Below are 44,843 nucleotides of genomic sequence, written 5' to 3' on the forward strand. Positions count from 1 at the left end.
TCCAAAGCAGCAAAAAGATAAGCACGTAGCAAATGGCCTCATATAGCTGTGCCGGATGACGGGGAACTTGGTCTACTTGTTCGAAAACAACAGCCCAAGGCAGGTTTGAAGGTAAACCGATAATCTCGGAATTAAAAAAATTGCCAATCCGGACAAAAGCACCGGCCAGGGCAACAACGATGACCAGCCGATCGGTAATCCAGAGAAAGTTGACTTTTGTCTTGCGGCAGAACAGAAAAATGCCTACCAGAATACCAATGGCCCCGCCATGACTTGCCAAGCCCCGGAATCCCGTTAACGTGAACTGTCCGTTGACATAGGTGTATGGCAGGATCATTTCCAGCGGGTGGTCTTTATAATAGTCAAATTCATAGAACAGGCAATGGCCCAGCCGGGCGCCCAGCAGGGTGCCGAGAAAAATATAGATGCTCAGCTGGTCAAGTAGTTCCTGCGACTTGTTTTCCCGCTTGAAAATGTGCAGCATCAACAGGTAACTGCTGATAAAGGCCAGTAAAAAGCACAAGGTGTAATACCGTAATCCGAAAGTTCCGATATTGAATATTTCGGGATCGATATTCCAATGAATTACGTTGAAAATGCTGCTCATGACGATTATTTTGTGTTCAGGCCGGTAAATATAATGTATCTTTTATAATTTTTGTCCTCCCTTGCTTTTCCGTTCCTTCTTTGTCTGCGTAATGGCCGTATACTGTTTTTCGAGGAAACTGATAATTTCCGCTGCAATGTCCTTTTTCGTTGCTTTCTCTATGCCCTCGAGCCCCGGTGAGGAATTAACCTCCAGCACAAGCGGGCCCCTGTCCGAAGGCAGCATGTCCACGCCGCAGACCGTCAGACCAAGCTCTTTTGCTGCCCGTATTGCAGTTTCCCGCTCGGCTTTGTTGAGTTTGATTATCTCCGCGGATCCGCCACGGTGCAGGTTAGAGCGGAATTCACCTTCCTTTGCAGTTCGCTTCATGGCACCCACAACTTTGCCATCTACCACAAACGCACGGATGTCCGTACCCTTGGACTCCTTGATGTATTCCTGGATCAAAATATTATTGCCGAGTCCGTAAAATGCTTCAATTACCGAAGAAGCTGCCTTTTTGGTTTCTGCTAACACCACACCGATACCCTGCGTGCCCTCCAGCAATTTGATAACCAGGGGCGGTCCGCCCACCATTTTTATCAGGTCGTCCACATCGCGTGTACTACGGGCAAAACCGGTAATGGGCATGCCGATTCCGGCCCCCGACAGAATTTGCATGCAGCGCAGCTTGTCACGCGAACGGGTAATGGCCTGGCTGGGGTTTGCAGAAATAACCCCCATTACTTCAAACTGGCGGACAATTGCCGATCCATAGAACGTCACCGAAGCACCGATCCTGGGGATAATCGCGTCGATATCCGAGATGTCCTGGCCGTTATAATGAATACTTGGTAAGCCCTGCTTAATGCCGACATAACATTTGCTATGGTCGATCACCACGCATTCATGCCCCCGGGCATGAGCGGCTTCAACCAGCCGGCGGGTGGAATACAGGTTTTTTAACGTGGATAATACGGCAATTTTCACGGTGTATCTGGAATAATGCGTGTTTTGGATAAGTTAGCCTTGGATACGTCCACTAAAAAACGTTTCCGGATAAAGGTCCGGCCTAACAGGAGGGGGAACTCCATATCCGACCGGTCGCGCAGCGAAAGCTCAATTTCATATAACTGGCCAAATAAGGAGATATCCGTTCGGATAATGTATCGTTCCTCTTCCTGTCCGAATGAATTTCTGAATGTGCGCCGACTGTGAAAAGGCTTTACATAAGTATTCAGGGTTGCTCCGAAACGCCCATCCAATGCCTGGAATTCGACATACGGGGCACCCGCTTCCTTTATTAACCGGATATGGCTGCAATGCAGTACCGATGTGCGCGCGCCCGTATCAATTTTTGCGGGGACACCAAAAATACCCAGGCTGGGTAAATCCACCCGTTCTTTCCAGCCAATTGTTTGCATCATCGCGGCGGTTATCCGTTAAAAGTAACTGAATTCACCAAATTCACTGCGCACCGTCACCTGTTTGGTCTCGGCGGCTTCCACATGACCGATGACCTGTGCAGCAATACCATAGTGCTCCGCGATAGCAATCAGCGGCGTAGCCAGTGCTTCAGGTACATAAAGCTCCATGCGATGGCCCATATTAAACACCTTGTACATTTCTTTCCAATCGGTGCCTGATTCATCGTGGATCAGCCGGAAAAGCGGCGGAACATCAAAAAGATGATCTTTGATAACATGAAGGTGATCAATAAAATGCAGCACTTTCGTCTGCGCGCCGCCGCTGCAATGTATCATGCCATGGATTTCACTCCGGTACGCATCGAGTATGGTTTTAATAACCGGTGCGTAAGTGCGCGTAGGAGAGAGGACTAGTTTTCCAGCATCTATATACTGATTATCACCAATGTGTATTGGGTCAGTTAAACCCTTACTTCCAGAAAAAACCAATTCCTGTGGAATAGCAGCGTCATAGCTTTCCGGATATTTAGCAGCAATTGCTTTGTGAAAAACATCGTGTCTTGCCGACGTGAGCCCATTGGATCCCATACCGCCGTTGTAAGCCTGTTCGTAGGTCGCCTGTCCATAGGAAGCGAAACCGACGATAACATCGCCGGCCCTGATGCGATCATTTGAGATTACCTCTTCGCGTTTCATCCGGCAGGTTACCGTACTGTCTACGATAACCGTCCGCACAAGATCACCCACATCGGCGGTTTCCCCACCGGTTGAGTAAATACCGATGCCCAGTTTACGCAATTCAGCCAGGATTTCCTCCGTTCCATTGATAATTTCGGCAATCACCGCTCCCGGAATCAGGTTTTTGTTACGTCCGATAGTGGAGGAAAGAAGGATATTATCTGTTGCGCCCACGCACAACAAATCGTCCAGGTTCATCACAATTGCATCCTGAGCAATTCCCCGCCATACCGAAAGATCGCCCGTCTCTTTCCAATAGGCATAGGCCAGCGAAGACTTGGTGCCTGCACCATCGGCGTGCATGATGTTACACCAATCATCCTGGCCACCTAATATATCCGGGATAATTTTGCAGAATGCCTTGGGAAACAACCCTTTATCGATGTTTTTAATGGCATTGTGCACGTCCTCCTTACCGGCAGATACGCCCCGTTGGTTATATTTTAAGTCTGACATCTTGCGGCAAAGATAACGAATCGGTATCAGACAAGGGAAACGGATTTAAGACGTTATTGCCCTGATCCGCTTGCCAGTTTAATTTCCACGCGGCGATTCAATGTCCGGCCTGCCTCTGTATCGTTGGAAGCTACGGGCTGAGTTGCCCCAAATCCCTCGGTGATCAGGTTGTTTCCCGAGATGCCTGAGTTTACAAGATAGAGCTTAACTGCGTTCGCACGGTCTACGGATAAAGACATGTTATATTCGGCGGTACCCTCAATGGATGCGTGGCCGTTTACGTAGAATTTGGCGTCCGGATCTTTCTGCATCTCCCTTGAGATCTGATCCAGTACCGCATACGACTCCGTTTTCAGCACATGGGAATCGTATTCAAATTGAATATTCCTGAAATTAAAATTAGGTGCCTCCACGGGAGCGGGTTTAGGGGCCGGTGCCGGTGCGGGCTTCTCTTCAACTACGGGTGCCGGTTCCGGCTTTTCCTGGACAACTTCCGCTGCCGGCTGCAGCGCCACTTTCTTCGGCGCACAAGCCTGTTGTAAAAAAACAAATAAGACGGCCACCGCGGCCAGTTTCCAAATAGTAAAGGTTTTCATGGGTAATGATTTTATTTCAGTAAACATAGAAAATAATCCTGTAAAGTTGGTTAGGTAAACGCAATGATAGTGCCAATTTGCTTTCCGCGAGCGCATTAAAAATAGCGTTCGGAATTTTAGCTATGAGATTACCGCGCCGAGCAGGATATCCCGCCACATGGCAGCCGTTTCAGGATTATATTGTGCTGCGGGAATGCGAAGTTCGATGGTGTGGAGTGCGGTAGGGCCTTCCACGATATAAGCCAGCAAGACAGAAGACCCGCATATGCCGTCCGTTTCGTCGGGCGAGCTGATGCGATAAAGAATTGCCGTGCGGCCCGAGGCGACCTTCCTGTCGATAATTTCCAGTACGGCCTGTGGGCAGGCCGACTTTACATATGCCCATTTTTCTTCCGGAGCGCCCTCGGCCTTCATGGGGTAATACCGCTTGTCGATCGTGGTGATCACGATGGAGTCAATAGGCGCCGTTTCCCCCGCTGCCGTGCGCACGGTATATAATGTACCGCGGATAGCCTTGGTGTCTTTGGGGATTTTCTGGCTTTTCCACCGGTACGCAGCAGGTAATTCAATGCTGATCCGTTCCTTGCCGGGTTTGGGCTGTGCAAACGCGGTGAAACAGGCCAGCACAGCGATCATTAGGACTGATATTATCCGGGCAGGATACTGCATACTGATTAAATAATCGGTTCAAATCGCATCGCAAATTTATCACGATATGCTTTCGGTGTCATGCCGGTGTTTTCTTTGAATAACTGCCGGAAATTTTTCATGTCGTTATAACCCGCGCACAACATGATTTCAAAAAGGCCCTTTTCTGTATTTTCCAATAGCTTCTTAGCCGCTTCTATTTTGGTTTTTTGCAAATACCGGATAGGGGTCAGGCCTGTGGCCTGTTTAAAACGGCGGACAAAATTGCGTCTGCTCGCTGGAATGTCTGCAATGGCCTCTTCAATACTTTTTATTTCGGGGAATTCCTGTTTGATTTTGTGCTGCACCCGCATAACCAGCTCATCGTCATGTGCTTCCGTGGGCTCAAAATGGCTGAAATACGCCTGGTTCTCCCGATCCATATCAATGGAAAACACCTTCGCAATGCGGACGGCAAGAGCTCTGCCGCAGTATTTCTGGAGCAGCGCCAATTTTAAATGGAAGCCGCTGGTGGCCCCGCCGCTGGTATATATATTGGTATCCTGCGTAACGACGGCATCCTGTTGGATATTGACCTCCGGAAAACAGGCAGCCAGTTTGTCGGCTGCATCTACGTGCGTTGTCGCCTTTTTGCCATTCAGCAGTCCGGATGCGGCGAGCAGAAAAGCACCGGTGCAGATACTGGCCAATGTAGCACCGCGTTCATACTGCGCCCGTAGCCAGGGCAGGAAACAGCCGTTTTCAGCCAGCGTATTTCCCAGGTCTACCGGCCCGAATGCGGGAACGAAAATCAGGTCATATTGGCGATCGGCAGTAAATGTGGCATATGGAATATGGTTAATGGCATCAGGAAGTACGTTATCCGGTGCAATGCCCACAAATGTAATCTCAAAAAAATCGGACTTGCCTTCTTCCCGTAAAAACCGGTTGGCGGTTTCAAAAACGTCCACGATGGCAGCCATGCTCAACAGCCGGTATTTCGTGGTCAGAATAATCGATAGCTGCATGGGTAGTTTATAAGGTATTTGTTTTGATCACTACAAACTTAACTAAAATATGCTACATCCCGTTGGTCGAAAATGAAATACTAAAATGGGATTTTATCAGCGAAAACACTATTTTAGCGAAGCGATAACCACTTAATTCCTAATGTTATGAGAACGATTGCATGCCTTATATTATTGTGTTTTACCTGCTTTGGTACCCTGCCGCTACACGCCCAGGAAATGCGATGGAGAAATCCAATGGACGGAAATGCCCGCGCAATCCAGGGACAATTACCCATTGCCTCCCTGGAAAGGAGTTATTACCGGCTTCCGGATGATATGGAACAGCTGGTCAGGCCACCGGTATGGAATTTATCCCGTCAGAATGCGGGCGTGTATATCGAGTTTACAACTGACGCTAGTGCCATTACCGTACGTTACCAGGTTTCGGAAGCGCTGGACATGCCGCATATGCCCGCTACAGGTGTCAGTGGGGTAGACCTGTATGCAAAACATAAAAACGGCGGCTGGGACTGGGCAGCGGGATCGTATCAGTTTGGCGATACGATTACTTACCGTTTTGCTAATCTGGCCATTGGCAACGAGGAGAAAATGCGGCTGTACCTGCCGCTGTACAATAGCGTGACGTGGATGGAAATAGGGGTGAGCGCTGATGCGGCTTTTGAATTTGTACCGGCCACGGTTGACCGTCCGGTTATCGTCTATGGAACATCCATAGCACAAGGTGCATGTGCCAGTCGACCGGGACTGGCCTGGACATCTATTTTGGCAAGGCAACTTGACCTTCCAATGGTAAATCTCGGTTTTTCGGGGAACGGACGATTGGAGAAGCCGTTAATTGATTTGATTGCAACCGTGGATGCCCACCTTTTTGTACTGGATTGCATGCCAAATCTAACCCCGGGGTCGGTTCCCGATCCTGAAATCCTCGACCGGATTGAATATGCGGTAACGCACCTAAAAGAAAAGCATCCGGATACGCCGATTCTGCTCGTCGAGCACAGCGGAGGCGGGTCGTCGCAGGTGATTGATACCGCCAGGAGTGCAAATTACCGGCATACGAGCGAACTGATGCGTTCGGCCTATCAAAAGCTGGTCAGTCAAGGCGTAAACAGACTTTATCTATTAACAACCGAAGCCATCGGCATGGGCACGGAGTCGACGGTCGACGGCGTTCACCCCAACGATATCGGCATGATGCAGCATGCGACCGCCTATCGGGAAATAATTAATACGATACTGAAATAAGCATCGGTTTGCCCGGTAGCAGATGAAACGTGTTTTAACGGGGTAGTTTATTGCTTCGCGGGAATAAAGTGCTCCAATACAGCAATCGTTTTTTCCTGGGCTTTTATCACCTTTCTCAATGACTCGATGGTCTGTTCATAACTCTCGGTATCCTTGAGCATGGTGCCGTTTCCGGTCAGTACCCATTCCGCACTTAAGTCAGGATAGAGCCGCAGAATGCTTTCTAACTTATCAACGCCTATTGTCTTGTTTTTCTTTAATTGCCCGCCGAAGGAACCGTTTGAAATGCCAATGGACTTTTCAAATGTACTTATGCGGATACCCTTGAAATCAATATATTCTTTAATCCGTTTCAGAGTTGTAGACATGCTGAAAAACCCTATATAAAAAATTAAAATACATTAAGCAGTACGCGATGTTTTCGTTCTGTAGCCATACGGAAAATAATCGCAGCGATAACAAAAATATCAAAAATAATTACCACAAATAATGCCAAAACCTTTACTGTTAATAACTTCAGTAAGCTAAGTTTCGTAAATGTTTCCACTTTCCGGCAAAACAACGGCAAATTTGCACGATGCGCTGCAGGTATTGCCACGATAATGATAATCGCCATTCCCCGGAATCGTTAACGTGTGTATTGCCTATAATGTGTTGTATGCCAAATTTTTAAATCAGTTGATGCCAACTGTTCTGTTTTCCGGACGCTATTGCCGGGACGCCGGATTCCATTTGTTTTCTTCGGAGGGTTTCCCGTGATTTATCCGGACAGGCTGTTTCGCAGTGACGGGCTTCGGCCAGCCGGCACGCCCGTTCAGTTAGTTCATTTTTTAGTGTTCATACATCAATATAAATGTTACCTTTATACAGACTAAGCGGGATGAAACATGAGTGGCTTAACCGACATAACAACGCTGGCCGTAGGTATCGCGTTATCCGTGACCGGCTGCAGCAGTCAAAATCTAACCCGGGAGGAAGTGCCTCCCTGCATTAAACAGGTGATCGAGCAGATGCAGGCGGAAAACGTAAGAAACCCGCCCGGTAGTGTCTGGCAGTACCAATACAACGGACAAACGGTGTATTACATTCCCGCGTATTGCTGTGATTTACCCAGTCAGTTACTGGATAGCGCCTGTAATCTCATCTGCAGCCCGGATGGCGGTTATACCGGAGCGGGCGATGGCCGGTGCGTTGATTTTTTCGAGCGCCGGCAAAACGAAAAACTGATCTGGCAGGATAGCCGGAAATGAACTCATTCTGCAACGGCGGAATAGAGGCTACGCCTAATCAAACATATAAACCTTAATCACGATGAAGAAAGCACCATTTATCGTATGCTTACTGTATTTAACGGCCGCAACCCTAGTGGCTGACGCACAGAAGGCGACAGCACCGGCCTGGGCACAGGAAACCCCGGAACACCAAACAGAACGGATGGCTTGGTGGCGGCACGACCGGTTCGGCATGTTTATCCATTGGGGGTTATATGCAGTGCCGGCCCGACATGAATGGGTTCAAAATCACGAACAACTATCCACTGAAGTGTATCGCGACCGCTATTTTGAGCGATTTGATCCGGACTTGTATGACCCGAAGGAATGGGCTGCGCAGGCCAAAGCCGCAGGAATGAAGTATGTCGTGTTGACCACCAGGCACCACGAAGGGTTCAGTCTCTGGGATACAAAATACAGCGATTACAAAGCAACCAATACGCCTGCGGACCGCGACTTGCTTAAGCCCTTTGTTGAGGCCTTTCGTGCGGAGGGACTTAAAGTCGGGTTCTACTTTTCCATGATTGACTGGCACCACCCTGATTTTACAATAGACCGCGTGCATCCGCTGCGTAATAACAAAGAAGCCCGGGCAGCGAATGCCCGGCGGAATATGGATAATTTCCGGCAGTTCCTGAAAAATCAGCTGACCGAACTGCTTACCGAATACGGGAAAATCGATCAGCTTTTTTTCGACTTTTCCTACCCGGGGGAAGATGGCAAGGGTCACGAAGACTGGGATAGCGAAGGGTTGCTGGAACTGGCGAGACGCCTGCAACCCGGTATTATTATCAATGACCGGCTCGACCTGAATGATAAACCCTGGGGTTGGGACTACGTGACACCGGAACAATTTATGCCCAGCGCCTGGCCGGAGCGCGACGGAGTACGGGTGCCCTGGGAAACGTGCCAGACATTCTCCGGTTCGTGGGGTTACCATCGGGATGAACATACCTGGAAAAGTAACAACCAGCTGATCGCCATGCTGATTGAGGTGGTAAGTAAGGGGGGAAACTTATTGCTCAATGTCGGGCCCACAGCCCGGGGTAATTTTGACGAACGGGCTAAAGAACGGCTCGCTGCGATAGGCAAATGGATGAAATACAATAACCGGTCAATATACGGTTGCACAGCAGCCCCGCCTGCATTTGAACAGCCCGATAACTGCCTGCTCACCTATAATCCCGAAACCAAACGGCTCTATGTGCACCTGTTGCAATGGCCATTCAAAACACTGTACCTGCCTAATTATAAGGGAAAGGTGGCTTATGCCCAATTTCTGCATGACGGTTCAGAAGTACAGTACACATCGCGAACAGCGGCTCCGGCAGGTGGACACACAACAGTAACGGCCGGTGAAAACGACCTCATTGTTGAGCTGCCTGTCATCAAGCCGGATGTGGAAATCCCGGTCATCGAACTTATATTGAAATAAAAGCCCAATGAAGGGCGACAAATTAAAACGACTGTTTTTTGACAATTTATACTACTATTTCTATATGCATTACGTATATTTGTCCCATGAAACAATTTATGCATAACCTGATGCCGTGTACTAACGCTGTAAAGTGAGGGGCAAGCGTTATACATAAGTGTGGATAACAAGATGACGCCTCCGCTAAAATTAGGGGAGGTTTTTCATTTACCATGTAATATTTGCCGTTAAATCGGTGATTTATTTGATAAGCTAAACGACAACTATGCAAAGTTTTAGAACGGAACTCGAAAATCCGGTAGTTGAGAAAGAAATTATTGAGCTTGAACGCAAAATCCGGGCTTATCGGGCGGGTACGATCTCCGAAGATAAATTCAAAAGCCTGCGCCTGGCACGCGGAATATATGGGCAACGGCAACCAGGGGTTCAGATGGTACGGATAAAATTGCCCTTCGGAAAGGCTACTTTCAAACAATTACTGCGTATATCGGACATATCCGACGAGTATGCCATCCGCAATCTCCATTTTACAACCAGGCAGGATATTCAGATCCACTTTGTGAGCCTGGACCGCACCCCGGAGCTCTGGGCGAAACTGGCCGAAGATGACGTGACCATACGGGAAGCCTGTGGCAATACGGTCCGTAACGTAACGGCATCACCACAGGCGGGAATAGACCCCGAAGAGCCGTTCGACGTATCGCCTTACGCGCATGCCACGTTTGCTTATTTCCTGCGTAATCCCATTTGCCAGGAGCTCGGACGGAAATTTAAATTCGGATTTTCATCCAGTTCGCGCGATACGGCATTTGCTTTCGGACAGGACCTGGGCTTTATTCCCCGGGTACGGACAGTGGATGGTATTGAAGAACGCGGCTTCCGGGTTGTGCTCGGCGGCGGATTGGGTGCACAGCCCATGGCCGGGCATGTGGTGCATGAATTTTTGCCCGAAGATCAGCTTATCCCGTATTCTGAAAGCGTACTGCGTACGTTCGACCGGTATGGCGAACGGAACAACCGGAATAAGGCCCGGTTTAAATACCTGATCCAAAAACTGGGACTGGACGAAGTGAAGCGCCTGATCGCGGAAGAGTGGACCGCAATTAAAGTGAAAACATTTGCAATCGACCGGGACGCCGTTCCATTGCCGGCTCCACCGGAATCCGTTCCTGGTGAAGTTGAAGAAGTAACCGATCGCCGCGCATATGAGATCTGGGAAAAAACCAATGTGTGGGAACAAAAGCAAACCGGGTTTTATGCCGTCTATATCAAGGTGCCGACCGGAGACATGCCGACCGAAAAAGCACGTGAACTGCTCGCCGGTATCCGTGGTCATGTGGCCGATGAAGTCCGGGTAACACAGAATCAGGGACTGCTGCTGAAATTTGCGAGGAAGGAATCTCTTCCCCGGATATATAACGTACTAAGCCGGATCGGGTTTGCAAAACCCGGTTTTGACAGCGTTGCGGATGTAACGACGTGTCCGGGTACGGATACCTGTAACCTGGGTATCTCCAACAGTACGGAGATGGCCAGGGTGCTGGAATCGCTGATATATGAAGAGTATGAAGACCTTGTTTACGACCGCGACCTTAAGATCAAAATAAGTGGCTGCATGAACTCATGCGGGCAGCATGGCATCGCGCATATCGGTATACACGGCAGCTCACTGAAAGCGGCTGGCCGGGTTGTTCCGGCCGCACAGATTATGCTGGGCGGTGGGGTACTGGGCGATGGCGATGGACGGGTGGCCGAGCGGGTGATTAAAGTGCCATCGAAACGGGTGGTAAATGCCGTACGGCTGCTGCTGGATGACTACCTGGCAAACTCCGCTCCGGAAGAACGCTTCCATGTGTATTTCGACCGGCAGACAAAAGATTATTTTTATCGCATGCTGAAACCACTGGCTGACCTCACCAACCTGACGGAAGAGGAGTTTGTTGACTGGGGACACCAGGAGACCTACCAGCAAGCCATTGGTGTCGGGGAATGTGCCGGTGTCGTGATCGACCTGGTATCGGTACTGCTCTTCGAAGCAGAGGAAAAACTGGACTGGGCAAACGAAAGTTTCCGCACAGGCGCGTATGCGGATGCTATCTACCATGCGTACAGCATGTATGTCAGCGCAGCAAAGGCATTGCTGCTCGATAAGGGAATCCACAGCAGTACCCAAATTGCGATTATCCGCGATTTTGACACCCAGTTCGTGAAATCGGGCGAAATTACATTACCCAATAGCTTTGAGGAGCAACTGCTTGAAATCAATAAAAATGAGCCGACGGAGGCATTTGCACGCCAGTACCTGGCTGATGCCATTGATTTTTATCAGACAATCGCGGCGAAAAAGGCAGTTGCAACAGCTGTAAATGGTTAATATCACCGCAATTTCACGTATTGAATTGCGATAACAGACGAAGCGAATGAACGCACATCCCAAAATAACGTTGGTGGGGGCCGGACCGGGGGATACCGATCTAATCAGCCTTAAGGGGCTGAAAGCACTGGCAAAGGCCAATGTCGTGCTTTACGATGCATTGGTCAACGAAGAACTGCTTGGTTATGCTCCGGAAGATGCCCTCCGCGTATTTGTGGGCAAACGGGCGAATAAACACGCTTACAGCCAACAGGAAATCAATGAATTGATGGTTTCCTATGCGCGCTCCCACGGACACGTGGTGCGGCTTAAGGGCGGTGACCCTTTCGTATTCGGAAGGGGAGGGGAAGAGCTTGAATATGCGGCCAGTCATCACATTGCAACGAGTGTGGTGCCGGGCATTTCCAGTTCGATCGCGCTCGCCGGACTGCAGGGGATTCCGCTGACATACCGTGGCGTAAGCGAAAGCTTCTGGGTAATCACCGGTGCAACTACGGCCGGCGTCATCTCCGATGATATTTATGCGGCAGCCAAAACGTCGGCAACGGTTGTTATCTTGATGGGACTGAATAAATTAGCGGAAATTGTGCGGGTATATGAAGCCGAAGGCCGGCATAAATTGCCGATTGCCGTCATTCAGAACGGTTCCCTGCCCGACGAGAAAATAGCACTTGGAACAATAGATACGATTGTCGAACGGGCGGGAGTACAGGGGATCGGAGCCCCGGCGGTGATCGTTATCGGCGAGGTGGTCGCCAAGCACGAAAGCTTCGGCGCCTGGAAACATAAGAATATCGCAGTATGAACCAACGGAGCACCGGCAATGAATTGTTCCCTGTATTTCTGCAGTTGAATAACCTGCAGGTGCTGCTGGTTGGTGGTGGGTCCGTTGCATTGGAAAAGCTGACGGCATTGCTCGGCAATAGCCCCCATACAAAAATTACCTTGGTTGCGCGTGAAATCAGCGCGGAAGTACGTAGTTTTGCTGCTGCATACCCCGGCATACAGCTGGATGAGCGGGCATTTGAAGATACGGACCTGAACGGGGTGGATGTCGCTGTGGTTGCATCGAACAACGCACCGCTGAATAACCACATCCGCGAGGAGGCGCGCAGGCGCCACATTTTGATTAATGTAGCGGATAAGCCGGAACTGTGTGATTTTTACCTGGGGTCCGTCGTTAAGAAAGGGAATTTAAAAATAGGAATATCCACCAATGGCAAATCACCTACCATTGCCAAAAGGATAAAGGAATTACTTAATGAAGCACTGCCGCATGAAATTGACGAAACGCTCGATTACATGGGCAGGCTGCGCGATCAATTGAAAGGTAATTTTGCCGATAAGGTGAGGCAACTAAACGCGCATACCGCGATGTTGGTCGATTCAAAGGAGAGGAAATGAATACATTGGTAAATGAAGTGACCGGGTTGATCAAAGACCGGCAGCCGGAAGAGGCCCTGGCCCAGCTGGCCGCACGTTTTCCGGGAGAACTTGTTTTTTCGACGAGCTTTGGCCTGGAAGACCAGTTGATTACACACCTGATCTTTGAAAATAACCTGCCTATCCGGGTATTTACATTGGAAACGGGCAGGTTGTTCCAGGAGACGTATTACACCTGGAACCGTACGCTGGAACGGTATCAAAAGGAGATCGAAGCGTATTTTCCGGATACCCATGCCGTGCAGCAGCTGATCACACAAAAGGGACCCTCCAGTTTTTATGATTCGGTGGAAAACCGGAAGGAGTGCTGCCGCATACGTAAAATAGAGCCGCTTCAGCGCGCACTTGCAGGCGCTGCCTGCTGGATAACCGGTATACGGGCCGATCAATCCGATAACCGCCAGGGAATGGCGGATGTGGAGTGGGACGGCACAAACGGGCTGGTTAAATTCCACCCCATATACCATTGGACACTGGACGAGGTGAAACGCTTTGTAAAGGCCAATAACATTCCCTACAACCCGCTGCACGATAAAGGCTTCCCGAGCATCGGGTGTGCCCCCTGTACACGGGCGGTGCAGGAAGGGGAGGACTTCCGTGCCGGCCGGTGGTGGTGGGAAGACCAGAGTAAGAAGGAATGCGGATTGCACGCAACCTAAGCAAGCACCGCATTGTAAAAGAAAGGCAAATAGAAAGAAAAGCTATATATGGATTATTTGGATCAATTAGAGGCGGAGGCGATACATATCCTGCGCGAAGTGGCGGGTCAGTTTGAGAATCCCGCACTGCTGTTCTCGGGGGGGAAAGATTCCATTACATTGGTGCACCTGGCCGAAAAAGCATTCCGGCCCGGCAAATTCCCTTTTCCACTGGTGCACATCGATACCGGGCACAATTTTCCGGAAACCATTGCATTTCGCGATGAATTGATTGGCCGGCTGGGCGAAAAGCTGATTATCGGCTATGTACAGGACAGCATCGATGCCGGAAAAGTGATTGAGCAAAAAGGCAAGAACGCAAGCCGCAATATGCTGCAGACGGTTACGCTGCTGGATACCATCGCCGAACATAAATTCGACGCCTGTATCGGCGGCGCCCGTCGCGACGAAGAAAAGGCGCGGGCCAAAGAACGGATATTCTCGGTACGGGACGAGTTCGGCCAGTGGGATCCGAAGCGCCAGCGGCCCGAACTCTGGAATGTGTACAATGGCCGTATCCATAAAGGGGAGAACGTCCGGGTTTTTCCAATCAGCAACTGGACGGAGCTCGATGTATGGAACTATATCCGCAGGGAGAACATCAAATTGCCATCCATCTATTTCTCACACGAACGCAACGTGATTACGCGCAACGGCCAGCTGATGGCTGCGGCCGAATTTTTGAATATGGATCACGAGGACATTGTGGAATACCGCAAAGTGCGGTTCCGCACGGTAGGCGATATGACCTGTACGGCGGCGGTACTTTCGGAAGCTTTCGAAATCGATGATATTATCGAAGAGATACAACAGTCGAAGATCAGTGAACGCGGCGCGAGAATGGACGATAAGGTTTCCGAAGCCGCCATGGAGGACCGTAAAAAAGGCGGATATTTTTAACAGCAAGAAAACACCCGGCAGGGTTAATACCTATTAATTTCATTACCTGAAAAAATGGATTTACTTAAATTTATAACGGCTGGAAGTGTTGACGACGGTAAGAGCACGTTGATTGGCCGGTTATTATACGATACAGATTCGATTCTGGATGACCAGCTGGAAGCGATCCAGCGGGCTAACCGCAAAAATAACGACGGCACAATTGATCTGGCTATCCTTACAGACGGCCTGAAAGCCGAGCGGGAGCAGGGCATTACCATCGACGTGGCGTATAAATACTTTCAAACAGATAAACGCAAGTTTATCATCGCCGACACGCCGGGTCACATTCAATACACCCGGAACATGGTCACCGGAGCTTCCAATGCCGATCTGGCCATTATTCTCATTGATGCACGCAAAGGCGTGATTGAACAGACACGCCGGCATTCCTTTATTGTTTCCCTGCTGGCGATTCCCAATGTGCTGGTATGTGTCAATAAGATGGACATGGTCGATTACGACGAGGCGGTTTTTGCCAAGATCAAATCCGACTACGAACAGCTGACGGAAAACCTTCGCATCAATCAGGTGGATTTTATACCCGTAAGCGCGTTAAAGGGTGATAACATTGCCGGTCCGTCCGCCAATATGCCCTGGTATGAAGGGACTTACTTGCTGAACTTCCTGGAAACCGTAGATACCCACCAGCCAAACGTTGAGCAACAGGCTCGTTTTCCGGTGCAATGGGTTATCCGCCCGCAAACGGCAGCGCTGCCCGATTACCGGGGGTATGCCGGACGTGTGGTAGGTGGCAGTTTTAACGTGGGTGATCAGGTAGCTGTCCTTCCTTCCGGGTTCAACAGCCGGATTACGCAGATCGAATTGGCCGGTGAGTCGCTGAGCACCGCGGAAGACGGAAGCTCGGTTGTCATCCACCTCGCTGACGACCTTGACATCAGCAGGGGAGACATGCTGGTTAAGCAGGATGAACAGCCGGCTGTTTCACAGGAATTTGAAGCGGATATTTGCTGGATGGATACAAAACCACTGGATATCAGTCAAGTATATCTGATTCAGCATCACGGAAAAACAACCAGGATAAAATTACAGGACATTCTTTATAAAGTGGATGTAAATACACTGGAAAAGACAACTGACGGGCAGTTTGGATTAAATGATATCGGGAAAATCCAATTTAAATCGGCCGATCCGCTGGCCTTTGATGAGTACGCGCGCAACAAGAGTAATGGTGGCGCCATATTGATCGATAGCCGGAATAATTTAACCGTAGCTGCATTAATGATTGCTAAAGCAACTGCTTAATACGCAAAATAAATACACCGGACAGGTAACTTATACGGTTCGGTTTGGACAATGCCGGGAAAATGATTTTCCGGCATTTTTTATTGACAAACCGTAATAAAGAAAATGTTGTAGCGGACTATCGCCGCTATTGAGCCGAGTTGTGTGCTGAATTGGACTTGCGCGCGATAGGGTGATATCTCAAATATCTATTTAACATAACGTAAATTATATGAATAATATATTGATGGTAAAATGTACTGATCTCCCTGGAATCTGCATGGTAAAACGTGCTACGAGTGACATTATTTAGTCGAACGGGCTTCGATGGCTATTCGGGTCGGCTTCGGGACTTCTTCGACACCGCTTCGAGACTTGTTCGAGGCTTCTTCGAGTGTTGTTCGAGTTGGCTTCGACTGGTCTTCGAGTCCGCTTCGGGGCTGCTCGGTATGCAATGCATTGCGTACCGAAAAACACCGAAGGATTTCCGAAGCATTACCGAAGCAATGTCGAAGAAGTCCCGAAGCCACCTGCAAAATGAGCCGATCCGATCCCGGAACCGGAATTTGGGACACATTGGCTGACTGCACCGGCTATTCCCCGGTCATAAACGACCAATATTTTTAATTTTAATAATAAATCTTTGCCGTTGTTATTATTGTTGTTGCAAAAGGTGGATTTCTGTTTAATTTTTTTAAATTTGCCGGCGTAAAAATCTATATTAATCAATTAGCATGTCAAGTTATTTCAAAACGTTTACGGCAGGCGTCGAACAACGTAACCCCCACCAACCAGAATTTATCCAAGCAGTTAAGGAAGTTGTAGAAGACATTATTCCATACATTGAAGAACATGCAAAAGAACTGATAGACCAGAAATTACTGGAACGTATTGCAGAACCCGAACGTGTGGTTTCATTCCGCGTTACCTGGCTTGACGATAAGAACCGGGTACAGGTTAACCGCGGTTACCGTGTGCAGATGAACAGCGCCCTCGGCCCCTATAAAGGCGGTCTGCGTTTTTCACCTACCGTGAACCTGAGCATTTTGAAATTTCTTGCTTTTGAACAAATCTTTAAGAACAGCCTTACCGGACTTCCGCTGGGCGGCGGTAAGGGCGGATCGGACTTTGATCCGAAAGGCAAGTCGGATAACGAAATTATGCGGTTCTGCCAAAGCTTTATGACCGAATTGTTCCGGCATATCGGTTCGGAAACGGATGTGCCGGCTGGGGATATTGGTGTAGGTGAACGGGAAATCGGTTACCTGTTTGGTCAATATAAACGGCTTCAGAATAACTTTACCGGGGTACTTACCGGCAAGGGGCCTGCATGGGGCGGCAGTTATATCCGGCCAGAGGCAACCGGCTACGGATTGCTATATTTTGTGGAGCGCATGTTCTATGAAAACCAGAACTCACTGAAAGGAAAAGTGATCACGATCTCGGGCGCCGGTAACGTCGCTTATTACGCTGCTATTAAGGCGCTTTCCCTGGGAGCAAAAGTAATTACCATTTCCAATAGCAACGGTACCATATACGATGAAAACGGCTTTACCGTGGAGAAATTGGATTACGTTAATAGCTTAAATAGAAACCTTGCTGAATATACCAAGCGTTATCCGGCAGAATACCACGAAGGTAAAAAGCCCTGGGGCTTCAAATGCGATATTGCACTTCCTTGTGCTACGCAGAACGAACTGGATGAACAGGATGCCAAAACGCTGATTGCCAATGGCTGTATGTGTATTGCTGAAGGAGCTAATATGCCTTCAACGGCAGAAGCCATCAAGGTCATATTAAAGGCAAAAATATTATATGCACCTGGCAAGGCAGCTAATGCCGGAGGCGTTGCTGTATCGGGATTGGAAATGTCGCAGAACCGGATTGGCCAGCAATGGTCGACTGACAAAGTGGATGCGCGGCTGAAGAAAATCATGCATGATATCCACGATACCTGTGTGCATTACGGTAAAGATTCCAATGGGGTCATCAATTACCTGAAAGGTGCCAACATCGGCGGCTTTGTTAAGGTGGCCGATGCGATGAGAGCCCAGGGCGTAGTATAAATGATATACATAATATTATGCGGACCGTAGCCGAACTCCCCCACCCCGAATTCAAGATTACGATCTTTTCGATGAACCGAAAATTCATCATTAAATTCGAACAGGGAACATTGGAACAGGTCTATAAGGTCGCAGAAATGGATATAACTGATGGTGTAAACGGCGTATTTCAATTATTGGATGAGTCGTTTACACAATCAGTTGCCTTGCGTTTCAGTGAGATGCGGGCATCTTTTTTAGATACGTATAAACGCAACGAAGGCTAATTGCAAACCAAGTGGTTTGCGTCAATCTGCCAGCAGCTGACCAACCAGCTGCGGAACCCCCACCGTAGCCCTTTCATTCATACACACGATCCTGCCCTTAGCCAATCGTGAGGCCTCCGGGTCAATGAAATACATTCCCGTTTCCATGGGGATTTCATGTAGCAACCCGGCAGCAGGATATACCTGGAGCGATGTGCCGATCACAATGAAAATATCCGCATTCCGGCAGAGCCGTATCGCTCTTTCCATTGCCGGTACCGGCTCACCGAACCAAACAACGTGCGGCCTGAGTTGGCTCCCCCGTTCACAATAGTCGCCCATGCGGATTTCACTTCCTTCGACCGGATAAGTGAGGCGCGGATCGATGCTGGACTGCGAACGCGTAATCAGGCCGTGGAGGTGCACGACCTGGCCCGAGCCCGCGCGTTCGTGCAGGTCATCAATATTCTGGGTGATTACGGTCACCTTATATCGCCGTTCCACTTGTACAAGTGCGGTATGCGCCGCATTTGGCTGAGCTTCCAATACCGCCTTTCTTCGGATATTGTAGAAATGCTGCACGCGTTGCGGGTCGCTGGCCCACGCCTCCGGTGTGGCCACGTCCTCCACGCGGTACCCTTCCCAAAGTCCGTCACTGCCCCGGAACGTTTTTAAACCGCTTTCGGCGGAAATTCCGGCGCCCGTAAATACAACAACGTGTTTCATTTGTCTGTGATGCTGATGATGCCAGCACCAAAATACAACGAATATGCGGAATTCAAACAAGTGCGCCTGAAATTTAGGAGAATGAGTTACCTTTGCTCACCATGATCGAATTGTATACTGACGGCGCGTCCAGCGGAAATCCGGGTCCGGGAGGATATGGGACAATATTACGATCAGGTCCGCATTATAAGGAACTGAGCGAGGGATTCCGGAAAACAACCAATAACCGGATGGAATTACTGGCCGTTATCAAGGGGCTCGAAGCATTAAAGAAAACGGGTCAGGAAGTAGTGGTTTATTCTGACTCCAAGTATATTGTGGATGCCGTTGAGAAACGTTGGGTGTTCGGTTGGGTGCAGAAAGGCTTTGCCGGAAAAAAGAATAAGGACCTTTGGCTTCGGTTTCTAACGGTGTACCGGCAGCATCGGGTGCGGTTTGTCTGGGTCAAGGGACATGCAGGACATCCCGAGAACGAACGCTGCGACCAGCTGGCCGTTCAGGCCGCAAAGGACAGTGCCAACTGGAAAATTGATTCGGTTTTTGAAACGACGGAAAGCCAGTTGCTGTAACGGAAGACAACGGAACGGCAATTAGGCTAACGCATCGCTGTAAACATAGCGTATTTCGTCGCGGAGGTTATAGCGTGAAGCCATCACCTCGCCATATGCGCCCACCGTGCGGATCGCAATGAGGTCGCCCCGTTTTGAAACAGGCAGCAACACTTCCTTGCCAAAGCAGTCCGTACTTTCACAGATCGGTCCAACGACATCGTAATGCAATTCGGATGCATCGGTTCCGGCAAAACCGGCGCCAACCCGTTCGATCTGATGATACGCCTGGTATAATGCCGGGCGCATCAGCTCGGTCATTCCGGCATCAAGGATGAGAAAATTCTTCTTAATCCCGTTTTTCACATACAGCACCCGGCTGATGAGGCTGCTGCATTGCGATACCAGCGCCCTGCCCAGTTCAAAGTGTACCTCCTGCCCTGCCCTGCGTTCCAGAAAATCAGCGAAGATCCCGAAATACGCCTCAAAGTCGGGTATATTATTGGTGTCCGGATGGTGGTAATCGACACCGAGCCCTCCGCCCACATTCAGCACCTGCAAGCGGTAACCCCGTTCGTCGAACCAGCCGTTCAGCTCATTGACTTTTACGCAGAGGCTCTTAAATACATTCAGGTCGGTAATCTGCGAGCCGATATGAAAGTGGATACCGATTAACTCCACATGGCTGCATTGCCGCAGGATTTCAATGGCGTCGCCAAGTTCCCATTGGGGAATGCCAAATTTATTTTCGTCCAGTCCGGTGGTAATGTACTGATGGGTATGTGCATCCACATTCGGATTGATGCGGAGCGCTACCCGCGCCGTTTTACCGGCAGCTGCCGCAAGTCCGTCGATAACGGACAATTCCTGGACAGACTCTACGTTAAACGCAAAGATATCACGGTCCAGCGCATAGCTGATCTCCTTATCTGATTTGCCGACACCGGCAAAAACGACTTTCGCCGGGTCAAAACCGATTTCAATGGCTTTTTTAACTTCATTGCCGCTGACACAGTCGGCGCCAAAGCCCGCGCCGTGGATGGCAGTCAGCACCCGTTGATTAAAATTGGCTTTTAATGCATAATGGATATGAAATCCCCGGTCCGCTGCCGCCGTTTTTGCGGCTGCCAGCGTGCGGTTCAACAGGTCCATATCGTAATAATAGAACGGAGTCTCCTGCCGGGAAAATAGTTCGCTGAGTGTAGGGTTAAACATAATGGCTGATCACTTATTTTGCCTAAAAAAGCCTGTTGTGCAACGATCGTAAGGCTTCTACCTTATGTTCGGTCTGCAGCAGCAGTGAAATGTTATAATTGCTGCCGCCGTAAGAAATCATCCGTACCGGGATGTGTTTCACTGCGTCCAACACCCGGGATGCATATCCATGTGTATTCGGTCCGAAATCACCGACTACGCAGACAATGGTCTGATTCAGGTCGATCGCTACCGTGCCGAAATCCTTGAGTTCTTTTTCGATATCGGCCAGGTACCGGGTATCGTCGATCGTCAGTGATATGGCGACCTCCGACGTCGTAATCATGTCTATCGGTGTTTTGTAACGCTCAAATACTTCAAAAACCCGCCGTAAGAATCCATACGCCAGCAGCATGCGCGATGACTGAATGCGGATGGCCACGATGCCGTCTTTTGCAGCTACGGACCGGACAATTCCCTTGGCAGCTCCTTCCCTGCTGATCAGCGTGCCGGAAGCCTGGGGAGCCATGGTATTCAGAATGCGGACGGGAACGTTGTAGCGCTGGGCCGGAAATACGCTTTGCGGGTGCAGGATTTTAGCACCAAAATAGGCCAATTCCGCCGCCTCGTCGAAACTCAGGCTCGCTATTGGTTTTGTATCTTTGACAATACGCGGGTCATTATTGTGCATGCCGTCGATGTCCGTCCATATCTGGATCTCTTCCGCACCGATAGCTGCGCCGATCAGCGAGGCGGTATAATCGCTCCCACCCCTTCGCAAATTGTCAATCTCACCAAAAGAGTTTCTGCATATATATCCTTGGGTTATAAAGAAGTTATGGTCACTTGACTGAAGTAGTAATTCATTTATATTTTCCCGGATAAAATCAATTTTAGGTTCGTTGTCTTCGTCAATTTTCATAAAATCGAGCGCAGGCAACAACTTGGACCGGACGCCGATTTCCGTCAGGTAAAAATGGAACAGCGAGGTGGAAATCAATTCGCCCTGTGCCAGGATAATCTTTTCTTCAATGGGCGTAAACAGCTGGTTGGAAAACGACGCAATCAGGTCGAAATGATAGTTGATCAGTTCGTTCCCGTTATACCGTCCTTCTTCGGTACTGAAAAGCTCGGCAATCAACGTATTGTAATGCGCCCGGAGTGCTTCAATATCCTGCTCGGCTTTGGCCTTATCGCCATTGGTATAAGCAGCTGCGATTTCAACCAACGCATTCGTTGTACCGGCCACGGCGGAGAGCACGACAATCTTGCGCGCATTTGGATCGATAATGTCTAACAGGCCTTTTATCCGGGCTGCACTTCCTACGGAAGTCCCCCCAAACTTGATAACTTTCATTTCACTATAATTTGCAGCATCCAGCTACAAGCGGACAGTCATCAGGCTGTCCGCTTGCGCTGAAAAAGAAGTATTTATTTCGTTAACTGTGCGATGATCAGGTTGGCCAGCTCTTCGCCGATCCGCTCCTGAGCTTCTCCCGTAGCTGCACCGATATGCGGTGTAAGCGACACTTTAGGATGAGTAAGCAGCTCCTTTCGTGGCGTAGGTTCGTTATCAAATACGTCCAGTCCCGCAAAAGCGACTTTACCGGCATTCAATGCTGCAATCAGTGCTTCTTCGTCAATTACACCGCCGCGGGCAGCATTAACCAATCCGACACCTGGTTTCAGCAATTCGAATTCGGCCGCACCGATCACCGGCTTGTCCGTAAATGGTACGTGCAGCGAGATAAAATCGGCATTCCGCAGCAGTTCTTCCAGCGGCACTTGCTTAATGGGCACATCCACGGTAATGCCACCGGATAAGGTTACCGGCAGACTGGCAGGTGCTTCAGAGAGATCGCTGACGATAACATCCATACCCAATCCCAGGCCTACCTTTGCCGTTTCCCGTCCGATACGGCCGATACCGACGATGCCCAGTGTCTTGCCCCGCAGCTCCACGCCTTTGGCATAGGCTTTTTTCAGGCCGCCGAAATTGGTATCGCCCTCAACCGGCATTTTCCTTTGGGAATCGTATAAAAACCGCACGCCGCTAAGCAAGTGTGCAAATACCAATTCGGCAACGGAAAGTGAGGATGCCGCCGGCGTGTTTACTACGGCGATTCCCTTGGAACGGGCATAATCCACGTCAATGTTATCCATTCCCACACCACCCCGGCCGATCAATTTCAGGTTCGGGCATCCATCAATCAGTTCTTTTCTTACTTTGGTGGCACTACGGACTGTAATGGCATCGTAGGCCGGAAGCTTTTCGGCTAATTGATCCTGTGGAATATGTTCGGTGTCCACCGTGAATCCGGCTTTTTCCAATAATGATTTACCCAATGGATCAATCCCGTCGTTTGCTAATATTTTCATGTTGAATGTACGATTTTACGGGCAATGCCTGCGCGGCATGCCACGGTGAGCTAATGCATTAAATAAGGCAACGGAAACGCTGCTACTTGTGCTGTTCTTCAAATTCCTGCATGGCGTCTACCAGTGCGTTTACCCCGGTAATGCTCAATGCATTATAGATGGATGCACGGAAACCTCCGACACTGCGGTGTCCTTTCAGTCCAATCAGTCCACGAGCATTGGCTAATTCCAGAAAAGCAGCCTCATGTGCTTTATCCTCCGTTACGAACGTCACGTTCATCCGCGACCGGTCTTCGGCAACTGCAGTTCCTTTAAACAGCGGATTGCGTTCGATCTCATCGTACAGTGTCCGTGCTTTGATGATGTTCTCCTGTTCAATGACATCCAGGCCGCCTTTTTTCTTCAGCCAGCGGAGATTAAGCATCGAAACATAGATGGAATATACAGGAGGCGTGTTATACAGGGATTTTGCCGCGATATGGGGCTGGTAGTCAAATATGGTAGGCAGCGTGCGGCCGGTTTTGCCCAATAACTCCTCTTTTACAATCGCCAGTGTTACACCGGCAGGCCCCATATTTTTTTGGGCACCGGCATAGATCAGCCCGAAATCCGCCACATTGATGTTACGGCTCAGGATGTCGGATGACATGTCGGCAACGATGGGAACATTGGTTTTGGGTGTTTCAAAGATCTCCGTCCCATAAATGGTGTTGTTGGAGGTGTAATGGAAATACGCCGCATCTGACGGTACGGAATACGCTTTCGGGATGTAATTGTAATTGGCATCTGAAGATGACGCAACGACGGCTACCTCCCCTATTTTTTTCGCTTCCTTAATGGCCTTGCTTGCCCATGTACCGGTATCCAGGTAAGCTGCTTTGCCCCCTTCCGGTAACAGGTTCATCGGCACCATGGCAAACTGCGTGCTGGCGCCACCCTGCAGGAACAGTATGGCATGTCCCTGGGGCACCGAAAGCAGTTCACGGATAAGCTGCTCCGTTTCCACAATTACCGCATCGAATTCCTTGCTCCGGTGCGAGATTTCTAAAATAGATAATCCGGTACCATTAAAATCCAGTACCGCCTGCGAAGCTTCCTGAAAAACTTCCTGGGGTAAAATACAGGGTCCTGCTCCAAAATTATGTTTCATTGATCGCTATGGTATTTATTGTTTGAAATGTCTTATGTGGGCCGGCCTGGATCATTGTCGGATTAGCATGATCTCCCGCCCTTGCTATTAGGCAGCAAAATTAGCAATTATATTATTAATCATTTAATGATATTAATAATATGTTGTAAAATATTCAACAATAGTAGAATATCGATGAAAACATTACAGGTATCGGTCCGATAATGCCGGAACTTGCTACTCGATACCGTATTTTTCCATCTTATTATACAATGTTTTACGGTCGATATTCAGCATTTGGGCCGCTTTGCTTTTGTTGTATTTGGCTTTTTGCAAGACGTCCATAATCAGCTTGCGCTCGTGTATCTCACTGTGTAGCCGCAGGTCAGGGTTATCGGCTGTCGCAACGGGCTGCGTATCGGCGGGCTGGTTTCGGATGGCAAACACCATTTCTTCGGGCAACGCCGCCAGTTCTGCGGTTGTGGAAGGCGACAGCAGCACCATCCGTTTGATGATGTTCTTGAGCTCCCTGAGGTTACCGGGCCAGTCGTAGGTGTCAAAGATCTCCTGTACCTCCGGTGATAGTTCGGTAACCGATCGGCCAAGCTCCTCGTTGGCTTTATTAACAAAGAAATCCACAAATTGCCGGAAATCCCCACGGCGGTCACGGAGCGCAGGAACGATAATTTCAAATTCATTGATCCGGTGATACAGGTCTTCCCTGAATTTGCCGCTTCCCAATAGATCTTCGTTTGTAGCGGCAATCACCCGCACATCGACGCTGATGGTCTTATTGGCGCCCACCGGCTGAATTACTTTTTCCTGCAATGCCCGTAATAGTTTGACCTGGACTTCATAAGACAGGTTCCCGATTTCATCCAAAAAAAGTGTGCCGCCTGAAGCTTCGACAAACTGGCCTGTTTTATCATTTAAGGCGCCGGTGAAGGACCCTTTAATGTGTCCGAACAGCTCGCTTGAAGCCAATTCCTTGGACAGTGTGCCACAGTCGATCGATACAAAAGGCTGATCTGCGCGTTTACTCATGCGGTGGATTGACCGGGCCACATATTCCTTGCCAGTTCCGCTCTCGCCGCGGATCAGCACGGACATGTCCGTCGGCGCCACCAGGGCGATATATTCATGCAGCTTTTTGGCGGCCGACGTGGTGCCTTCCACAAAGTCTGTCCCTTCCGGAACTTCCGTTTCCTTATTCAACCGTGCGGTTGCACGCTTATTTTCCGTTGTTTTTTCCGCTAACGCTTCATTGACTACCATGAGCAGCTCATCGGGATTAACCGGTTTGGTGATGTAGTCAAAAACCCCCTGCCGGATGGCACGCACGGCCGTACGGACATCGTTGAAGCTGGTCATGATAATGGACGGAATAAACTGGTTGCGGTCCCGCAGGGCGTCCAGCACGTCGAGCCCGACCCCGTCACCCAGGCGGTAATCCAGTAATATCAAATGAAACGTACCGTGTTTAAGTGCTTCGATACCGCCTTTCACACTGTACTTGACCGTCACCCCAAACCCTTTCTTTTTGAGAAAGTTTTCAAGTATCGCAGCAAACGTGGTGTCGTCTTCCACCAGCAGAATTTCGGCCATGGGATTTAATGATTATCGTGTTACGTATCTGTTTTAGTATATCGAACGGCCAAAGCCGGTTTTTATTTTACGGACCGGATCAAATCAATGCATTCATGTGACGAATAATTTCATCTCCGAATGCACTGGTCTTCAATAACTTTCCGCCTTCCATCTGATTGAAAAAATCGACTGTCACGGTTTTTTGGAGAATCGTCTCCTGCAACCCGTTAACAATGAGGGTGGCTGCCTCGGCCCATCCCATATATTCCAGCATCATAACGCCGCTGAGAATGACCGAAGAGGGGTTCATGCTATCCGTGTCTGCAAACCGCGGTGCCGTGCCGTGCGTAGCTTCAAATACGGCATGGCCTGTTTTGTAATTGATATTGGCTCCCGGTGCAATGCCGATGCCGCCAACAATCGCTGCCAGTGCATCAGAGATGTAGTCGCCATTCAGATTCAAGGTGGCAATAACGGAATAATCCCTCGGATTCAGCAATATTTGCTGTAAAAAATTGTCGGCAATGACATCTTTGATAATTACCTTGCCCGATGCAACTGCTTTTTCCTGTTCGGCATTTGCGCTGGCCTCTCCTGATGCGGCTTTCGTCCGTTCCCATTGTGCCCAGGTGTAGGTTTGATCGGCAAACTCCGTTTCGGCTACTTCATAGCCCCAGTTTTTAAATGCGCCTTCGGTAAATTTCATGATGTTTCCCTTATGTACCAACGCAACCGATGGACGGTGCTGCTGGATCGCATGTTCAATAGCCGCGCGCACCAACCGTTTGGATCCTTCTTCTGAAACGGTTTTAATGCCAATTGCCGTGGTAGCCGTAAACGTGTAATCCACCTCCATTTCGTCCTGTAAAAAGCGGCCGACTTTCCTGGCTTCCGCTGAACCAGCGGAAAATTCAATACCGGTATAAATATCTTCCGTATTCTCCCTGAAGATGACCATATCCACATATTCCGGATGCTTTACGGGCGAAGGCACGCCCGGAAACCACCGCGTCGGGCGCTGGCATACATAAAGATCAAGTGCCGCGCGAATGGCCACGTTTAATGACCGGATTCCGCCGCCAATGGGAGTAGTAAGCGGACCTTTGATAGCTACCAGATGCTTTGATATGGTGTCAAGTGTTGCCTGCGGAAGCCACTCTCCTGTTTCCCGGTATGCCTTTTCGCCGGCCAGCACTTCTTTCCAGGTAATCCGGCGTGCCCCGCCATATGCCAACTCCACGGCGGCATCAAATACACGTACCGATGCCCGCCAGATATCCGGGCCGATTCCGTCGCCGATAATAAAGGGAATGATCACATGCGCGGGGACCTGGAGGGCGCCGTGTTCAGTTTTGGTTATGCTTGCTGCTTCCATATGTCGTATGTGTGTCTTATTTTTCTTTCGTGAAGATATTGCCTATACCCCGTCCGATCCGCTGTAAAATAGGTGCGGTGGAAACGTCTTCATATTCGTCCAATGAATATCCGGCCCTCCGGCTCGGGAAAATCAGAATACGGTTGTACGGAGCATATACCTTGCCCAGTTTTTTGGCGATTCCGTCAAAAGAATGCCGATAGGATACTTCACCCTGGCGCGCCGAAACAAATATAATCAGGTCGTTATCTTTGGCAAACTGTCTTAATCCGCTTAAATCGTCCCAGCCGTCGTAATTCTCGTACAGCATGCGCGTACTGGTTTTGTGAACTTCCAGATATTCCGAAACCGCCCTTTGGGTGCGTGCATCGGCAACGCAGAGAACAGGGATCGTTAACTCCTGTGAAAGCCGCAAGATTTTTTCCATGCAAAAGGAAAAGCCAAGCTCTGATTCGAACAACGGCGGGCAGAACAGGGTGATTCGTTTCTGTCCGATCAGCGGCTTATCTACCTGGCACATAAAAAGGTTGGCATCGGTCTGGTTCAGGATACTCTCCGTTTTCTCTCCCACCATTTTTTCAATGATGCCGGGCTTGCTGGGCCAGCCAAGCAGAATTCCATCGGCACTCACTTCCCGTGCGGCCCGACTGATTCCACTGGCTACGTTATGGTCAATGGTAGCCATCATACTTACCTCGGTTTCACTGCCGGAGGCGTATTTCGCCGTGGAGTCCAGGTTTTTCCGTGCCCGTTTCAGGTTCTGTTCGGCCAGCTCATTGTTGGGCACCACGGTTAGCAGGGTTACCGGGTGGGGCGAACGCTTGCTTTTAATCAATATGGAGAAATCAAGGAGCGATTCCATGTTATTCAGGTTGGCTATCGGCAGCATCAGCTGTTCTTCCCGAGCCACATTCCGTTCGCTCGTCACGGTGTCTTGATCGCCCGCCAGCACCACTTTTTTCGACGCTGCTTCCGTAACCAACGAGGCCACAATACAGGTGACCAGGATCAATACGATGGTTCCGTTCAATACGTTTTCGTCAATGACTTCATAACGGTATCCTACCATAATCACTGCCAGGGTTGCTGCCGCATGAGCGCTGCTTAATCCAAAAATTACCTGCCGCTGGGCTCCCGAATAATTAAACACCAGCTGTGTAAACCACGCCGCAATCCACTTGCTGCATATCGCAACCACGGTCAGCGTAGCGGCGATAATCAGTGCAGCAGGACCCTGAAGCAGTACGCTGGTGTCTACAATCATCCCTACACTGATCAGGAAAAAGGGAATGAAAATGGCATTGCCGATAAATTCAATACGGTTCATCAGCGCGGAAGAATGCGGGATCAGTTTGTTCAATGCCAATCCGGCAACGAAGGCACCGATAATATGTTCCAGACCGGCCAACTCTGCCAAGAATGCGGCGAAAAAGACCACGGAAAGCACGAAGATATAATGTGCCGTTTTTTCTCCTTCTACCTTCTGGAAAAACCATTTCGCAATCCGCGGAATGACACCGAACATAATCAGCAGAAAAATCGCGAAGGAAACCCCGATGTTTATCCAGAACTGCTGGCTCAGCACACCTTGGGAAGCACCGACTACAACTGCAAGAATAATCAATACGGCGGTATCCGTAAGGATGGTACCGCCAATGGTAATGGCTACTGCTTCATTTTTTGATATGCCATAGCTGTTCACTACGGGGTAAGCGACAAGGGTGTGCGTGGCAAACATGCTGGATATCATGGTACTTGCCAGCATATCGTATCCAAGTATGTAATAGCATACGGGGTAGCCGATTAAGATGGGTATGGCAAAGGTTAAGAACCCGAATAACACACTCTTATGCCTGGTTTTCCTGAACTCATTCATGTCAAGCTCCAACCCGGCAATAAACATGATGTAAAGCAATCCGATGGTGGAAAAAAGGTCAACCGCTGAATTCCGTTCGAGTACATTGAGTCCGTGCGGTCCAATAACAACACCCGATAGAATAAGCCCGATAATCCCCGGGATTTTAATGCGGCGTAAAAGTATCGGAGACAGTAGAATAATCAGCAGGATCAGGGAAAAAATAAGCACCGGGTTGCTTAGGGGCGTTTCAAACGCATGGCTTAAATGGTCGAAAATGGTATTGGCCATAGATTATTGCATTCTATTCAAAAAACCGCACGCGCGGCCAAGCTTGTTTCAAAGATAGTAAAATAAGCTGTTTTCCGGTGCCTGTTTTGCTAAATTCCCGTTGTATTAGCGGAATTGGATGGCTTTGATCGGACTGATTCTGCTAATGAGATACGAGGGGATTAGGAGCACAAGCAATGCGATGGCCGCGATGCCCAGGTTCAATGCTATAACGTCAAATGCATCAATATCAACAGGTACATAGGATACGTAATACGATGCTTCGTCCAATTTAAAATAATGAGTGTAATCCTGGAAAAAATAGAGGCCGAGCCCTAATATATTGCCCAGCAACAGGCCGATACCTACAAGATAAGCAGCGTTATACAGAAATATCCGTCGGATTCCGCCGTTAGTATAACCCAGCGCCTTAAATATCCCGATCATCGCGGTGCGTTCCAGAATAATGATCAGCAGTGCAGAGATCATGTTGACGACGGCGACGACCATCATTAAGATCAGAATAACAACCGTATTTACATCAAGCAAATCCAGCCATTGGAAAATCTGCGGGAGCTGTTCCCGCACACTGACGGCTTGAACATCAATGGGTAGGCGATCCTGTACTACGGCCGTAAGCTGCTGAATCCTGTCAAAATCGGCGATGGATAGTTCATACCCGCCCACGTCATCCGCATTCCAGTTGTTCAACCGACGAATTAATGGCAGCGAACCGATAATGTATACCTGGTCAAGTTCCTCCACCCCCGTATTGTATATGCCGGCAATCACAAATTTACGCCGCCGGATCGGTTCCTGTACAAAATACATGATGAAGTCGTCATCTACCTGCAGCTGCAGGCGGTCTGCAATGAATTTTGAAATCAGGACCTGGTTGGCGGCGCGAGTGCTGTCCGAAAAATCAATCGGCTTGCCGGATACAAGCATCCGGGCGATATACCGCTGGTCGTATGTGGCGTCAATTCCTTTGAGCAACACACCCTCTACTTCTTCGTTGACGTTGATGATGCCCGCTTTAGTCGCATAGTGGTGAATGGAAGATACGCCTGAAATACCCGTTAATTCCTTCGTCAGGTCTTCGCGCAGGTGGAAGGGGGAAGATTCATAGGATGCATTCAGGTCGTATTTACTGAGCGTAATATCCCCGAAAAAACCGCGCTGCTTGGCCGTGACCTCTCCTTTGAAGCCCTTGAGTACAGCAATTGACAGCAGCATGGCTGCTACACCGAGCGCAATCGCACCGATCGCTACCTGCACGATAAGTTTGGAAAAAGTCCGCTTACCGGTAACTGTAATTCTTTTCGCTACAAAATAGGGGAAATTCAAGCCTGATCAATATAATTTGTACCTTCGCAAAGGTAAGGAATAAGTTGAGTATGCAAACAAGCGAAGTAATCCCTCCCCTGCGGATTGTATTTATGGGAACCCCGGATTTTGCGGTGGCATCGCTCACCGCGTTGCTGGACACTGCCCATCGGGTAGTGGCGGTTGTCACTGCCCCGGACAAACCGGCCGGACGCGGTCAGCTGCTGCAGCAATCGGCGGTTAAAAAATATGCACTGGAAAGACAGCTTCCGGTGTTGCAGCCGGAAAAATTACGTGATCCGGATTTTCTTAATGCGCTGAGATCATTTGGGGCCGATCTGCAGGTTGTTGTTGCATTCCGCATGTTACCCGAGGTAGTGTGGAATATGCCGCCAAGGGGTACAGTCAACCTCCACGCCTCGCTCCTTCCCCAGTACCGCGGGGCAGCGCCAATTAACCATGCCGTTATGCAGGGCGAAACGGAGAGCGGCGTAACCACATTTCTGCTGCAGCATGAAATTGACACCGGAAATATCCTGTTTGCGGAAAAAGTAGCGATCGGAGCGGATGACACGGCGGGCATATTGCATGATAAGCTGATGACCGTCGGTGCGAGCCTGCTGGTCGACACCGTTGATGCCATTGCCTCCGGCAGTACGAAACCGATTTCACAGGACAGCCTGCATGATCAACCGTTGAAACATGCGCCGAAAATATTCAAGGATGACTGCCGTATCAACTGGCAGAAACCAGTGGCCGAGGTGTATAACCTGATCAGGGGCCTTAGCCCCTACCCTGCAGCATTTACCACCCTCGGCGGAAAAACATTGAAACTTTTTAAAACCCGTAAAGTAGAAACAACACCATCAAGTGCGCCTGGTTTATACGAAACCGACGGAAAGTCATTTCTTAAGTTTGCATGTACAGACGGATACATTGATGTGCTTGAATTGCAGATCGAAGGGAAAAAACGCATGTCTGTTGGCGAATTTTTACGTGGATTCCGCATTGATTAAGGATAGAACTGCTGCCGGGAAGCACCATATGTCAGTTAACTGTCAATCCTATCTTATTTATTGATTTTGGAACGTTTTTTGAGGAGTAAAAAATAGCAAACGCACACGATAATTTCCTCTAAATCAGGCAACTTTTTCCTAAAAAAACAGTTATATATGGTATAAAAGTCGTAGTTTTGCAAACTTTTTATAGAGAAAGGTATTTAATAGTTTAGATGAGACAGCTCAAAATTACACAATCCATTACCAACAGGGAGTCGCAGTCGTTGGACAAGTACCTGCACGAGATTGGTAAAGTAGATTTAATCACGGCCGAAGAAGAGGTGATCCTGGCCCAAAAAATCAGGGAGGGCGATCAGGCAGCACTGGAACGATTGACAAAGACCAATTTACGCTTTGTGGTATCCGTAGCCAAGCAATATCAAAATCAGGGACTTACGCTTGGCGACCTGATTAATGAGGGAAACCTGGGTCTTATTAAAGCTGCTAAGCGCTTTGATGAAACGAAGGGGTTTAAATTCATTTCCTACGCAGTCTGGTGGATCCGCCAGTCAATCCTGCAGGCTATAGCCGAGCAATCCCGTATTGTCCGGTTGCCGTTGAACCAGGTTGGATCGCTCAGCAAGATCAGTAAAGCGTTTTCCAAGCTGGAACAGGAATACGAACGTGAGCCCTCTCCGGAGGAACTGGCGGATATCCTGGAAACCACGGTTGACAAAGTGTCAGATACGCTAAGCAATTCGGGACGTCATGTGTCCATGGATGCGCCTTTTGTTCAGGGAGAGGAAAATACGCTGCTGGATGTACTGGAAAATACCGATCCGGACACCGACAGCACCTTAATTGACGAATCCCTCTCTGAAGAGATCAAGCGTTCGCTTGCCACATTAACCGAAAGGGAACGGGAAATTATTGTCCTGTTTTTCGGCTTGGGTTCCAATCACCAGCTATCACTCGAGGAGATCGGGGAAAAATTCAATCTCACGCGTGAGCGCGTACGTCAGATCAAAGACAAAGCATTGCAGCGGTTACGCCATACCTCGCGTAGCCGAATCCTGAAATCGTACCTGGGATAACCGGTACAAGCAGGCAAACAACAACAATACGGAACGCCGGTGACAATCACCGGCGTTTTTTTATTGGAATTAACCGATCACGCCAGCACCTTTCTTAATACAACGGAGTCAGCTGTCAAATGACAAGGTGTAAATCCGTGTTTCTCGGCAAAGCGGATTGCCCGGAGGTTCCCCGCCGACGTGCGGCAGATCATGGATTTTGCGCTGTACCCGACACGGGCAAATGCAGCCACTAATGAAAAAGCATCTCCCATCACCTGCTGGCCTTGATATTCGGGAAACAACGACCCTCCAAAAGCCAATTCACGCGCCGATGCATCCCAGCCGTGCAGCGCACAGTCGCCAATGATGATGTCGGGCTGCCCGGCCAAGCGGATAGTCCAGATCATCTCGCATTTGGCCGCAATCCGTTGCGCAAATTGTCCTGCGTCCTCGTGCTGCCCCACGGCATCTTGCTGAACCCGCCGGTAAAGCGCAAAGAACTGTTCAGCATCATGCTGTGTCAGTACCTTCAGGATTAACCGCTGGTCCGAAAGCGTATGGGCTTCATACAGGTCCGTAAACCGGTCGCCGCCACGGTATGGATCCGGGCTCCCCCCGGATCCCCTGCTTTTTTTACCTAATGTGAATAACAGCTCCATCATCCGGTTATTGAGTTGTTTTACCAGTCATACAAACATAAGGCACAATCCGCTGGCGCCGAATGGGTGAATAAGACATTTTTGAGGGGTAAATACGACAACGCAAAAAAACGAGCCTGCCGGATTCCCGGCAGGCTCGCTAACATATTAAATCAAATCACCAAAATCCTAAACGGGTTCCTCATCGTATTCCTTCACCTCTTTATGCACATATTCTTCCACCATCAATTCTTCGATTGGACGGCCTTTTTTGTCAAGTCCCAAACGATGCAGGATATTATCTGTAATCTGATAAATCACAGGCACTACAATCAGTGTCAGGAAGAGCGAGCTCAGCAGACCACCGATGATGACCCAGGCCAGACCGTTTTTCCACTCGGCACTCGGACCGGTAGCAATAGCGATCGGGAACATCCCGAATACCATGGCGATGGTGGTCATCAGGATGGGCCGCAGCCGGGCCTGATTGGCTAGAATCAGCGCTTCACGGGTAGTCTTGCCTTCCGCCTTCAGGTGGTTGGTAAAGTCTACCAGGATAATTGCGTTTTTCGCAACCAGACCGATTAGCATAATCAAACCAAGTATGGTAAATATATTCAGGGTATTATTGGTCAACGCCAGCGCCAATAATGCACCGATAATGGATAAAGGAATGGAGAACATCACGACAAACGGATAAACAAAGCTGTCATAAAGTGCTACCATGATGAAATATACCAGCAATATCGAAGCCAGCAACGCGATTCCCAATGTACCAAACCCTTCAGACTGCTGTTCCATGTCACCGCTCCATACATAGCTGACTCCACCCGGTGTCGGGATGTCAGAAAGCTGGCTTTCCAGATCGGCGGCTATCGCGCTCACCGGACGGCCGACTACCTGGGACTGTACTTTTACGGATGTGCTTTTGTCGCGGCGTTCCAACTGGCTGGGACCAGACCCCTCGCGTATGGAAGCAAATTGTGACAACCGGATCAGCTGCCCTGCGGTATTGGTAAACGGAAGGTTTCTCACGTCCTCCACGTTCTTACGATCGTAGTCGTCGAAACGGATATTGATGTCGTATTCATACTCACCCGACCGGAATTTACCATCTGTATTTCCATTAAACGCCGTTTGCATGGTACCACCGACAGTCTGCAGGTTCAATCCGAGCGCAGCCATTTTATCGCGGTCTACTTCCACCGTGATTTCCGGCGTACCACCTTCAACTGAAAGTTTAGCTTCGGAAGTGCCCGGAATCTTCCTTACCCGGTCCAGCACGGCTTCTGCATAAGTTAACACGCTATCCAGGTCAGAACCGATGACCACCATTTCCAATGGTGCCTGTTCAGCGAAACCGACGATACTGATGGGAACAGTCTTAATCTTGGCCCCTACCAATACCTTTTCCAGTTCGCGCTTCAATTTTGCCGCGTAGATATTACTGGGATCTTCCCGGTCTTCCCGTCCCACCAATTTAACGGTAATCTCCGATTTATAGGCCGTTGCCTGTGTACCTACAAAACCATCATTGGATTGTCCTACGGTGGTGATCAGCGAAAGTACTTCCGGTTTGGAACCGATAAATTTCTCGGCCCTGCGTGTCATTTGGTTGGTCTGTTCAATGGATGCATCTTTAGGCATCTCGATCTGAACCAGGAATTCACCCCGGTCGCCCTGCGCGAAGAACTCGCCGCCGATGAAGCCACCTGCTACCAGTCCGAACGACGCAAACAACAGCACCGATACCAATGACAGTGTTATGAATTTATGATTAAGCGCCCATTTCAATACGCCGGTAACCCAATGGGTAAACCGATGCAGCTGGTTTTCAAACCAGAGAATGAAACGCCCGAAAATGTTTTTGTCAGAAACGCGCTCCAATTTACCATAACGCGAGGTTAACAAAGGCACGATGGTAAACGAAGCCACCAAACTGAGCAATGTGGCAATCACGACCACTACGCAGAATTCCCGAAGGATATCGGATACCATACCGGTACTTATTGCGATAGGAAGGAAAACCACCACAATAACCATCGTAATGGAAATAACGGTAAAACCAATTTCCTTGGCTGCGTCAAAAGAGGCCCTGACCTTGTTTTTGCCCATCTCCATGTGGCGGTAAATATTTTCAATCACCACAATCGCATCGTCTACAAGGATACCCACAACCAGTGACAGGCCGAGGAGTGACATCAGGTTCAGTGTATACCCGAATAAGTTAATGCCAATAAATGTAGCAATCAACGATGCCGGAATGGCCACCATAACAATTACCGCGTTCCGAAGGCTATGCAGGAAAAATAGCATAACCACAGCCACCAGCAGCACAGCCAGAAACAGGTCAAATATAACCGCATTGGCCGATTCCAGGGTATATGTCGAACTATCATTGGCGATTTCGATGTTTAACCCTTCTTTTTCGTAGGTTTTCATCAACTGTGCGATGGTTTCCTGCGTACCGCGGCTTACTTCCACCGCATTGGCATCGGATTGCTTCAGTATCTGGATAAGCAAGGCACTGCGTTGATCCACCCGTGCAATTTTTTCAACATCTTTCTGGGTATCCTGTACGTCGGCGACATCGCGGATACGTACCTGTGCCCCCGTTGGTGTCGTGGCGATCACCAGGTTGCGCAATTCCTCAACGGATTTGTATTTGCCTGCAAGACGGACCAGGATATCCTGGTTCTGGGTTTTTACGCTACCCGTAGGGAAGTCCAGGTTGGATGTCAGCACCGCTTGCTGTACCTGCATGATGGACAGTCCGTACCCTTCCAGTTTGGACGCATCAATACTAACCTGGATTTCGCGTTCCTGGCCGCCGATGAGATTTACCTGGGCAACGCCCGGCACCCGTGACAATACGGGTTGGATGCGCTTGTCGACCAAATCATAAAATGCGGCACCATCGAGGTTTCCCGTGGCTGCCAACGACACGATGGGCAGGTCGTCCATCGAAAACTTGGCCAAAGAAGGTGCCTCGGCATCGTCCGGCAGCTCAGATAAAATCGCATTTACCTTGCGCTGTGCATCGTTGAGCGAGTAGTCAACATCCGTACCGCTATTCAATTCAATAATTACCAGCGAGAGACTTTCAAACGAGGTCGCGTCCAGTTTTTTGATGTTTTCCAGCGAAGCCACCGCATCTTCGATTTTCTTGGTTACGGTGTTTTCCACCTCACTGGGCGAAGCCCCCGGATAAACCGTAGTGATGGACACCACGCTGGGTGAGAATTTAGGGAGCAACTCGTAGTTCAACGAGAAATAGCTCATGATTCCAAGCAACGTCAGCACGGTAAATACCACGATGACAATGGATGGACGTTTTATCGATATTTCTGCTATCTTCATGATTTAAGATATGAGGAGATTAGAAACCTGATCTCGTTATTTATTATTGGCCAGCCGCGGCTGTTGAATCCGACTGCGCTTGCACTTTCGCGCCATCCACCAGGTTGATCTGTCCGCTGGTGATGACCGTTTCCCCTTCTTCCAGCCCCCGCAATATTTCCACTTCTTCACCGAAAATCCGGCCGGCTACAACCTGGCGGACACTTGCGGTACTGTCGGCACTCAGCATATATACCTGGTTGCTGTTGACGCCACCCACAAACGCGCCGCGGGGAATCAGAATCGCTGGATCCTGTTGCGGGAATTTAAAGTGTGCTGTGGCGTACATACCTGCTTTTAGCTCAGCGGATGCGCTGTTATCCACGGTAATCTCGACCGGGTAGTTCAGTGTATTGTCTGCCTTGGCCGCAATAAAACTGATTGTGCCAGAGAATTCCCTGTCCGGAAACACCGAGCTGACGATGGTTACCTTGTCGCCCACTTTCAGGTTGACTACCTGGGTTTCGTTAGCCGTTACTTCCAGCTTCAATTGCGAAAGATCTACAATCTCGAAAAGTTCGGTTCCGGCCGACAAGTATGCACCTACTTCAATATCCCGGCGATTGATGATGCCGTTAATGGGTGACTTGATGCTGGCATCCTGCACGCGGCGATTGGCCTGTTGCAGCCGGATCTCGGCATTCCGCAGCTGCAACTCGATGTCGTCAAGCTGTGCACGTGTTACGCCACCGGTTTCAAAAGAACTTTTATACCGCGCGTGATCCGTTTTCAGCTTTTGAAGAGCTTCTTCCGCAGCCTGTTTGTCGAGGTTGATGATTTCAGGGTCAACCAGCGCCAATACCTGGCCCCGGCTTACCCGTGATCCCTCTTTTACCAAAATGCGCGTCACCCGTCCGCTGACCTCTGATTTGAGAAGCAGGTCCTGGTTAGCCGCGAAATTGCCATTGGCTGAAAAATCAAGTACGAGAGGCTGCCGGCTTACCTTGGCTGCCTTAACCACGATTGCACCGCCAGACTCGGCCACCACCGCGGTTTTTGCGTCATTCTCGGCCTTATTTTTACTTAACACCCATCCGATGAGGGCCAGTAGCCCAATGACTACAATGATGGTACTAATTATCCGTTTCATATAATTTATAGGTGATGATGATTTATTCGTTTATTAATGATTTAATATTTCCGTTTGCCTTTTTAAGCTGAATCTCCGCTATGCGGTAATTTAGCAACGCCTGTGTATAGCTGTTTTGGGCTTCTGTCAGTGCATTCTCGGTATCCAGCAGGTCGGTTAACGGGGCCAGTCCATTGTTGTAATTGTTCTGTGTGCTCACATAAACTTCCTGGGCCAGCTGTACGTTTTCACGCTGCGATTGGATAGTATTCAATGCATTTTTCAGCTGGATCTTGGCATTTTCGTGCGCAAGGTTAAGCGATTGCCGGGTATTGCGCAGGTCCTGCTCCGCCTTCAGGTAATCGACTTTGGCCTTACCCATGCGCGCCCGGGTAGCGAATCCGTTAAAAATCGGAACGCGCAAGTTAAGTCCGATTAACATGGAACCGAACCGAGCGGCCATGGGATCTTCCGAGCTTTTGTACAGGTAATTGAACCGATCAGACATGGCCGTATAGCTGTAATTGCTCACCAAGGCCAATGTGGGAAAATACTCCGCTTTGTAGGCCTTGTATTGCAAATCCAGCAGTTCCAGCTGCTTATTCATCACTTGCATTTCCAACAGGCTATTTACGCGGCCGGGATTATCCGGAAAATCCAGTGCATTGGGTATCTCCTTTAATTCCGTTTCGGGCAGGGTAATAGCCGTCTCAATCGGCATTCCCATGGAATATTTTAGCTGATTCTCCAGCATAACAATAGCATTAACCAATTCCTGCCGTTGGTTTTCAAGATTCGTGATGTTTACCTTAATGCGGTCCACATCTATCTTCTTGGCGAGGCCATTGGCATATTGTGTAGATACAATTTCGTTAATCACCCGGATATTTTTCAGGTTGGTGTCAATGACGCTCAGCTGCTCACGTGTAACCAGTACCTGGTAATAATTAGTGGCAACAAGTTCGATTACCTGTTCTTCCGTAAGGGCGGCACTCAACGCATAAAAGTCGGCTGTCGTTTTTGCAGCCCTCAGTCCGGTAAACACCTGCTGATTGAATACCTGCTGGCTTAACTGGGCACCGACACGCGAATCCCAGGGCTGGCCGATGGTTACCGATTGTCCGGCAAAGACCAATTTGCCGATGACCGGGTTGTAATTTAATGCGGCAGTACCTTCGATCTGGGGAAGTGCCGATGCGCGGACTTCCGCTACCTGATGACGGCCGCCCTCCACATCCAGCTGGGCTTTTTTGATCGACTCGCTATGCGCCAATGCATAATTTAACGCCTCTTTTAGGGTAACCGGTTGCTGGGCCAATAACGGGGTGGCAAATAAGAAACCTGCCAGCCATAGAATTAAACCTATTCTTATTTTCATATATACTTACTTATGCTGATTTACGTTTAATGCCATTGATCATGATTTCGGCAACCTGTCTTTGCCGGTTGATGACGGACACTATTTCCTCCTTTTCCATCACCGGGTTAGGCAGCATATTGCTACAGAACATTGCCAGTCCGCGGTTCATCGAAACATACAGTTCAGACGTAACCTGAGCGTCCAATGTTACAAGTTCGCCGTTTTCCATACCTTTTTTCAGGATTTTTGAAATCGTTCCCACTTCGCGGTTAAACATCCGCTTTGCCAGTGAGGCCATCCGTTCATCGTTGATATTGACCTCGTGCAGATCCAGAATAAGCATATGATATTTTAGCAAGTATGCCTTCTTGATATCCAGCATGTGATACAATAGATTTAATGTACCTTCAATATCGTGAAGAGCCTCGTCCACCGCCTGTTGGCTCTCATCCATAATCATATCACCGATTGCCTCGATCAATGAAAATTTATCGGGGAAATAATAATATAAATTCGCCTTTGACAGCTTTAAATCTTCTGCGATCTCACTCATCGAGGTTTTGGTGATGCCAAAGTGCGAAAAGCGCTTCAGCGCTGCACTGATTATCTGCTTCTTCTTATCGTCCACGATTATATTCTTACCATTTTACCATTTGACTATTTTTTAAAACGGGTCAAAAGTAAAATTAAAAATCCAACAAACCAAGCAAATAGCAGACATGGCCGAATCACTATGGTCTTATGACAATTCCATTACAAAATAATAATATGTACTGTCAACCCTATGGCAGCCTTATAAAAAGAAAGGAAAAATAGTTACAGAAACGGATTTGGATCACCCGTTCGTTTCCCGTGAAAAGGTCATTTCATTCTGGAAAACCCGGGCATATTTCCGCTTATCGAGTCGATACAGACGAGCGGCACGGTAAGAAACCCCACGCTGGAATTCAGGAAGCTCTTTCAGGATGTTGTAATTTAGCATCTTTTTGCGAAAATTCCGTTTATCCAGTTTTCTCCCCCAGATCGCTTCATACAGCTGCTGCAACTGGGTCAGCGTAAACTTCTCCGGCAGGAGTTCAAACGCAATCGGACTGTAACTGATTTTACGCCGTACCTTCGCCATGCTTTTGTCGATGATATGCCGGTGGTCAAAGGCAAGTTCGGGTAAATCGTTAAGCGGGTGCCAGACCGCCTGCCGGGCAAAATCGGTAATGGGTACCGGCCGGCTTTTTAAGTCGTCGAGGCGAAGCAGCGCATAATACGCAACGGTTATGATTCTTCCCTGCGGATGGCGCTTCAGGCCGCCAAAAGTATAGAGTTGCTCCATGTATATTCCGGTCAGGCCGGTATGTTCATAGAGGATACGCTTGACGGCATCGTCAATGGTCTCATTATGTTCCACAAAAAAGCCCGGAAGCGCCCACCATCCCTTAAACGGATATTCATTGCGTTCAATGAGTAATACCTTTAATTCACCTTCGTGAAACCCAAAGATCACACAGTCTGTGGTAAACGTCGATTGTAAATGGGGTAAATTTGATTGCAAAGCTTTGACTATTTGTTTATTAATTGACCAAAATTCGTTAAATTTGCTTGCCAAACCACACAAAACGCGAAAAATAATTTCGCAAAGATGACCATAGTGTAATAAATACACACTATATTCGTACTGCTAAATTACATAAGATAAATCAGAAAAGTGCAAGGCATTAACAAAGTAGGCATATTTACTTCAGGGGGCGATGCGCCAGGCATGAATGCCTGTATCCGTTCGGCCGTGCGTACTGCATTGCACGATGGGCTGTCGGTCATGGGTATTTACCACGGTTACCAGGGGATGATCGACCGTAATTTCTCGGAAATGAATAGCCGGTCGGTCAGTAATATCATCCAGTTGGGAGGTACTATTCTGAAGACTGCAAGATGCCGCGACTTCCAGTCGCCCGAAGGCCGCAAACAGGCGTATGAACATATCCGGGCAGCCGGGATCGATGCATTGATTGCAATTGGCGGAGACGGCACATTTACGGGTGCGGAGGTCTTCTCGCGGGAGCACGACATCCCGGTGGTATGCGTGCCGGGCACCATCGACAATGATTTATATGGCACCGATTTTACCCTTGGTTATGACACGGCAACGAATACGGTGATTGAAGCCATTGACAAAATACGGGATACAGCCGCTTCGCATGACCGGCTGTTTTTTGTCGAGGTGATGGGGCGTGATTCAGGCTGCATTGCGCTAAACGCAGGTATTGCCGGCGGAGCGGAGGCTATTTTGCTACCTGAAAAGGAAACGGCTATTGAAGCACTTTGTGACCAGCTTTCACTCGCTGCCAGCAGTAATAAATCATCGACAATTGTCATTGTGGCGGAAGGTGAAAAAAATGGTGGTGCATACCATGTTGCTCGGGAGGTGAAGGCCCGGTTTGATTTTTACGACACCAAAGTCACGATCCTCGGACACCTGCAGCGGGGCGGCTCACCGAGCAGCTTTGACCGTGTACTGGCCAGCAGGCTCGGATTCGCGGCAGTACGGCAGCTGCTGGCAGGCGAAACACGGATCATGGTGGGGATACAGGGCAATAAAATTACGTCGACACCGCTTACGGAAGCATTGAGTAATAAGGCGGTGAAACTGGAGAAAGATATGCTCGAAATGGTAAAAGTGTTGGCGATTTAAATAAAGTATGATAGCGGTTGTATTCAGCGGTTCAAGATTTGCAGACTGGCGGTTAGCCGAGAAGGGGAAAATTATAACCGGGTTCCGGACCATGGGTATTAACCCGTACCTGCACGATGAACGGTTTATCCTGCAGCTGCTAAACAAGAACAACAGCTTAATAAACTACGCCGAACGAATCCGCCGGATTTATTTTTTCGGTGCAGGCTCGTCATCACGTGATCGAAAAGAAAAGATTGCCTTGGTATTAAGCCGGTTTTTCAGGAATGCTAAGGTGCAGGTAGACTCGGATGCCAAAGCCTCGGCAATTTCCACCTTCGGTGATGGAAAGGGCCTGATCGGCATTCTGGGTAGCGGGGCGAATGCGGCCTACTTTACCGGGAGAAGGACCTTGGATAATGAGTACGGACTGGGGTATATCCTGGCCGACGAAGGCTCAGCCAATTGGATCGGGCGCATCCTGCTCAAAAGCTTCCTGAACGAAACGATTCCTGCCGACCTGCGTGAAAAATTCGTCGCCCGTTATCCGCTTGACCGGAAGATAATCCTCGATAAGGTTTACCATCAGGTGAATCCTGCATTGTTTCTTACGTCATTTGCTGATTTTGTGCTTGAAAACCGTCGACACCGGTTTATCAAAAAGACCATATACCGTGGATTTAAGTTGTATTTTGAAACTTACCTGGTGCCGCTGAAAAAACAATACCCCAATGCGATGGTTAATTTTACCGGAAGTGTCGCCGCGGGTTATGAAGAATGGCTACGCGAGGTGGCTGATCGATACGATATTCAGATCGGAACGGTCATTAAAGAACCCATACACAATTTATTGAAATACTATTTAAATAAAAACTGAGATAAAATGAAAATTGGAATCAACGGATTCGGCCGGATAGGCCGTTTAGCATTCAGAGCCGCAGTTAACCGCCCTGATGTCGAAATTGTTGGCATCAACGACCTGGTGGAACCGGATTATATGGCATACATGTTAGCGTATGACTCTACTCATGGACGATTTGACGGTACAGTGGAAGCAAAAGATGGCAACCTGATTGTTAATGGAAAAACCATTCGTGTAACTGCCGAAAAAGATCCGGCAAATTTGAAGTGGAACGAAGTAGGTGCAGAAGTGATCATCGAGTCAACCGGGTTATTCCTGACGAAAGAAACGGCACAGAAACATATTGATGCCGGCGCTAAAAAGGTAGTGATGTCGGCCCCCGCAAAAGACGATACACCGACATTCGTTATGGGGGTGAATCACAAAGAGCTCCGGGCTGACCAGCACATCGTATCCAACGCATCCTGCACTACCAACTGCCTTGCTCCGTTAGCCAAGGTGCTGCATGATAATTTTGGTATCGTTGAAGGTTTGATGAGTACTATCCACGCAGTTACCGCTACGCAAAAGACAGTAGACGGCCCATCCGTGAAGGACTGGCGCGGTGGCCGTGGTGCATACCAGAATATTATTCCGTCTTCAACCGGTGCGGCCAAGGCAGTGGGCCTCGTGTTGCCGGAATTGAAGGGAAAGCTGACCGGTATGTCCTTCCGCGTACCGGTACCCGACGTATCGGTGGTGGATCTTACGGTCCGGCTGGCCAAACCCACAACTTACGAAGAAATCAAAAAGGTCTTCAAGGAAGCAGCTGAAGGTGAATTAAAAGGCATTTTGGGCTATACCGAAGATGACGTGGTTTCGGAAGATTTCAAAGGCGATCCGCGTACTTCTATCTTTGACGCGAAAGCAGGTATTGCACTGAGCGACCAATTTGTTAAAGTAGTGTCGTGGTACGACAACGAATGGGGTTATTCCAACAAGCTGGTTGACTTGGTTGAACTGGCAGGTAAACTTAAGTAGTTAACCGTTTAACTCACGAAACGGGCGCCCGTTAATAGCCGGCGCCCGTTTTATTACAATAGGATGTTATATCGTCTGTCGATAGCGGGGCGGATCACATTAAAAAGCCACCGCCCAATAGGTCGTCTCCCTCGTAAAACACGGCAGATTGACCGGGAGCAATGCCCTTGACCGCATGATGGAAATCTACCCGCATTTTCCCGTCTTCCTGTACAATGGTACTGTTCATGCCCGCATCTTTGTAGCGGATTTTAGTGACCGCCTCAAGGGGCTGTTCAATTGCTGCATATTTCACCAGATTTACCTGTTTCACATACGCTTCCTGCCGTTGCAGGTCGTGCTCCTCTCCCAATACTACGGTATTGCTTTCGGGTAGAATCCGGGTTACGAATACCGGCCTGCCCAAGGCGATGCCCAATCCTTTACGCTGGCCTACCGTATAATATGGATACCCCTGATGTTTGCCTACTACCGTACCATCAGTCAACACAAAGTTCCCCGCCCCTATCCGTTCGTCAATGTCTTCCACCCGGTGGCGCAGGAATGATCGATAATCATTATCCGGCACAAAACAGATCTCATAGCTTTCTGATTTATTGGCTAGCTCCAATTGGCCCATTTCAGCTGCCATTTGCCTTATTTCGGCTTTGGTGAAACTACCAAGAGGGAATTGGGTACGCGCGAGGTTTTCCTGTGACACTCCCCAAAGCACATAAGATTGGTCCTTGTGGACATCTTTTCCCTTGGAAATGACATAGCGGCCGGTTTCTGTCAGCTGGCGGATATTAGCATAATGGCCCGTCGCGATGAACTCGCAGTCGAGTTTGTCGGCACGCTTTAACAACGCTTCCCATTTGATATGTGTGTTGCATAACACACAGGGATTCGGTGTACGGCCAGCCAGGTATTCTTCCACAAAGTTATCGATAACGAAATCGCCAAACTCAC

Annotated in this window: 42 protein-coding genes; 17 read left to right on the forward strand and 25 right to left on the reverse strand. The window is 49.1% G+C overall.

What is annotated here, in order from left to right; genetic code table 11:
- From ABWO75_RS05675 to ABWO75_RS05705, 7 genes are all read right to left on the reverse strand, one after another.
- On the reverse strand, nucleotides 1-607 hold a 607-nt coding region (locus ABWO75_RS05675; RefSeq protein WP_353183449.1), incomplete at its 3' end, for a prolipoprotein diacylglyceryl transferase.
- Between the two features lie 42 nt (nucleotides 608-649).
- Entirely contained in the window at nucleotides 650-1,576 is a 927-nt protein-coding gene (rimK, locus tag ABWO75_RS05680; protein ID WP_353183451.1) for a 30S ribosomal protein S6--L-glutamate ligase, read from the reverse strand.
- Nucleotides 1,573-2,013: an ATP-dependent zinc protease family protein gene (locus ABWO75_RS05685; protein ID WP_353183453.1), complete on the reverse strand. Its 441-nt coding sequence runs from the start codon at nucleotides 2,011-2,013 to the stop codon at nucleotides 1,573-1,575. The genes rimK and ABWO75_RS05685 overlap by 4 nt, the downstream gene beginning before the upstream one ends.
- Nucleotides 2,014-2,028: 15 nt before the next feature.
- Nucleotides 2,029-3,207, reverse strand: a complete 1,179-nt coding sequence (locus ABWO75_RS05690) for an AIR synthase related protein (RefSeq protein WP_353183455.1) — start codon at nucleotides 3,205-3,207, stop codon at nucleotides 2,029-2,031.
- 53 nt (nucleotides 3,208-3,260) lie between these two features.
- Nucleotides 3,261-3,803: an OmpA family protein gene (locus tag ABWO75_RS05695; protein WP_353183457.1), complete on the reverse strand. Its 543-nt coding sequence runs from the start codon at nucleotides 3,801-3,803 to the stop codon at nucleotides 3,261-3,263.
- 120 nt (nucleotides 3,804-3,923) lie between these two features.
- Complete coding sequence (locus ABWO75_RS05700) at nucleotides 3,924-4,439, reverse strand: hypothetical protein (protein ID WP_353183459.1); 516 nt, start codon at nucleotides 4,437-4,439, stop codon at nucleotides 3,924-3,926.
- Nucleotides 4,440-4,477: 38 nt separating this feature from the next.
- The gene (locus tag ABWO75_RS05705; protein WP_353183461.1) at nucleotides 4,478-5,458 is read right to left on the reverse strand and encodes a GlxA family transcriptional regulator; all 981 of its coding nucleotides are present in this window, start codon (nucleotides 5,456-5,458) and stop codon (nucleotides 4,478-4,480) included.
- Between the two features lie 147 nt (nucleotides 5,459-5,605).
- On the opposite strand from ABWO75_RS05705, the gene ABWO75_RS05710 reads away from it, so the two are divergent.
- On the forward strand, nucleotides 5,606-6,706 hold the full coding sequence (locus tag ABWO75_RS05710; RefSeq protein WP_353183463.1) for an SGNH/GDSL hydrolase family protein: 1,101 nt from the start codon (nucleotides 5,606-5,608) through the stop codon (nucleotides 6,704-6,706).
- Between the two features lie 47 nt (nucleotides 6,707-6,753).
- Here the strand turns inward: ABWO75_RS05710 and ABWO75_RS05715 are convergent, their stop codons facing one another.
- Together ABWO75_RS05715 and ABWO75_RS05720 are read right to left on the reverse strand one after the other, a co-directional pair.
- Entirely contained in the window at nucleotides 6,754-7,074 is a 321-nt protein-coding gene (locus ABWO75_RS05715) for a hypothetical protein (RefSeq protein ID WP_353183465.1), read from the reverse strand.
- A gap of 23 nt (nucleotides 7,075-7,097) precedes the next feature.
- The gene (locus ABWO75_RS05720; protein ID WP_353183467.1) at nucleotides 7,098-7,322 is read right to left on the reverse strand and encodes a hypothetical protein; all 225 of its coding nucleotides are present in this window, start codon (nucleotides 7,320-7,322) and stop codon (nucleotides 7,098-7,100) included.
- A 271-nt stretch (nucleotides 7,323-7,593) separates the two neighbouring features.
- Here ABWO75_RS05720 and ABWO75_RS05725 point away from each other — a divergent pair, with 271 nt between their 5' ends.
- The 10 genes from ABWO75_RS05725 (at nucleotide 7,594) to ABWO75_RS05770 (ending at nucleotide 18,443) form a co-directional block, all read left to right on the forward strand.
- Complete coding sequence (locus tag ABWO75_RS05725) at nucleotides 7,594-7,956, forward strand: DUF6970 domain-containing protein (protein ID WP_353183469.1); 363 nt, start codon at nucleotides 7,594-7,596, stop codon at nucleotides 7,954-7,956.
- A gap of 61 nt (nucleotides 7,957-8,017) precedes the next feature.
- Nucleotides 8,018-9,412, forward strand: a complete 1,395-nt coding sequence (locus ABWO75_RS05730; RefSeq protein WP_353183471.1) for an alpha-L-fucosidase — start codon at nucleotides 8,018-8,020, stop codon at nucleotides 9,410-9,412.
- Nucleotides 9,413-9,677: 265 nt separating this feature from the next.
- On the forward strand, nucleotides 9,678-11,786 hold the full coding sequence (locus tag ABWO75_RS05735) for a ferredoxin-like domain-containing protein (RefSeq protein WP_353183473.1): 2,109 nt from the start codon (nucleotides 9,678-9,680) through the stop codon (nucleotides 11,784-11,786).
- 46 nt (nucleotides 11,787-11,832) lie between these two features.
- Nucleotides 11,833-12,591 (forward strand): uroporphyrinogen-III C-methyltransferase, encoded by a 759-nt coding sequence (gene cobA / locus ABWO75_RS05740; RefSeq protein WP_353183475.1) that lies wholly within the window; start codon nucleotides 11,833-11,835, stop codon nucleotides 12,589-12,591.
- Nucleotides 12,588-13,190: a precorrin-2 dehydrogenase/sirohydrochlorin ferrochelatase family protein gene (locus ABWO75_RS05745; RefSeq protein WP_353183477.1), complete on the forward strand. Its 603-nt coding sequence runs from the start codon at nucleotides 12,588-12,590 to the stop codon at nucleotides 13,188-13,190. The genes cobA and ABWO75_RS05745 overlap by 4 nt, the downstream gene beginning before the upstream one ends.
- Nucleotides 13,187-13,888 (forward strand): phosphoadenylyl-sulfate reductase, encoded by a 702-nt coding sequence (locus tag ABWO75_RS05750; RefSeq protein WP_353183479.1) that lies wholly within the window; start codon nucleotides 13,187-13,189, stop codon nucleotides 13,886-13,888. Before ABWO75_RS05745 ends, ABWO75_RS05750 begins: the two co-directional genes overlap by 4 nt.
- A 48-nt stretch (nucleotides 13,889-13,936) precedes the next feature.
- Nucleotides 13,937-14,827: a sulfate adenylyltransferase subunit CysD gene (gene cysD / locus ABWO75_RS05755; protein ID WP_353183481.1), complete on the forward strand. Its 891-nt coding sequence runs from the start codon at nucleotides 13,937-13,939 to the stop codon at nucleotides 14,825-14,827.
- 54 nt (nucleotides 14,828-14,881) lie between these two features.
- On the forward strand, nucleotides 14,882-16,132 hold the full coding sequence (locus ABWO75_RS05760; RefSeq protein WP_353183483.1) for a sulfate adenylyltransferase subunit 1: 1,251 nt from the start codon (nucleotides 14,882-14,884) through the stop codon (nucleotides 16,130-16,132).
- A gap of 713 nt (nucleotides 16,133-16,845) precedes the next feature.
- Complete coding sequence (gdhA, locus tag ABWO75_RS05765; protein ID WP_353183485.1) at nucleotides 16,846-18,177, forward strand: NADP-specific glutamate dehydrogenase; 1,332 nt, start codon at nucleotides 16,846-16,848, stop codon at nucleotides 18,175-18,177.
- Nucleotides 18,178-18,194: 17 nt separating this feature from the next.
- Nucleotides 18,195-18,443: a hypothetical protein gene (locus ABWO75_RS05770; RefSeq protein WP_353183487.1), complete on the forward strand. Its 249-nt coding sequence runs from the start codon at nucleotides 18,195-18,197 to the stop codon at nucleotides 18,441-18,443.
- A 21-nt stretch (nucleotides 18,444-18,464) separates the two neighbouring features.
- On the opposite strand, the gene ABWO75_RS05775 is transcribed toward ABWO75_RS05770, so the two are convergent.
- On the reverse strand, nucleotides 18,465-19,148 hold the full coding sequence (locus tag ABWO75_RS05775) for an SIR2 family NAD-dependent protein deacylase (RefSeq protein WP_353183489.1): 684 nt from the start codon (nucleotides 19,146-19,148) through the stop codon (nucleotides 18,465-18,467).
- A 101-nt stretch (nucleotides 19,149-19,249) separates the two neighbouring features.
- On the opposite strand from ABWO75_RS05775, the gene rnhA reads away from it, so the two are divergent.
- A complete protein-coding gene (gene rnhA / locus ABWO75_RS05780; protein ID WP_257656582.1) occupies nucleotides 19,250-19,717 on the forward strand; it encodes a ribonuclease HI in 468 nt (155 codons plus the stop codon).
- Nucleotides 19,718-19,738: 21 nt separating this feature from the next.
- Here the strand turns inward: rnhA and lysA are convergent, their stop codons facing one another.
- From lysA to ABWO75_RS05820, 8 genes are all read right to left on the reverse strand, one after another.
- Nucleotides 19,739-20,911: a diaminopimelate decarboxylase gene (gene lysA / locus ABWO75_RS05785; protein ID WP_353183491.1), complete on the reverse strand. Its 1,173-nt coding sequence runs from the start codon at nucleotides 20,909-20,911 to the stop codon at nucleotides 19,739-19,741.
- A gap of 22 nt (nucleotides 20,912-20,933) precedes the next feature.
- Nucleotides 20,934-22,247, reverse strand: coding sequence for an aspartate kinase (locus ABWO75_RS05790; RefSeq protein WP_353183493.1), 1,314 nt, complete (start codon nucleotides 22,245-22,247; stop codon nucleotides 20,934-20,936).
- A gap of 74 nt (nucleotides 22,248-22,321) precedes the next feature.
- Nucleotides 22,322-23,269 (reverse strand): D-2-hydroxyacid dehydrogenase, encoded by a 948-nt coding sequence (locus ABWO75_RS05795; RefSeq protein ID WP_353183495.1) that lies wholly within the window; start codon nucleotides 23,267-23,269, stop codon nucleotides 22,322-22,324.
- A gap of 82 nt (nucleotides 23,270-23,351) precedes the next feature.
- Nucleotides 23,352-24,419 (reverse strand): 3-phosphoserine/phosphohydroxythreonine transaminase, encoded by a 1,068-nt coding sequence (gene serC, locus ABWO75_RS05800; protein ID WP_353183497.1) that lies wholly within the window; start codon nucleotides 24,417-24,419, stop codon nucleotides 23,352-23,354.
- 216 nt (nucleotides 24,420-24,635) lie between these two features.
- Nucleotides 24,636-26,003 carry a sigma-54-dependent transcriptional regulator gene (locus ABWO75_RS05805; protein ID WP_353183499.1) on the reverse strand — a complete coding sequence of 456 codons (1,368 nt, stop codon included), beginning with the start codon at nucleotides 26,001-26,003 and terminating at the stop codon, nucleotides 24,636-24,638.
- 79 nt (nucleotides 26,004-26,082) lie between these two features.
- Nucleotides 26,083-27,360, reverse strand: a complete 1,278-nt coding sequence (icd, locus tag ABWO75_RS05810) for an NADP-dependent isocitrate dehydrogenase (protein WP_353183501.1) — start codon at nucleotides 27,358-27,360, stop codon at nucleotides 26,083-26,085.
- A 16-nt stretch (nucleotides 27,361-27,376) separates the two neighbouring features.
- Nucleotides 27,377-29,506 carry a cation:proton antiporter gene (locus tag ABWO75_RS05815; RefSeq protein ID WP_353183503.1) on the reverse strand — a complete coding sequence of 710 codons (2,130 nt, stop codon included), beginning with the start codon at nucleotides 29,504-29,506 and terminating at the stop codon, nucleotides 27,377-27,379.
- A gap of 105 nt (nucleotides 29,507-29,611) precedes the next feature.
- Nucleotides 29,612-30,832 (reverse strand): ABC transporter permease, encoded by a 1,221-nt coding sequence (locus ABWO75_RS05820; RefSeq protein ID WP_353183505.1) that lies wholly within the window; start codon nucleotides 30,830-30,832, stop codon nucleotides 29,612-29,614.
- Nucleotides 30,833-30,882: 50 nt separating this feature from the next.
- Here ABWO75_RS05820 and fmt point away from each other — a divergent pair, with 50 nt between their 5' ends.
- Together fmt and ABWO75_RS05830 are read left to right on the forward strand one after the other, a co-directional pair.
- Nucleotides 30,883-31,827 carry a methionyl-tRNA formyltransferase gene (fmt, locus tag ABWO75_RS05825; RefSeq protein ID WP_353183507.1) on the forward strand — a complete coding sequence of 315 codons (945 nt, stop codon included), beginning with the start codon at nucleotides 30,883-30,885 and terminating at the stop codon, nucleotides 31,825-31,827.
- A 215-nt stretch (nucleotides 31,828-32,042) separates the two neighbouring features.
- Entirely contained in the window at nucleotides 32,043-32,903 is an 861-nt protein-coding gene (locus ABWO75_RS05830; protein WP_079715896.1) for a sigma-70 family RNA polymerase sigma factor, read from the forward strand.
- A gap of 77 nt (nucleotides 32,904-32,980) precedes the next feature.
- Here ABWO75_RS05830 and ABWO75_RS05835 read toward each other — a convergent pair whose 3' ends face one another.
- The 6 genes from ABWO75_RS05835 to ABWO75_RS05860 all read right to left on the reverse strand — a co-directional run bounded on the left by ABWO75_RS05835 (nucleotide 32,981) and on the right by ABWO75_RS05860 (nucleotide 40,897).
- A complete protein-coding gene (locus ABWO75_RS05835; protein ID WP_353183510.1) occupies nucleotides 32,981-33,547 on the reverse strand; it encodes a GNAT family N-acetyltransferase in 567 nt (188 codons plus the stop codon).
- Nucleotides 33,548-33,712: 165 nt separating this feature from the next.
- Nucleotides 33,713-36,883 (reverse strand): efflux RND transporter permease subunit, encoded by a 3,171-nt coding sequence (locus tag ABWO75_RS05840; RefSeq protein WP_353183512.1) that lies wholly within the window; start codon nucleotides 36,881-36,883, stop codon nucleotides 33,713-33,715.
- 43 nt (nucleotides 36,884-36,926) lie between these two features.
- Nucleotides 36,927-38,012 carry an efflux RND transporter periplasmic adaptor subunit gene (locus tag ABWO75_RS05845; protein WP_353183514.1) on the reverse strand — a complete coding sequence of 362 codons (1,086 nt, stop codon included), beginning with the start codon at nucleotides 38,010-38,012 and terminating at the stop codon, nucleotides 36,927-36,929.
- Nucleotides 38,013-38,034: 22 nt separating this feature from the next.
- Entirely contained in the window at nucleotides 38,035-39,369 is a 1,335-nt protein-coding gene (locus ABWO75_RS05850) for a TolC family protein (RefSeq protein WP_353183516.1), read from the reverse strand.
- Between the two features lie 10 nt (nucleotides 39,370-39,379).
- The gene (locus ABWO75_RS05855) at nucleotides 39,380-39,979 is read right to left on the reverse strand and encodes a TetR/AcrR family transcriptional regulator (protein ID WP_353183518.1); all 600 of its coding nucleotides are present in this window, start codon (nucleotides 39,977-39,979) and stop codon (nucleotides 39,380-39,382) included.
- A gap of 207 nt (nucleotides 39,980-40,186) precedes the next feature.
- Nucleotides 40,187-40,897, reverse strand: a complete 711-nt coding sequence (locus tag ABWO75_RS05860) for an NUDIX hydrolase (protein ID WP_353183520.1) — start codon at nucleotides 40,895-40,897, stop codon at nucleotides 40,187-40,189.
- Between the two features lie 153 nt (nucleotides 40,898-41,050).
- Here ABWO75_RS05860 and pfkA point away from each other — a divergent pair, with 153 nt between their 5' ends.
- Genes pfkA through gap form a run of 3 tightly spaced genes read left to right on the forward strand, consistent with a single transcriptional unit; the run spans nucleotide 41,051 to nucleotide 43,895 of the window.
- Nucleotides 41,051-42,034, forward strand: a complete 984-nt coding sequence (gene pfkA, locus ABWO75_RS05865; protein ID WP_353183522.1) for a 6-phosphofructokinase — start codon at nucleotides 41,051-41,053, stop codon at nucleotides 42,032-42,034.
- A 7-nt stretch (nucleotides 42,035-42,041) separates the two neighbouring features.
- Nucleotides 42,042-42,890 (forward strand): hypothetical protein, encoded by an 849-nt coding sequence (locus tag ABWO75_RS05870; protein WP_353183524.1) that lies wholly within the window; start codon nucleotides 42,042-42,044, stop codon nucleotides 42,888-42,890.
- 6 nt (nucleotides 42,891-42,896) lie between these two features.
- Entirely contained in the window at nucleotides 42,897-43,895 is a 999-nt protein-coding gene (gene gap, locus ABWO75_RS05875) for a type I glyceraldehyde-3-phosphate dehydrogenase (RefSeq protein WP_353183526.1), read from the forward strand.
- A gap of 94 nt (nucleotides 43,896-43,989) precedes the next feature.
- On the opposite strand, the gene mnmA is transcribed toward gap, so the two are convergent.
- On the reverse strand, nucleotides 43,990-44,843 hold an 854-nt coding region (gene mnmA / locus ABWO75_RS05880; protein ID WP_353183528.1), incomplete at its 5' end, for a tRNA 2-thiouridine(34) synthase MnmA.

Source organism: Parapedobacter lycopersici (genome assembly GCF_040395035.1).
In the GTDB taxonomy this organism is placed as follows: domain Bacteria; phylum Bacteroidota; class Bacteroidia; order Sphingobacteriales; family Sphingobacteriaceae; genus Parapedobacter; species Parapedobacter lycopersici_A.

Bases quoted from the DNA above. Each gene is read 5' to 3' on its own strand.
- serC (WP_353183497.1), bottom strand. From the start codon at position 24,419: ATGAAACATAATTTTGGAGCAGGACCCTGTATTTTACCCCAGGAAGTT.
- ABWO75_RS05690 (WP_353183455.1), bottom strand. From the start codon at position 3,207: ATGTCAGACTTAAAATATAACCAACGGGGCGTATCTGCCGGTAAGGAG.
- ABWO75_RS05685 (WP_353183453.1), bottom strand. From the start codon at position 2,013: ATGATGCAAACAATTGGCTGGAAAGAACGGGTGGATTTACCCAGCCTG.
- ABWO75_RS05720 (WP_353183467.1), bottom strand. From the start codon at position 7,322: ATGGCGATTATCATTATCGTGGCAATACCTGCAGCGCATCGTGCAAAT.
- ABWO75_RS05705 (WP_353183461.1), bottom strand. From the start codon at position 5,458: ATGCAGCTATCGATTATTCTGACCACGAAATACCGGCTGTTGAGCATG.
- ABWO75_RS05830 (WP_079715896.1), top strand. From the start codon at position 32,043: ATGAGACAGCTCAAAATTACACAATCCATTACCAACAGGGAGTCGCAG.
- gap (WP_353183526.1), top strand. From the start codon at position 42,897: ATGAAAATTGGAATCAACGGATTCGGCCGGATAGGCCGTTTAGCATTC.
- ABWO75_RS05795 (WP_353183495.1), bottom strand. From the start codon at position 23,269: ATGAAAATATTAGCAAACGACGGGATTGATCCATTGGGTAAATCATTA.
- ABWO75_RS05760 (WP_353183483.1), top strand. From the start codon at position 14,882: ATGGATTTACTTAAATTTATAACGGCTGGAAGTGTTGACGACGGTAAG.
- ABWO75_RS05835 (WP_353183510.1), bottom strand. From the start codon at position 33,547: ATGATGGAGCTGTTATTCACATTAGGTAAAAAAAGCAGGGGATCCGGG.
- fmt (WP_353183507.1), top strand. From the start codon at position 30,883: ATGCAAACAAGCGAAGTAATCCCTCCCCTGCGGATTGTATTTATGGGA.
- ABWO75_RS05840 (WP_353183512.1), bottom strand. From the start codon at position 36,883: ATGAAGATAGCAGAAATATCGATAAAACGTCCATCCATTGTCATCGTG.
- ABWO75_RS05850 (WP_353183516.1), bottom strand. From the start codon at position 39,369: ATGAAAATAAGAATAGGTTTAATTCTATGGCTGGCAGGTTTCTTATTT.
- ABWO75_RS05715 (WP_353183465.1), bottom strand. From the start codon at position 7,074: ATGTCTACAACTCTGAAACGGATTAAAGAATATATTGATTTCAAGGGT.
- ABWO75_RS05695 (WP_353183457.1), bottom strand. From the start codon at position 3,803: ATGAAAACCTTTACTATTTGGAAACTGGCCGCGGTGGCCGTCTTATTT.
- ABWO75_RS05700 (WP_353183459.1), bottom strand. From the start codon at position 4,439: ATGATCGCTGTGCTGGCCTGTTTCACCGCGTTTGCACAGCCCAAACCC.
- gdhA (WP_353183485.1), top strand. From the start codon at position 16,846: ATGTCAAGTTATTTCAAAACGTTTACGGCAGGCGTCGAACAACGTAAC.
- cobA (WP_353183475.1), top strand. From the start codon at position 11,833: ATGAACGCACATCCCAAAATAACGTTGGTGGGGGCCGGACCGGGGGAT.
- ABWO75_RS05735 (WP_353183473.1), top strand. From the start codon at position 9,678: ATGCAAAGTTTTAGAACGGAACTCGAAAATCCGGTAGTTGAGAAAGAA.
- lysA (WP_353183491.1), bottom strand. From the start codon at position 20,911: ATGTTTAACCCTACACTCAGCGAACTATTTTCCCGGCAGGAGACTCCG.
- icd (WP_353183501.1), bottom strand. From the start codon at position 27,360: ATGGAAGCAGCAAGCATAACCAAAACTGAACACGGCGCCCTCCAGGTC.
- ABWO75_RS05845 (WP_353183514.1), bottom strand. From the start codon at position 38,012: ATGAAACGGATAATTAGTACCATCATTGTAGTCATTGGGCTACTGGCC.
- ABWO75_RS05725 (WP_353183469.1), top strand. From the start codon at position 7,594: ATGAGTGGCTTAACCGACATAACAACGCTGGCCGTAGGTATCGCGTTA.
- ABWO75_RS05805 (WP_353183499.1), bottom strand. From the start codon at position 26,003: ATGGCCGAAATTCTGCTGGTGGAAGACGACACCACGTTTGCTGCGATA.
- ABWO75_RS05730 (WP_353183471.1), top strand. From the start codon at position 8,018: ATGAAGAAAGCACCATTTATCGTATGCTTACTGTATTTAACGGCCGCA.
- ABWO75_RS05745 (WP_353183477.1), top strand. From the start codon at position 12,588: ATGAACCAACGGAGCACCGGCAATGAATTGTTCCCTGTATTTCTGCAG.
- cysD (WP_353183481.1), top strand. From the start codon at position 13,937: ATGGATTATTTGGATCAATTAGAGGCGGAGGCGATACATATCCTGCGC.
- ABWO75_RS05775 (WP_353183489.1), bottom strand. From the start codon at position 19,148: ATGAAACACGTTGTTGTATTTACGGGCGCCGGAATTTCCGCCGAAAGC.
- ABWO75_RS05815 (WP_353183503.1), bottom strand. From the start codon at position 29,506: ATGGCCAATACCATTTTCGACCATTTAAGCCATGCGTTTGAAACGCCC.
- rnhA (WP_257656582.1), top strand. From the start codon at position 19,250: ATGATCGAATTGTATACTGACGGCGCGTCCAGCGGAAATCCGGGTCCG.
- ABWO75_RS05770 (WP_353183487.1), top strand. From the start codon at position 18,195: ATGCGGACCGTAGCCGAACTCCCCCACCCCGAATTCAAGATTACGATC.
- ABWO75_RS05750 (WP_353183479.1), top strand. From the start codon at position 13,187: ATGAATACATTGGTAAATGAAGTGACCGGGTTGATCAAAGACCGGCAG.
- ABWO75_RS05790 (WP_353183493.1), bottom strand. From the start codon at position 22,247: ATGAAAGTTATCAAGTTTGGGGGGACTTCCGTAGGAAGTGCAGCCCGG.
- ABWO75_RS05870 (WP_353183524.1), top strand. From the start codon at position 42,042: ATGATAGCGGTTGTATTCAGCGGTTCAAGATTTGCAGACTGGCGGTTA.
- ABWO75_RS05710 (WP_353183463.1), top strand. From the start codon at position 5,606: ATGAGAACGATTGCATGCCTTATATTATTGTGTTTTACCTGCTTTGGT.